Annotated in this window: 51 protein-coding genes, 1 tRNA gene and 1 pseudogene (2 of these 53 cut by a window edge); 13 read left to right on the forward strand and 40 right to left on the reverse strand. The window is 67.9% G+C overall.

Annotation, left to right across the window (positions count from 1 at the left end; all coding sequences use genetic code 11):
- From AC1MLT_RS05965 to AC1MLT_RS05980, 4 genes are all read right to left on the reverse strand, one after another.
- On the reverse strand, positions 1–242 hold the start of the coding sequence (locus AC1MLT_RS05965) for a Y-family DNA polymerase (RefSeq protein WP_481034368.1). 1,210 nt of this gene lie to the left of the window's left edge; 242 of the gene's 1,452 nt are visible here — the first part of the coding sequence; the start codon lies at positions 240–242; the stop codon falls past the left edge of the window.
- Positions 211–1,143 carry a translesion DNA synthesis-associated protein ImuA gene (gene imuA / locus AC1MLT_RS05970; protein ID WP_481034370.1) on the reverse strand — a complete coding sequence of 311 codons (933 nt, stop codon included), beginning with the start codon at positions 1,141–1,143 and terminating at the stop codon, positions 211–213. The genes AC1MLT_RS05965 and imuA overlap by 32 nt, the downstream gene beginning before the upstream one ends.
- Before the next feature lie 107 nt (positions 1,144–1,250).
- A complete protein-coding gene (locus tag AC1MLT_RS05975) occupies positions 1,251–1,604 on the reverse strand; it encodes a DUF3140 domain-containing protein (protein ID WP_481034371.1) in 354 nt (117 codons plus the stop codon).
- A 182-nt stretch (positions 1,605–1,786) separates the two neighbouring features.
- On the reverse strand, positions 1,787–2,620 hold the full coding sequence (locus AC1MLT_RS05980; protein ID WP_481034916.1) for a DODA-type extradiol aromatic ring-opening family dioxygenase: 834 nt from the start codon (positions 2,618–2,620) through the stop codon (positions 1,787–1,789).
- Positions 2,621–2,719: 99 nt separating this feature from the next.
- On the opposite strand from AC1MLT_RS05980, the gene AC1MLT_RS05985 reads away from it, so the two are divergent.
- From AC1MLT_RS05985 to AC1MLT_RS06005, 5 genes are read left to right on the forward strand one after another with little or no spacing between them, the layout of a single operon-like run.
- Positions 2,720–3,691, forward strand: coding sequence for a LysR family transcriptional regulator (locus AC1MLT_RS05985; RefSeq protein WP_481034372.1), 972 nt, complete (start codon positions 2,720–2,722; stop codon positions 3,689–3,691).
- Between the two features lie 59 nt (positions 3,692–3,750).
- A complete protein-coding gene (locus AC1MLT_RS05990; RefSeq protein ID WP_481034373.1) occupies positions 3,751–5,271 on the forward strand; it encodes a 3-hydroxyacyl-CoA dehydrogenase in 1,521 nt (506 codons plus the stop codon).
- 8 nt (positions 5,272–5,279) lie between these two features.
- Positions 5,280–6,059 (forward strand): oxepin-CoA hydrolase, alternative type, encoded by a 780-nt coding sequence (locus tag AC1MLT_RS05995; protein ID WP_481034375.1) that lies wholly within the window; start codon positions 5,280–5,282, stop codon positions 6,057–6,059.
- Positions 6,060–6,107: 48 nt separating this feature from the next.
- The gene (locus AC1MLT_RS06000; protein WP_481034377.1) at positions 6,108–6,827 is read left to right on the forward strand and encodes a Crp/Fnr family transcriptional regulator; all 720 of its coding nucleotides are present in this window, start codon (positions 6,108–6,110) and stop codon (positions 6,825–6,827) included.
- A gap of 43 nt (positions 6,828–6,870) precedes the next feature.
- Positions 6,871–7,989 carry a phosphotransferase gene (locus AC1MLT_RS06005; RefSeq protein ID WP_481034378.1) on the forward strand — a complete coding sequence of 373 codons (1,119 nt, stop codon included), beginning with the start codon at positions 6,871–6,873 and terminating at the stop codon, positions 7,987–7,989.
- Positions 7,990–8,050: 61 nt separating this feature from the next.
- Here AC1MLT_RS06005 and AC1MLT_RS06010 read toward each other — a convergent pair whose 3' ends face one another.
- From AC1MLT_RS06010 to AC1MLT_RS06030, 5 genes and pseudogenes are all read right to left on the reverse strand, one after another.
- A complete protein-coding gene (locus AC1MLT_RS06010) occupies positions 8,051–8,635 on the reverse strand; it encodes an MOSC domain-containing protein (RefSeq protein WP_481034379.1) in 585 nt (194 codons plus the stop codon).
- Entirely contained in the window at positions 8,635–9,966 is a 1,332-nt protein-coding gene (gene glmM, locus AC1MLT_RS06015; protein WP_481034380.1) for a phosphoglucosamine mutase, read from the reverse strand. Before glmM ends, AC1MLT_RS06010 begins: the two co-directional genes overlap by 1 nt.
- A gap of 167 nt (positions 9,967–10,133) precedes the next feature.
- A pseudogene (folP, locus tag AC1MLT_RS06020) lies at positions 10,134–11,015 on the reverse strand (dihydropteroate synthase); the annotation flags it as partial.
- A gap of 2 nt (positions 11,016–11,017) precedes the next feature.
- Complete coding sequence (gene ftsH, locus AC1MLT_RS06025) at positions 11,018–12,937, reverse strand: ATP-dependent zinc metalloprotease FtsH (protein ID WP_481034381.1); 1,920 nt, start codon at positions 12,935–12,937, stop codon at positions 11,018–11,020.
- A 163-nt stretch (positions 12,938–13,100) separates the two neighbouring features.
- Positions 13,101–13,772 (reverse strand): RlmE family RNA methyltransferase, encoded by a 672-nt coding sequence (locus AC1MLT_RS06030; protein WP_481034382.1) that lies wholly within the window; start codon positions 13,770–13,772, stop codon positions 13,101–13,103.
- A gap of 19 nt (positions 13,773–13,791) precedes the next feature.
- On the opposite strand from AC1MLT_RS06030, the gene AC1MLT_RS06035 reads away from it, so the two are divergent.
- Together AC1MLT_RS06035 and AC1MLT_RS06040 are read left to right on the forward strand one after the other, a co-directional pair.
- On the forward strand, positions 13,792–14,271 hold the full coding sequence (locus tag AC1MLT_RS06035; protein ID WP_481034383.1) for a YhbY family RNA-binding protein: 480 nt from the start codon (positions 13,792–13,794) through the stop codon (positions 14,269–14,271).
- Between the two features lie 2 nt (positions 14,272–14,273).
- Complete coding sequence (locus tag AC1MLT_RS06040; protein ID WP_481034384.1) at positions 14,274–15,038, forward strand: glycosyltransferase; 765 nt, start codon at positions 14,274–14,276, stop codon at positions 15,036–15,038.
- A gap of 7 nt (positions 15,039–15,045) precedes the next feature.
- Here AC1MLT_RS06040 and AC1MLT_RS06045 read toward each other — a convergent pair whose 3' ends face one another.
- From AC1MLT_RS06045 to rpsB, 21 genes are all read right to left on the reverse strand, one after another.
- Complete coding sequence (locus AC1MLT_RS06045; RefSeq protein WP_481034385.1) at positions 15,046–15,492, reverse strand: DUF4149 domain-containing protein; 447 nt, start codon at positions 15,490–15,492, stop codon at positions 15,046–15,048.
- 14 nt (positions 15,493–15,506) lie between these two features.
- Positions 15,507–15,989, reverse strand: a complete 483-nt coding sequence (gene greA / locus AC1MLT_RS06050; protein WP_481034386.1) for a transcription elongation factor GreA — start codon at positions 15,987–15,989, stop codon at positions 15,507–15,509.
- 97 nt (positions 15,990–16,086) lie between these two features.
- Positions 16,087–17,046: a Kdo hydroxylase KdoO gene (gene kdoO, locus AC1MLT_RS06055; protein ID WP_481034387.1), complete on the reverse strand. Its 960-nt coding sequence runs from the start codon at positions 17,044–17,046 to the stop codon at positions 16,087–16,089.
- 5 nt (positions 17,047–17,051) lie between these two features.
- Positions 17,052–20,309 (reverse strand): carbamoyl-phosphate synthase large subunit, encoded by a 3,258-nt coding sequence (gene carB / locus AC1MLT_RS06060; RefSeq protein ID WP_481034388.1) that lies wholly within the window; start codon positions 20,307–20,309, stop codon positions 17,052–17,054.
- Complete coding sequence (gene carA, locus AC1MLT_RS06065) at positions 20,302–21,501, reverse strand: glutamine-hydrolyzing carbamoyl-phosphate synthase small subunit (RefSeq protein ID WP_481034390.1); 1,200 nt, start codon at positions 21,499–21,501, stop codon at positions 20,302–20,304. The genes carB and carA overlap by 8 nt, the downstream gene beginning before the upstream one ends.
- 209 nt (positions 21,502–21,710) lie before the next feature.
- On the reverse strand, positions 21,711–22,484 hold the full coding sequence (locus AC1MLT_RS06070; protein ID WP_481034392.1) for a TrmH family RNA methyltransferase: 774 nt from the start codon (positions 22,482–22,484) through the stop codon (positions 21,711–21,713).
- On the reverse strand, positions 22,481–23,173 hold the full coding sequence (rnhB, locus tag AC1MLT_RS06075; protein ID WP_481034394.1) for a ribonuclease HII: 693 nt from the start codon (positions 23,171–23,173) through the stop codon (positions 22,481–22,483). The genes AC1MLT_RS06070 and rnhB overlap by 4 nt, the downstream gene beginning before the upstream one ends.
- The gene (lpxB, locus tag AC1MLT_RS06080; RefSeq protein ID WP_481034395.1) at positions 23,145–24,293 is read right to left on the reverse strand and encodes a lipid-A-disaccharide synthase; all 1,149 of its coding nucleotides are present in this window, start codon (positions 24,291–24,293) and stop codon (positions 23,145–23,147) included. The genes rnhB and lpxB overlap by 29 nt, the downstream gene beginning before the upstream one ends.
- A 7-nt stretch (positions 24,294–24,300) precedes the next feature.
- Positions 24,301–25,089 carry an acyl-ACP--UDP-N-acetylglucosamine O-acyltransferase gene (gene lpxA / locus AC1MLT_RS06085; RefSeq protein ID WP_481034397.1) on the reverse strand — a complete coding sequence of 263 codons (789 nt, stop codon included), beginning with the start codon at positions 25,087–25,089 and terminating at the stop codon, positions 24,301–24,303.
- A gap of 13 nt (positions 25,090–25,102) precedes the next feature.
- Positions 25,103–25,549, reverse strand: coding sequence for a 3-hydroxyacyl-ACP dehydratase FabZ (gene fabZ / locus AC1MLT_RS06090; protein WP_481034399.1), 447 nt, complete (start codon positions 25,547–25,549; stop codon positions 25,103–25,105).
- Between the two features lie 9 nt (positions 25,550–25,558).
- The gene (gene lpxD / locus AC1MLT_RS06095; protein ID WP_481034400.1) at positions 25,559–26,536 is read right to left on the reverse strand and encodes a UDP-3-O-(3-hydroxymyristoyl)glucosamine N-acyltransferase; all 978 of its coding nucleotides are present in this window, start codon (positions 26,534–26,536) and stop codon (positions 25,559–25,561) included.
- A gap of 25 nt (positions 26,537–26,561) precedes the next feature.
- A complete protein-coding gene (locus tag AC1MLT_RS06100; RefSeq protein ID WP_481034402.1) occupies positions 26,562–27,116 on the reverse strand; it encodes an OmpH/Skp family outer membrane protein in 555 nt (184 codons plus the stop codon).
- Entirely contained in the window at positions 27,116–29,515 is a 2,400-nt protein-coding gene (gene bamA, locus AC1MLT_RS06105; RefSeq protein ID WP_481034403.1) for an outer membrane protein assembly factor BamA, read from the reverse strand. Before bamA ends, AC1MLT_RS06100 begins: the two co-directional genes overlap by 1 nt.
- A 40-nt stretch (positions 29,516–29,555) precedes the next feature.
- Entirely contained in the window at positions 29,556–30,914 is a 1,359-nt protein-coding gene (gene rseP, locus AC1MLT_RS06110; protein ID WP_481034404.1) for an RIP metalloprotease RseP, read from the reverse strand.
- 94 nt (positions 30,915–31,008) lie between these two features.
- Positions 31,009–32,196 (reverse strand): 1-deoxy-D-xylulose-5-phosphate reductoisomerase, encoded by a 1,188-nt coding sequence (gene ispC, locus AC1MLT_RS06115; RefSeq protein WP_481034918.1) that lies wholly within the window; start codon positions 32,194–32,196, stop codon positions 31,009–31,011.
- Positions 32,197–32,201: 5 nt separating this feature from the next.
- Entirely contained in the window at positions 32,202–33,056 is an 855-nt protein-coding gene (locus AC1MLT_RS06120) for a phosphatidate cytidylyltransferase (protein WP_481034406.1), read from the reverse strand.
- Positions 33,056–33,790: a polyprenyl diphosphate synthase gene (gene uppS / locus AC1MLT_RS06125; RefSeq protein ID WP_481034407.1), complete on the reverse strand. Its 735-nt coding sequence runs from the start codon at positions 33,788–33,790 to the stop codon at positions 33,056–33,058. The genes AC1MLT_RS06120 and uppS overlap by 1 nt, the downstream gene beginning before the upstream one ends.
- Positions 33,790–34,350: a ribosome recycling factor gene (gene frr, locus AC1MLT_RS06130; protein WP_481034409.1), complete on the reverse strand. Its 561-nt coding sequence runs from the start codon at positions 34,348–34,350 to the stop codon at positions 33,790–33,792. Before frr ends, uppS begins: the two co-directional genes overlap by 1 nt.
- Before the next feature lie 15 nt (positions 34,351–34,365).
- Positions 34,366–35,088: a UMP kinase gene (pyrH, locus tag AC1MLT_RS06135; protein WP_481034410.1), complete on the reverse strand. Its 723-nt coding sequence runs from the start codon at positions 35,086–35,088 to the stop codon at positions 34,366–34,368.
- A gap of 99 nt (positions 35,089–35,187) precedes the next feature.
- On the reverse strand, positions 35,188–36,111 hold the full coding sequence (gene tsf, locus AC1MLT_RS06140) for a translation elongation factor Ts (protein ID WP_481034411.1): 924 nt from the start codon (positions 36,109–36,111) through the stop codon (positions 35,188–35,190).
- 79 nt (positions 36,112–36,190) lie between these two features.
- A complete protein-coding gene (gene rpsB / locus AC1MLT_RS06145; RefSeq protein WP_481034412.1) occupies positions 36,191–36,946 on the reverse strand; it encodes a 30S ribosomal protein S2 in 756 nt (251 codons plus the stop codon).
- A gap of 391 nt (positions 36,947–37,337) precedes the next feature.
- On the opposite strand from rpsB, the gene AC1MLT_RS06150 reads away from it, so the two are divergent.
- The gene (locus tag AC1MLT_RS06150; RefSeq protein ID WP_481034414.1) at positions 37,338–38,588 is read left to right on the forward strand and encodes a D-amino acid dehydrogenase; all 1,251 of its coding nucleotides are present in this window, start codon (positions 37,338–37,340) and stop codon (positions 38,586–38,588) included.
- 30 nt (positions 38,589–38,618) lie between these two features.
- On the forward strand, positions 38,619–40,079 hold the full coding sequence (locus AC1MLT_RS06155) for an NAD(P)H-hydrate dehydratase (RefSeq protein ID WP_481034415.1): 1,461 nt from the start codon (positions 38,619–38,621) through the stop codon (positions 40,077–40,079).
- Position 40,080: 1 nt separating this feature from the next.
- Here AC1MLT_RS06155 and AC1MLT_RS06160 read toward each other — a convergent pair whose 3' ends face one another.
- Positions 40,081–40,854 carry an SDR family oxidoreductase gene (locus AC1MLT_RS06160; RefSeq protein ID WP_481034416.1) on the reverse strand — a complete coding sequence of 258 codons (774 nt, stop codon included), beginning with the start codon at positions 40,852–40,854 and terminating at the stop codon, positions 40,081–40,083.
- Positions 40,855–40,893: 39 nt separating this feature from the next.
- Positions 40,894–43,206, reverse strand: a complete 2,313-nt coding sequence (rnr, locus tag AC1MLT_RS06165; RefSeq protein ID WP_481034418.1) for a ribonuclease R — start codon at positions 43,204–43,206, stop codon at positions 40,894–40,896.
- 89 nt (positions 43,207–43,295) lie between these two features.
- Between rnr and AC1MLT_RS06170 the strand changes: the two genes are divergently transcribed.
- Positions 43,296–43,380: transfer RNA gene (locus tag AC1MLT_RS06170), tRNA-Leu, on the forward strand.
- Positions 43,381–43,714: 334 nt separating this feature from the next.
- Here the strand turns inward: AC1MLT_RS06170 and AC1MLT_RS06175 are convergent.
- From AC1MLT_RS06175 to AC1MLT_RS06195, 5 genes are all read right to left on the reverse strand, one after another.
- A complete protein-coding gene (locus AC1MLT_RS06175; protein WP_481034419.1) occupies positions 43,715–44,323 on the reverse strand; it encodes a DNA/RNA non-specific endonuclease in 609 nt (202 codons plus the stop codon).
- A 461-nt stretch (positions 44,324–44,784) separates the two neighbouring features.
- The gene (gene rimO / locus AC1MLT_RS06180) at positions 44,785–46,197 is read right to left on the reverse strand and encodes a 30S ribosomal protein S12 methylthiotransferase RimO (RefSeq protein WP_481034420.1); all 1,413 of its coding nucleotides are present in this window, start codon (positions 46,195–46,197) and stop codon (positions 44,785–44,787) included.
- Positions 46,198–46,305: 108 nt separating this feature from the next.
- The gene (locus AC1MLT_RS06185; protein ID WP_481034421.1) at positions 46,306–46,941 is read right to left on the reverse strand and encodes a DUF3885 domain-containing protein; all 636 of its coding nucleotides are present in this window, start codon (positions 46,939–46,941) and stop codon (positions 46,306–46,308) included.
- A gap of 50 nt (positions 46,942–46,991) precedes the next feature.
- The gene (gene phaR / locus AC1MLT_RS06190) at positions 46,992–47,537 is read right to left on the reverse strand and encodes a polyhydroxyalkanoate synthesis repressor PhaR (RefSeq protein WP_481034423.1); all 546 of its coding nucleotides are present in this window, start codon (positions 47,535–47,537) and stop codon (positions 46,992–46,994) included.
- A gap of 118 nt (positions 47,538–47,655) precedes the next feature.
- Positions 47,656–48,027, reverse strand: coding sequence for a hypothetical protein (locus tag AC1MLT_RS06195; RefSeq protein WP_481034424.1), 372 nt, complete (start codon positions 48,025–48,027; stop codon positions 47,656–47,658).
- A 158-nt stretch (positions 48,028–48,185) separates the two neighbouring features.
- Here AC1MLT_RS06195 and AC1MLT_RS06200 point away from each other — a divergent pair, with 158 nt between their 5' ends.
- Both AC1MLT_RS06200 and AC1MLT_RS06205 read left to right on the forward strand, forming a co-directional pair.
- Positions 48,186–49,220 carry a P1 family peptidase gene (locus AC1MLT_RS06200; RefSeq protein ID WP_481034919.1) on the forward strand — a complete coding sequence of 345 codons (1,035 nt, stop codon included), beginning with the start codon at positions 48,186–48,188 and terminating at the stop codon, positions 49,218–49,220.
- Positions 49,220–50,575 carry a TAXI family TRAP transporter solute-binding subunit gene (locus tag AC1MLT_RS06205; protein WP_481034426.1) on the forward strand — a complete coding sequence of 452 codons (1,356 nt, stop codon included), beginning with the start codon at positions 49,220–49,222 and terminating at the stop codon, positions 50,573–50,575. Before AC1MLT_RS06200 ends, AC1MLT_RS06205 begins: the two co-directional genes overlap by 1 nt.
- A 118-nt stretch (positions 50,576–50,693) precedes the next feature.
- On the opposite strand, the gene ettA is transcribed toward AC1MLT_RS06205, so the two are convergent.
- The gene (ettA, locus tag AC1MLT_RS06210) at positions 50,694–52,355 is read right to left on the reverse strand and encodes an energy-dependent translational throttle protein EttA (RefSeq protein ID WP_481034428.1); all 1,662 of its coding nucleotides are present in this window, start codon (positions 52,353–52,355) and stop codon (positions 50,694–50,696) included.
- A gap of 343 nt (positions 52,356–52,698) precedes the next feature.
- On the opposite strand from ettA, the gene AC1MLT_RS06215 reads away from it, so the two are divergent.
- A complete protein-coding gene (locus tag AC1MLT_RS06215) occupies positions 52,699–54,519 on the forward strand; it encodes a DEAD/DEAH box helicase (protein ID WP_481034430.1) in 1,821 nt (606 codons plus the stop codon).
- Positions 54,520–54,648: 129 nt separating this feature from the next.
- Here the strand turns inward: AC1MLT_RS06215 and AC1MLT_RS06220 are convergent, their stop codons facing one another.
- Positions 54,649–55,497, reverse strand: coding sequence for a FadR/GntR family transcriptional regulator (locus AC1MLT_RS06220; RefSeq protein ID WP_481034431.1), 849 nt, complete (start codon positions 55,495–55,497; stop codon positions 54,649–54,651).
- A protein-coding gene (locus tag AC1MLT_RS06225) for a tripartite tricarboxylate transporter substrate binding protein (protein ID WP_481034432.1) crosses the window boundary here: on the reverse strand, positions 55,494–55,855 show its 3' end. 634 nt of this gene lie beyond the right edge of the window; only the last 362 of its 996 coding nucleotides appear in the window; the start codon falls outside the window, past its right edge; the stop codon is at positions 55,494–55,496. The genes AC1MLT_RS06220 and AC1MLT_RS06225 overlap by 4 nt, the downstream gene beginning before the upstream one ends.

Consider the following 55,855-nt stretch of genomic DNA (forward strand, 5'->3'; position numbering starts at 1 on the left):
CGCAGGAGCTGCTGCCGTCCGCCCCACAGGCGTTCGCAGGCCGAGACCTCCAGCACCAGCGCCTCGTCGAGCCAGGCCACGCGCGGCGTGAACTGCAGGGCCCACCAGCCGAGGGCCTCGGGCGACAGGATGGGCGATGGCGCGGCGTGGCCGACATCCGGCGGCGGGACCGTCGCCGGCTCCGCGTCCACCGGTGGCGCGGCCGCGATCTCAGCCTGCCACCGCAATGCGATCCACTGCATCGAGCGGCCCTCCTTCGAGGTGCTGCGGATGGGGGATGCCGGAGGGCGCGGGCGCCTGGCGTCCGCGCCGGCGCCGCAGCGTGGCACGCAGCAATGCCGCCAGCCGCTCGCCACGGGCCGGCAGCGCCAGGGGCGTCGCCAGCGGCGGACCGCGACGCTTGAGCACGTCGACCTCCATGCGGCCGGCCTGGTCGGCGTGGACGGCATGGACGGCCCGACCGGCGAGGCCGGCAACGCCGCCCCCCCGACGCGGCTGCGCATCGGGCGCGCCCGCATGATCGAAGTCGTCGTCCGTCGACCACGACTGCAGCCGCGTCCGCTGGCGTTCCTGCGCCGGCACGGACACCGGCACGAAGCGCAGTCGCAAGCGTGCCGGCGAGGCCATCCGGGCCTGGGCCTCGGGCCTGAAGACGAACAGCAGGTTCTCGTGCTGCGCCGCCGCCAGCTGCAGCCGGCGCAGGTCGCTGGCGCGCGCCTGGGGCAGCCAGGCCAGCACGGCCGCGACGTCGGCGCAGCGCAGGGCCTGCTCGCAGGCCCAGGAGCGGGCGACGGCGCCCTCGCCACGGATCCACAACAGGGTCTCGGCCGGCAATCCGCCGGCGGCGATGGCCGGGACGAAGGGCACCTGCGGCGCTCCCACCAGCACCACCCGGCCCCCATGCCGACGCACCGCAAGCGCCAGGGCGGGCAGCAGCAGCTGCCAGACCTGGGCTTCGGGCACCGCCTGCAGGACCTCGGTCAGCGCGCCGATCGGCCAGCCGCCCCCGGGCAGTTGCGCATCGAGGGCGACATGGCCGGTGGAGACCACCCGGGTCTCGGCCGTGGCCAGTTCGTCACCGCGCCAGACGTCGGACCGCGTGAGCGGCGGCGGGACTTTCGGAGCGAATGAAGGGAAGGCCATGATCGAATGAAGGATTTAACTGTATTTTTATACAGTATCCCGATCCGAAGCAAGCGCTTCTCGGTGCGACGTCGCTCCTCACCTCCCCGGGGCGCGTCGGAAAGCCTTCAATCCTTCACCGGATCGTGGCCCCAGTTCATGAGCGAATAGCGCCACGGCGTGGTTTCGATGTCGCCCTCGGGGCGCTGCGCCAGGTGCCGGTGCACATAGCCCACCACCTTGGCCATGTGCTGCAGATCGGCCTGGGTGCGCTTGTCCTTGCGTTTGCCGAGGATGTCCACGATGCGCCGGCCCGAACGGTGGCCGACCGACTCGCCTTCCCCCGAGGCCGACCAGCCGACGGTCTTCGACTCGCGGGTCCTGAGCCATTTGCCGAGTTGCGCGGCGGTCATGTTGACGACGTCGTCGAAGTCGGTGGTGATCTTCTGCTGCTTGTCTTTGGCGGGTGACTTGGAGTCCATCGGGTTCTCTCGGAGGGCATGGTTCATGGGATGAAACGAGCCATGACCATCGTTTCGCGCCGCACGGGAGGCGCGTCGGTTCGAGGCGGATGGACGTGTCAGCGAAACGCACGACAGGACGGCGTGGCCGTCTCCCCGAGGGCAGCGGCCCGGGGTCGTCCACGCCGCTGCGCCGGCTCGCCTCAGCGCGCCGCGCCGAAGCGGAAGCTGGACACCGCGATGCCGCCCATGAAGGCGTCCTCGTGATAGATGCGTTCGCCGGTCTCGCCCTCGGCCGCGCCGGCGGCCACCATCAGCGGGATCAGGTGCTCCTCGCGCGGATGCGCCAGCCGCGCGGCCGGGGCCCGCTCCCAGGCCACGAGCGCGGCATCGCGTCGTGCCGGCGGCGTGCGCACCACCGCCTGGTCGAGCCAGTCGTCGAACGCGTGCGAGGCGTCCTTCGCGCGCGGGCCGAAGTTGCGCAGGTTGTGATAGCTCAGGCCGCTGCCGATGATCAGCACGTCCTCGCGACGCAAGGGCGCCAGCGCCCGGCCCAAGGCCAGGTGCTCGGCCGGATCGAGGCCGCGCCGCAGCGACAGCTGCACCACGGGCACGTCGGCCTGGGGCCGGATCACGGCCATCGGCGAGAAGGTGCCGTGGTCGAAGCCGCGCTCGGCATCGAGCGCCGCCGGCAGGCCGGCCCCGGCGATCAGCGACCGCACGCGGTGCGCGAGCGCGGGGTCGCCGGGCGCGGCATAGCGCACCTCGTAGGTATGGGCCGGAAAGCCGCCGTAGTCGTAGATCATCGGCGGCGCGGCGTGGCCCTGCACCGTGAAGGCATCGGCCTCCCAGTGCGCCGACACCATCAGGATGGCGCGCGGCGCGTGGCCGATCTGGCGCGGGATGTCGGCCAGCGAGGCGGCGAGGCGGTCGTAGGCGGCGCCGCTCTGCTCCCTCATCCACGGCCACGGGCCGCCGCCATGCGAGATGAAGTAGGTCGGCAGCACGCGGGCCGGCGGGGCGGCGGAAGATGGCATGGTCATGGCGGGGCTCCTGGTTGCAGCCAGTCTAGGTATTTCCCCTGAGGAAATCGATGGCCTACTATTCATGCTTTCGTTTCCTGGCAAGAAATCATCATGGATCGGCTCACCAGCCTGCGCGTGTTCCGCGAAGTCGTCGATGCGGGCAGCTTCTCGATCGCCGCCGATCGGCTGTCGATCTCCGCGCCGATGGTCAGCAAGCACATCGCGCAGCTGGAGAAAGCGCTGGGCGCGCGGCTGCTCCATCGCAGCAGCCGGCACCTGAGCCTGACCGAGGCCGGCGCGACCTGGCACGCGCAGAGCGCGCAGGCCCTGGACATGCTCGATGCCGCCGAGGCCGCCATCGGCCAGCGCCACGCGGCGCCGCGCGGGCGGCTCAAGGTCAGCGCGCCGGTGTGGTGCGCCACGCCCTGCTTCGCCGACGCGCTGGCCACCTTCCGCCAGCGCTGCCCCGAGGTGCTGGTCGACATGCACCTGGAGAACCGCAAGGTCGACCTGGCCGCCGATGGCTACGACCTCGCGCTGCGCGCCACGCAGGAGCCCTCGCCGGCGTTGATCGCCCGGCCGCTGTGCCGCGTGCGCTTCCACCTGGTGGCCGCGCCCGCCGCCCTGGCGCGCGATGGCACGCCGGTGCTGCCGTCCGACCTGGCGCGCCAGGGCGCCATCGTGCCGAGCTATGTCGAGCTCGACGGCCACGCGATCCAGGGTCCCGACGGCCGCTCCGCGCCACTGCAGCTGTCGCCCGTGCTGCGCTCCGACGACACCACGCTGTCGCTGCATGCCGTGCGCGCGGGCATGGGACTGGCCTTCCTGCCCGAATGGCTGGTCGACGAGGACCTGGCGCGCGGGATCCTGGTGCGCGTGCTGCCCGGCTGGAGCGCGCCCCCCGTCACGCTGTTCGCCGTCTACACCAGCCGGCAGTACATGGCGCCCAAGCTGCGCAGCTTCATCGATTTCCTGGGCGAACGCCTCACCCGCGCGGCGACCGGGCCACAGGCCCAGGATGGTCCCGATGCGCGCGCGGCGCATATCGCGCAGGATCGGCCGACCCGGGTCGTATCCGCTTGAGTTCCCACCCCTCCGATCACTCCCGTTCCCAACCTCCTCTTCATTCCTCCCTGTTCACCATGTCCCTTCAATATTCCCGGATCGGCGTCATCGGCGCCGGCGCCATGGGCCGCGGCATCGCCCAGATCGCCGCGCAGGCCGGCAGCGAGGTGCTGCTGCTCGACAGTTTCGAAGGCGCCGCCGCGCGCGGGCGCGACGCGGTCCTCGCGCAGTGGGACAAGCTGCGCGAGAAAGGCCGGCTCGACGAGGCGCAGGCCGCCGCGCAGGGCGCGCGCCTGAGGGTCGCCGCCTCGATGGCCGACCTGGCCGACTGCGACCTCGTGGTCGAGGCGGTGGTCGAGGACCTCGGCGTCAAGCGGGCGATCTTCAAGGAACTCGAGGCGGTGGTCGGCCCCACGGCCACGCTGGCGACCAACACCTCGTCGCTGTCGGTCACGGCCATCGCCGCCGGGCTGGCGCATCCGGAACGCATCGCCGGCTTCCATTTTTTCAACCCGGTGCCGCTGATGAAGGTGGTGGAGGTGGTGGCGGGCTTCCGCACCGCGACCGAGGTCTGCCGGCGCCTGGCCGCCTATGCCACCGAGATGGGCCACAGCGCGGTGCAGGCCCAGGACACGCCGGGCTTCATCGTCAACCACGCCGGGCGCGGCTTCGGCACCGAGGCGCTGCGCATCGTCGGCGAGGGCGTGGCCGATTTCGCCACCATCGACCGCATCCTGAAGGACCAGGCGGGCTTCCGCCTCGGCCCCTTCGAGCTGATGGACCTGACGGCGCTGGACGTCTCGCATCCGGTCATGGAATCGATCTATCGCCAGTACTACGACGAGCCGCGCTTCCGCCCCAGCGTGATCACGGCGCAGCGCCTGGCCGCCGGCGCGCTCGGGCGCAAGACCGGCCACGGCTTCTACGACTATGCCGATGGCGTGCAGCAGGTGGCGCCCGAGGCGCCGGCGCCGGTGGTGGACGAACCGCCGACGGTCTGGATCTCGCCGCGCGCGGCCCGGCGCGCCGAGCTGATCAAGCTGGTGCACACCCTCGGCGCGCGACTGGAGACCGGCGCCACGCCCTCGGCGTCGGCACTGATCCTGGTCGCGCCGCTGGGCTTCGACGTCACCACCGTGGCCGCCGTCGAACGGCTCGACGCCACGCGCACCGTCGGCATCGACCTGCTGGTCGAGGATGCCGCCACACGGCGCCGCGTGCTGGCCACCAACCCGGCCACGCGGCGCGACATGCGCGATGCCGCGCATGCGCTGTTCGCGCGCGACGGCAAGGCCGTCAGCGTGATCCGCGACAGCGGCGGCTTCGTGACGCAGCGCGTGATCGGCACCATCGTCAACATCGCTGCCGACATGTGCCAGCAGCGCGTGTGCTCGCCGGCCGACCTGGAGACCGCCGTGCGCCTGGGCCTGGGCTATCCGCGCGGCCCGCTGGCCATGGGCGACCTGTACGGGCCGACCAACATGCTGGAGGTGCTGTTCAACCTGCAGACCGTCTATGGCGATCCGCGCTATCGCCCGAGCCCGTGGCTGCGCCGGCGCGGCGCCCTCGGCCTGAGCCTGATGCACGAGGAAGACTGAGCCACCCCATGACCGCCGAACTCAAGAGCACCACCGAGGGCCGCACCATGGTGCTGACCCTGTCCAACCCGAGCCAGCGCAACGCGCTCGGCCCGGCCATCTACGCCGCCGGCATCGAGGCGCTCAACGGCGCCGAGGGCAGCACCGAGATCCGCAGCGTCGTCATCGTCGGCGAAGGCGCCTGGTTCTGCGCCGGCGGCTCGCTGCAGCGCCTGCGCGACAACCGGCGCGAGGCGCCCGCCGTGCAGGCCGAGAGCATCGACGCATTGCACAACTGGATCGACTCGATCCGCGCCTTCCCCAAGCCGGTCATCGCCGCCGTCGAGGGCGCCGCGGCGGGCGCGGGCTTCTCGCTCGCGCTGGCCTGCGACTTCGTGGTGGCGGCGCGCGACGCGATCTTCGCGGCGTCGTACAGCAACGTCGGCCTGACGCCCGATGGCGGCCTGAGCTGGCACCTGGCGCGCGCCCTGCCGCGCCAGCTCGCCGGCGAATGGCTGATGTGCGGCGACCGCCTGGGCGCGCAGCGCCTGCACGAGGCCGGGCTGGTCAACCAGCTCGCCGACAGCGGCCAGGCGCTGGCCACGGCACTGGCGCTGGCACAGCGTCTCAACGAACGCGCGCCCAACGTGCTGGCGAGCCTGAAGGAACTGCTCACCGAGGCCCCCGGCGCGACGCTCGCCGGTCAGCTCGCGCAGGAGCGCGACCATTTCGTGCGCAACCTGCACCATCCCAACGCCGGCATCGGCATCGAGGCCTTCCTGGCGCGCGAGAAGCCGCGCTACCCATGAGGGCCCGGCCCGCCGCAATCCCGCACCAGTCACTCACAAGACAGTCCCATGGACGAACCCATTCTTAACATCGACGAACGCGAGGCCATCAATGGTGGCCGCTGGTTCTCCTCCCTCTCGCCTTCGCTTCGCCACGACATCCTCCGATGCGCCTACGTCAGACGTCACAAGGACGGCGAACTCCTCACCGCGCGCGGCGACCCGCCCGAGCAGTGGATCGCCTGCGCCAAGGGCGCGGTGCGGGTGAGCTCGACCACCGTCTCGGGCAAGCAGGTCACATTGACCTATGTCGAGCCCGGCATCTGGTTCGGCGACGTGGCGATGTTCGACGGCGACCGGCGCACCCACGATGCCTACGCGCATGGGGAGACCACCACGCTGAACGTGGCGCGCGCCGACTTCCAGAAGATCCTGGCCACGCACGTCGAGCTCTACGAGGCGCTGATGCGCCTGCAGGCGCGCCGCATCCGCCAGCTCTTCGGGCTGGTCGAGGACCTCAACACGCTGCCGCTGCGCGCCCGCCTGGCCAAGCAGCTCACGCACCTGGTGCGCAGCTATGGCGTGCCCAGCCTGGCCGACGGCAGCCAGATGCGCATCGGCCTGCACCTGGCGCAGGAGGAACTGGCGCAGCTGCTGGGCGCCTCGCGCCAGCGCGTGAACCAGGAATTGAAGGCGATGGAGCGCGAGAACGCGATCCGCATCGAGCCGGGCGGCCTGGTGGTGCGCGACCGTGCCGCGCTCCTGCGGATCGCCGAATCCGACTCCTGATCATCATCGGCAACCCGGCTTCGGCCACGGAAGGACTCGCGGCATGAGCCAGCAACAGCAGCAGCAGCAACAGACCCGGCAGGACTTCGACAACTTCGTCGGCACGCGCGCCGTCACCGGCTCGCACGCGTTCGACGTCGATGCCCTCACCGCCTGGCTCGATGCGCACCTCGACGGCTTCCGGGGTCCGCTCACGGTCGAGATGTTCAAGGGCGGGCAATCCAACCCGACCTACAAGCTGGTCACGCCGACGCAGAGCTACGTGATGCGCGCCAAGCCCGGTCCGGTGGCCAAGCTGCTGCCCTCGGCGCATGCCATCGAGCGCGAGTACAAGGTCATGGGCGGCCTCGCCGGCACCGACGTGCCGGTGCCGCGCATGCTGTGCCTGTGCGAGGACGAATCGGTCATCGGTCGCGCCTTCTACGTGATGGAGTTCAAGAGCGGCCGGGTGCTGTGGGACCAGAGCCTGCCGGGTATGGACAAGGCCGAGCGCGCCGCCATCTACGACGAGCTCAACCGCGTCATCGCCGCGCTGCACAGCGTCGACTTCGGCGCCCAGGGCCTGGCCGACTATGGTCGCCCGGGCCACTACGTCGAGCGCCAGATCGCCCGCTGGAGCAAGCAGTACGTGGCCTCCGTCACCCAGCCGATCCCCGAGATGGACCATCTGATGGAATGGCTGCCGACGCACATCCCGGCGAGCGCGCGCGACGAGCGCCATGGCTCGATCGTGCATGGCGACTACCGGCTCGACAACGTGATGTTCCATCCCACCGAGCCGCGCGCCATCGCGGTGCTCGACTGGGAGCTCTCCACGCTCGGCCATCCGCTGGCGGACTTCAGCTACCACTGCATGTCGTGGCACATCGCGCCCGGCGCGTTCCGCGGCCTGGGCGGCGTCGATGTCGCCAGCCTCGGCATCCCGACCGAGAACGAGTACATCCGCCGCTACTGCGAACGCACTGGCATCACCACGCCCGAGGCGCTCGCGCCCGACTGGAACTTCTACCTGGCCTACAACATGTTCCGCATCGCGGCGATCCTGCAGGGCATCGCCAAGCGGGTCGAGATGGGAACGGCATCGAGCGAGCAGGCCGTGGCCTCGGGCCGCGGCGCCCTGCCGATGGCGCGGATGGCCTGGGATTTCGCGCGGCGGGCCTGAGCGCGCGGCCGGCCCGGGCCCGACCGGGCGGGCGGCGGGCGGGTGTCGCCAGCGGCGATGCTCAGACCGGCTGCAACGGCCGATGGGCGCCCGCCGGCAGCTCGATGCGGATCGGATCGCCCTCGCGGATCCCGCCGCTCTCGCGCACGATCGCCATCACGCCCGCCTTGCGCACCAGGCCGCCCCGGTCGTCGCGACCCAGGGTGGCGGCCATCAGGCCGCGCTGGAACCTGTCCAGCTGGCTGCACGGATTGCGCAGGCCGGTCAGCTCGACGACCGCGGCGTTGCCCAGGTGCAGGCGCGTGCCGGTCGGCAGCGCGAGCAGGTCGATGCCGCGCGTGGTGACGTTCTCGCCCAGGTCGCCGGCCCAGACGGCGAAACCGGCTTCCATCAGTTCGTCGAACAGTTCGGCATGCAGCAGGTGCACCTGGCGCAGGTTGGGGGCGAAGGCATCGCGCGCCACCCGCGAGCGGTGCTTGACCGTGAGGCCGGCATGCGCGTCGCCATCGACACCCAGCCCGGCGGTCAGGTGGATCGACGGCTCGGCGAACTTGGAGAAGCTGTGCAGGCCGCTCGCATGGACGGCCACGACGCTGCCGCCGTCGTCCCGGTACTCGCCCGGGGGAATCGATGCGCTCGACGGCATCAGGCGTCGAGCGTGGCGGCCAGGCGCTGGGCGCAGGTGGTGGCCTGCCGAGCGTCGCGGGCCTCGACCATCACGCGCAGCAGGGGCTCGGTGCCGCTCGGGCGAATCAGCACCCGGCCGGCATCGCCGAGCTCGGTCTCGACGCGGCGCGTCTCCGCCGCCAGGACCTGGTTGGCGCGCCAGTCCTGGCCGCTCTTCAGGCGCACGTTGAGCAGCACCTGGGGGAACAGCGTGACGTCGGCCAGCAGCTCGCCCACCGTGCGGCCGCTGCGCACGCAGGCCTGCAGCACCTGCAGGGCGCTGACGATGCCATCGCCGGTGGTGTGGCGGTCGAGCGCCAGCAGGTGGCCGGAGCCTTCGCCGCCGAGCAGCCAGCCGCGCTTCTCCAGCTCCTCCAGCACATAGCGGTCGCCGACCTTGGCGCGCACGAATTCGATGCCCTGGGCACGCAGCGCCATCTCGACCGCCTTGTTGGTCATCAACGTGCCGACGACGCCACGGGGCCGCTCGCCCCGCGCGATGCGTTCGTTGACCATCAGGTAGAGCAGCTCGTCGCCATTGAAGAGCCGGCCGCTCGCATCGACCAGCTGCAGTCGGTCGGCATCGCCATCGAGCGCGATGCCATAGTCGGCGCCCTGGGCCGTGACGGCCTCGACCAGTGCCTGCGGATGCGTCGCGCCGACGCCCTCGTTGATGTTCAGGCCATCGGGGGCGCAACCGATGGGGGTGACCTCTGCGCCCAGTTCGTGGAAGACCTGCGGCGCCACCTGGTAGGCCGCGCCGTGGGCGGCGTCGACCACCAGCCTCAGGCCATGCAGGCTCAGGTCGTGGGCGAAGGTGCTCTTGCAGAATTCGATGTAGCGGCCGGCGGCGTCGTTCAGCCGCCGCGCCTTGCCCAGGTCGGCCGAGGCGGCCCAGACCGGCTCGTCCTGCAGCGCCGCCTCCACCGCACGCTCCCACTCGTCGTCGAGCTTGGTGCCCTGGGCGCTGAAGAACTTGATGCCGTTGTCGGCGAACGGGTTGTGACTGGCGCTGATCACCACGCCCAGACTGGCCCGCTGGGCCCGCGTCAGGTAGGCCACGCCGGGCGTGGGCAACGGCCCGAGCAGCACGACGTCGACGCCGGCCGAGTTGAAACCCGACTCCAGGGCCGACTCCAGCATGTAGCCCGAGATGCGCGTGTCCTTGCCGATCAATACCGTCGGGCGGGCGTGCGTCTTCTTGAGCACGTGGCCCACCGCGTGCGCGAGGCGCAGCACGAAGTCCGGTGTGATGGGCGGTTGTCCCACCGTGCCGCGGATGCCGTCGGTACCGAAATATTGTCTCGTCATGCGTGTGATCCTTTTCGTGGGTCTTGATGCGGCGCCGGTCGGGCGGCCGGCTCGGCGACGACAGCCGCCGCGACGGCCGGGGCGACCGTCGGTGGAGAGATGGGAGATGCGAGGGGCCGCGAGGTGGCGCCGGCGCCGACACCGGCGGCGGCATTGGCGGCGGTGGAGGTGGCGATGGCCGTGGCGGCGCGCCAGACCGCCAGTGCCGCGACGGTGTCGCGCACGTCGTGCACGCGCACGATCGAGGCACCGCGCTCGACGGCCATCAATGCCGCCGCCACGCTGGGCACCATGCGCCGTGCCGCCGTCTCGATGCCGGTGACGGTCCCGAGCGACGACTTGCGCGACCAGCCCGCGAGCAGGGGCCGGCCCGGGGCGAGCAGTTCACGCTGCCGCTCCAGGAGCGCGAAGTTCTGCGCGACGCTCTTGCCGAAGCCGATGCCCGGATCGATGGCGATGCGCGCGACATCGATGCCCAGGGCCACCAGCGTCGCCGTCTCGCGCGCCAGGAAATCCCGCACCACGGCCACCACGTCGGCATCGGCCGCCATGGGCAGCGACTGCATGGTCTGCGGATCACGGTGCATGTGCATCAGGCAGATGCCGCAGGATGGATGCGCGGCCACGACCTCGCGCGCGCCGGGCCGCCGCAGCGCCCAGACATCGTTGACGATGTCGGCGCCCAGATCGAGCACGGCGCGCATCACCTCGGGCTTGTAGGTGTCGACCGAGACCGGCACGCCCAGGCGCAGGGCCTCGCGCACCACCGGCAGCACGCGCGCCAGCTCGTCCTCCAGGGCGACCGCCGGACTGCCCGGCCGCGTCGACTCGCCGCCGATGTCCAGGATGTCGGCGCCTTCGTCCAGGAGCCGTTCGCAGTGCCGCAGCGCGGCATCGGCCGTGATGTGCGAGCCGCCGTCGGAGAACGAATCGGGCGTGACGTTGACGATGCCCATCACCTTCGGCACCGACAGGTCGATGTCGAAGCGCGTGGTGCGCCACAACGAAAAAACGGGGCCATTGGCCCCGTCTTCCTTCGAACCCGACATCTTCACGCGGCCGTCGGTGCCGGATCGGTGTTGACGGCGGGAGTGCCGCCGGTGCCGCCACCGTTGTTCGACGGCGGGATGCGCGGCGTCCAGTCCTTGGGCGGGCGCGGCGCACGGCCACCCATGATGTCGTCGAGCTGTTCGCTGTCGATGGTCTCCCATTCGAGCAGCGCCTTCGCCATGGCGTGCATCTTGTCGCTGTTGTCCTCGATCAGGCGGCGCGCCAGGGCGTACTGCTCGTCGATGATGCGGCGCACCTCGCTGTCGACCTTCTCCATGGTCTGTTCGCTCATGTTGGTGGTCTTGGTGACGGAGCGGCCCAGGAACACTTCACCTTCGTTCTCGGCATAGACCATCGGGCCAAGGGCGTCGGTCATGCCATAGCGCGTGACCATGTCGCGGGCGATGGAGGTCGCGCGCTCGAAGTCGTTGCTGGCGCCGGTGGTCATCTGGTGCATGAACACCTCTTCGGCGATACGGCCACCGAACAGCATGCTGATCTGGTTGAGCATGTACTCGCGGTCGTAGCTGTAGCGGTCCTGCGAGGGCAGGCTCATGGTCACGCCCAGTGCGCGGCCTCGCGGGATGATCGTCACCTTGTGCACCGGATCGCACTTGGGCAGCAGCTTGCCGATCAGGGCGTGGCCGGACTCGTGGTAGGCCGTGTTGCGGCGCTCTTCCTCGGGCATGACCATGCTCTTGCGCTCGGGGCCCATGAAGATCTTGTCCTTGGCCTTCTCGAAGTCCTGCATCTCGACGACGCGGGCATTGCGGCGCGCGGCCATCAGGGCGGCCTCGTTGCAGAGGTTGGCCAGGTCGGCGCCGGACATGCCGGGCGTGCCGCGGGCGATGATGCTCGGGTTCACGTCCTGGCCGAGCGGCACCTTGCGCATGTGCACGTTCAGGATCTGCTCGCGGCCACGGATGTCCGGCAGCGTCACGTAGACCTGGCGGTCGAAGCGGCCCGGGCGCAGCAGCGCGGCATCCAGGATGTCCGGCCGGTTGGTCGCCGCGACGACGATCACGCCGAGGTTGGTCTCGAAGCCGTCCATCTCGACCAGCATCTGATTGAGGGTCTGCTCGCGCTCGTCGTTGCCGCCACCCAGGCCGGCGCCGCGCTGGCGACCCACCGCGTCGATCTCGTCGATGAAGATGATGCAAGGAGCGTTCTTCTTGGCGTTCTCGAACATGTCGCGCACGCGGGCGGCACCGACACCGACGAACATCTCGACGAAGTCGGAACCGGAGATCGAGAAGAACGGCACCTTGGCCTCGCCGGCGATCGACTTGGCCAGCAGGGTCTTGCCGGTGCCGGGAGGGCCGACCAGCAGCAGGCCGCGCGGGATGCGGCCGCCGAGCTTCTGGAAGCGACCGGGGTCCTTCAGGAAGTCGACGACTTCCTTGACTTCCTCCTTGGCCTCGTCGCAGCCGGCGACATCGGCGAAGGTGACCGAGTTGGTGTTCTCGTCGAGCATGCGGGCCTTGCTCTTGCCGAAGCTGAACGCCCCGCCCTTGCCGCCTCCCTGCATCTGCCGCATGAAGTACACCCAGACGCCGATCAGCAGCAGCATGGGCCCCCAGCTGACCAGCAGGGTCATGAGGAGCGAGCCTTCCTCGCGCGGCTTGACGTCGAACTTGACGTTGTTGGCGATCAGGTCGCCGACCAGGCCGCGATCGAGGTAGGTGGCGGTGGTGCGGATGCGCCGGTCGTCGTTGGTCACGGCGACGATTTCGCTGCCGCCCTGGCCTTCCTGGATCGTGGCGCTCTTGATGCGGTTGCCACGGACTTCCTCGAGAAAGTCCGAATAGCCGACGTTGCCGGCATTGGCGCCGCTGCGGGTGTCGAACTGCTTGAACACAGTGAACAACACCATCGCAATGACCAGCCAAACGGCAACTTTGGAAAACCACTGATTATTCAAACGATGCTCCAGTCAAAAACCCGTGACCCCGATCGCAAAAAACGCGTCGAGGCCCTGCAATTGGACAGCATTTTAAACTTTTCAAGCTGCGAAACCGGCTTATTGAAGGAGAGCAGCCATAGCGAAGGCACGGACATTGCCATGGTCGTGCCGGGAGCGGGGGTCAGGAACCCCCGTCCGTCGGTTTGAGACCCATGCCCACCAGGAAGGTTTCGGACGACTTGTCGCGCGACGCCTTGGGCTTGAAGGGTTTGACGACACGGAAATTGGCCTTGAACAATTGCGTCAGCTCGGCGTAGCCACCGCCATGGAACAGCTTGGTCACCAGCGCTCCCTCCGGTTTCATGTGCCGGCGCGCGAAATCCACCGCCAATTCGACCAGATGCGAAATCCGGGCCGCGTCGGCGGAGGCGATGCCCGAGAGGTTGGGCGCCATGTCGGAGACCACCACGTCGGCCCGCCGTCCGGCCATCGCCGCCTCGAGCCGCTCCAGCACCTCGGCTTCGCGGAAGTCGCCCTGCAGGAACAGGACGCCCTCGATCGGCTCCATGGGCAGCAGGTCGAGGGCGATGATGGTGCCGTCGAGGTCGCCGGAGGCCGCGCCGCCGGGCGACAGTCGACGCCGGGCGTACTGGCTCCAGGCGCCCGGCGTCGACCCCAGGTCGACCACCAGATCGCCGGGCCGGATCAGCCCGAGGGTCTCGTCGATCTCCTTGAGCTTGTAGGCGGCGCGCGCGCGATAGCCCTCGCGGGCGGCCAGCTTCACGTACGTGTCGTTGACGTGATCGTTGAGCCACGCCTTGTTGACTTTCTTGCTCTGCGTCTTGACTTTCATTCGCCCGGATAATACGGGGATGCCAGCCATTCAACTCTCCCCCGCGCAACGCAAGGTGCATCGCGCCGAAGCCCATCACCTCGATCCGCTCGTCATGATCGGTGGCGACGGGCTCACTCCGGCTGTCACGAAGGAAGCCGACGCCGCCCTCAAGGCCCATGGCCTGATCAAGGTCCGCGTGTTCTCCGACGATCGTGCCGCACGCGAGACCATGCTCGCCACCCTGGCCGACGAACTCGATGCCGCTCCGATCCAGCACATCGGCAAGCTGCTGGTGCTGTGGCGCCCCATCCCGGAGAAGGAACGCGTCGTCGACGAGGACCGCATGCCCGGTCCGCGCGACGTCAAGATCCTCAAGTACAGCAAGCGCGGCGGCCAACGCCCCGAGATCAAGACGCTGCGGGTGCTGGGCAACCAGCGCCTCACGCCCGGCGGCACGATCAAGCGCGCCAAGCCCAAGCGGCCCCTGTCGGCCAAGAAGCGCAACCAGAGCGACTGACGATGCCGCGCCCGCACGCTGACGGAGCGCAGCGGCACGTCCTGTGCATGAAGTGGGGCACCAAGTACGGCCCCGAATACGTCAACCGGCTCTATGCCATGGTGCGCCGCCATCTGGGCGGCGACTTCGATTTCGTCTGCCTGACCGACGACGACCGGGGCATCCGGCAGGAGGTGCGCTGCCTGCCCATCCCGCCGCTCGAACTGGACATGAAACCGGGCCAGCCCGACCGGGCCTGGAAGAAGCTCACGACCTTCGAGGCCGACCTGCATGGCCTGCGCGGCACGGCGCTGTTCATCGATCTCGACGTCGTGGTGGTCGGCTCGCTCGATGCCTTCTTCGAGCTGCCGGGCGAGTTCCTGATCATCCACGACTACGCCCGGCCCTGGCGTCCCAGGCGCATCACGGGCAACTCGTCGGTCTACCGGTTCGAGCTGGGAATGCACGCGGACGTGCTGGCGTACTTCCGCGCCCACGCGGACGAGGTGCAGGCGCGATTCCGCAACGAGCAGGCCTACCTGTCGGACTTCCTGCATCGGCAGGGCCGGCTGGGCTACTGGCCCGCCGCCTGGTGTCCCAGCTTCAAGTACCACGGCATCCCGGCCTGGCCGACCAACTACTGGCGCGAGCCCTTCGTGCCGGAGGGCGCGCGCATCATGGTGTTCCATGGCGAATGCAATCCGCCGGACGCGCTCGCCGGGCGCCGCAACCGGGCCTTCCGGTTCATCCGGCCGGCGCGCTGGATCGCGCGCCACTGGTCGACCTGATCAGTGATCAGCTCGCGCCCGGGGTGGGCGCGAGCGTCGCGCGCCGTGCCATGCGCCACAGCAGGAAGAGCGTGCACAGCCATTGCGCGAGGTACATGCCGCTGCCCAGGGCATGCCAGAACTTCAGGTTGTCGCGCGCCAGGATGCGCGGCGCGACGGCGTACTGCTGCAGCAGCGCCAGCAGGAGCGCGGCGAGCACCAGGAACAGGCCGGCCAGCACGGCGCCGCCGAAGCCGCCATCGCCCAGCGTCCTGAAATGGATCAGCAGGACCAGACCGCAACCGATCGCGATCCAGGTCTGCGCCGCGAACAACTGGCCGGCGAAGTTGCCGGCCACCGCCGGATTGCCCAGCCGCGCGAACAGCAGCGGCACGACCAGGAAGCCGATCGTCGTCAGGCTGCCCCACCAGAGCGCGGCGAGCATCAGCGCCACGCGATCCTTGACCGATGCCATGGCGCGTGCCGTCCTCAGCCGACGTAGCGGACCGCGACGATCTCGTAGCGCCGCACGCCGCCGGGCGCCTGCACCTCGGCGGTGTCGCCCTCCTCCTTGCCGATCAGCGCGCGGGCGATCGGACTGGAGATGTTGACGCGGCCGAGCTTGAGGTCGGCCTCGTCCTCGCCGACGATCTGATAGGTCACGGCCTCGCCGCTGTCCTCGTCCTCCAGGTCCACCGTGGTGCCGAAGACGATCTTGCCGCCGGCATCCAGCGTGGCCGGATCGATGATCTGGGCCGCCGACAGCTTGCCCTCGACCTCCTGGATGCGGCCTTCGATGAAGCCCTGGCGATCCTTGGCGACCTCGTACTCGGCGTTCTCGCTCAGGTCGCCCTGGGCCCGGGCCTCGGAGATGGCATTGATGACCCAGGGCCGGTCGACGGTCTTCAGGCGATGCAGTTCCTCGCGCAGTTTCTCGGCGCCACGCTTGGTGACGGGAATGGTGTTGGCCATGTTGTGGTGCTCCATAAAACGAAACCGCCGAACGCTGCCGTTCGGCGGTGCATGGTGTGGTGGCCCTGAGTGCCGTGACCGGATTCGTCGAACGGGTTCAGACGATGGTTCTTCCGGTCAACCGGCTCAGGATGGCGAGCGGACTCGACTCGGGATTGTATTGCCTCGATGCGGCCAGATGAAGGGTCTGCTCGAGCATGTACTGGCCCGACATCACCGCGTGCGGCGTCTGGTCGGAGAAGCAGACCCAGGCCGAGCCCGATGGAAAGGCCATGGTCTGCTGCGGCGCGTGGCGCTGGTAGTCGGCATCGGACTTCATCGCATCGTGCAGCTGCAGCATCAGGTGGTCGTACTCGCTGCGCAGCGACTTGGTGACATGCAGCGCCTGCAGGATCCGCGCCTGCCAGGGCGCATACGACTTGACGCGCGGCAGGAAGCGCCGGGCCACCGCCTCGAAGGGCTCGCCGACGCGCCAGACGCGCGGCAGGCCGTCGGGATTGACGTTGACGAACACGCGCAGGATGCGTTCGCCATAGTTGGGCCGCGAGGGAAAGGCATCGATGTGCAGCCGCTTGTCGTCGGCGCGCCATGATTGCGTGCGCGTCTCGACCTGCACCGGCCGGTAGCTCGTCGGCGCCACGCGCAATGCCTCGGTGTAGTGCGGCAGGAGATCGTCGATGAACCGCAGCGCCTGGCGGCGGAAGCGCTCGATCATGGCCGCGGCGTCGCGCTGCCGGGCGTCGTCACCGGCGACGCCCTTGAGCCCGCCCCGGGCGTCGTAGCTGATGTTGCGCACCTGGGGCGCGAGGACGTCGGGCGACAGCAGGCGGCGCTCGCCCGGCTCGACCTCGAAGGCCAGTCGTGGGAAGTACAGCACCTTGCCGGCCTCGAGCGCGGCGATCCAGCCGGCATCGGAGCGCGCCGCATGCCAGTCGGCCAGATCGAGCTCGACGATCTGCGACTCCGATGGCTGCGACGGCTGCGATTGCAGCGGCGCCAATGCCGGCAATGGCGCCGCGCCGCTCGTCGGTGGCCGGAACCCGAGCGTGCCGTACATCTGCGTCAGCCTGCGGCCTGGACGGCGAGTTGAGCGTGCATCTCCTGCACCGAGATCACGCCCAGCTCGTCCATGTGGCGCATGCCCTCGACGGCCGCCTCGGCGCCAAAGATGGTCGTGAAGGTCGTCACGCGCGCGAGCAGCGCGGAGGTGCGGATCTGCCGCGAATCGGCGATCGCGTTGCGGCGCTCCTCGACCGTGTTGATGACCAGGGCCACTTCCTGGTTCTTGATCATGTCGACGATGTGCGGACGGCCCTCGGTGACCTTGTTGACCACCGTGCAGGGCACGCCGGCGGCGTTGAACGCGGCCGCCGTGCCCTTGGTCGCGAGCAGTTCGAAGCCGAGCTTGACGAGGCCCTGGGCCACCTCGACGGCGCGTGGCTTGTCGTTGTTCTTGACCGAGACGAACACCTTGCCGGACTTCGGCAGGATGGTGCCGGCGCCCAGCTGCGACTTGACGAAGGCCTCGCCGAAGGTGCGGCCCACGCCCATCACCTCGCCGGTCGACTTCATCTCCGGGCCGAGGATGGTGTCGACGCCGGGGAACTTCACGAACGGGAACACCGCCTCCTTGACGCTGAAGTAGGGTGGCGTGACCTCCCGGGTCATGCCCTGCGAGGCCAGCGACTGGCCGGCCATGCAGCGTGCCGCCACCTTGGCCAGCTGGATGCCGGTGGCCTTGCTGACATAGGGCACCGTACGCGAGGCGCGCGGGTTGACCTCGAGCACGTAGATGACGTCCTTGCCATCCTTCTGCTGGATCGCGAACTGCACGTTCATCAGGCCGACCACGTTCAGGGCCTGCGCCATGGCGGCGCTCTGGCGCTTGAGCTCGGCGATGGTCTCGGCCGAGAGCGAATACGGCGGCAGCGAGCACGCCGAGTCGCCCGAATGCACGCCGGCCTGCTCGATGTGCTCCATCACGCCGCCGATGAGCGTCGCGCCCTCGGCATCGCGGATGCAGTCGACGTCGCATTCGACCGCGTCGTTCAGGAAGCGGTCGAGCAGCACCGGCGAGTCGTTGCTGACCTTGACGGCCTCGCGCATGTAGCGCTCGAGGTCGCGCTGCTCGTGGACGATCTCCATGGCGCGCCCACCGAGCACGTAGCTCGGGCGCACGACCAGCGGATAGCCGAGCTCGGCGGCCTTGGCCAGCGCCTCGGGTTCGGCGCGCGCGGTGGCGTTGGGCGGCTGGCGCAGGCCGAGCGTGTGCAGCAGCTGCTGGAAGCGCTCGCGATCCTCGGCCGCGTCGATCATGTCCGGCGAGGTGCCGATGATCGGCACGCCGTTGGCCTCGAGGTCGAGCGCGAGCTTCAGCGGCGTCTGGCCGCCGTACTGCACGATCACGCCCAGCGGCTTCTCCTTGTCGACGATCTCCAGCACGTCCTCGAGCGTCAGCGGCTCGAAGTACAGCCGGTCGGAGGTGTCGTAGTCGGTCGAGACGGTCTCGGGATTGCAGTTGACCATGATGGTCTCGTAGCCGTCCTCGCGCATCGCCAATGCCGCGTGCACGCAGCAGTAGTCGAACTCGATGCCCTGGCCGATGCGGTTGGGACCGCCGCCGAGCACCATGATCTTCTTGTTGTCCGTCGGTGCCGCCTCGCACTCGTCCTCGTAGGTCGAGTACATGTAGGCGGTGTTGGTCGAGAACTCGGCCGCGCAGGTGTCCACGCGCTTGTAGACCGGGCGCACGCCGAGGGCCCGGCGCTTGTCGCGGATCGCGGTGTCGGTGGTCTTGAGGTGGCGGGCCAGGCGGCGGTCGGAGAAGCCCTTCTTCTTGAGCGCCAGCAGCGTGTCGCGATCGATGGCGTCGAGCGATTGGGTCTCCAGTTCGAGCTCGATCTTCACGATCTCCTCGATCTGGACCAGGAACCACGGATCGATCTTGGTCAGCGCGAACACCTCGTCGACCGAGAGGCCCATGGCGAAGGCATCGCCGACGTACCAGATGCGCTCGGGACCGGGCTCGCCCAGTTCCTTCTCCAGCACCTCGCGGTCCTGGGTCTTCTCGTTCAGGCCGTCGACGCCGACCTCGAGGCCGCGCAGCGCCTTCTGGAACGATTCCTGGAAGGTGCGGCCCATCGCCATCACCTCGCCCACCGACTTCATCTGCGTCGTCAGGCGCGAATCGGCGGTCGGGAACTTCTCGAACGCGAAGCGCGGGATCTTGGTGACCACGTAGTCGATGCTCGGCTCGAAGCTCGCCGGCGTGGCTCCGCCAGTGATCTCGTTGCGCAGCTCGTCGAGCGTGTAGCCCACGGCCAGCTTGGCCGCGACCTTGGCGATCGGGAAGCCGGTCGCCTTCGAGGCCAGCGCCGAGGAGCGCGAGACGCGCGGATTCATCTCGATGACGACCATGCGGCCGTCCTTCGGATTGATGGAGAACTGCACGTTCGAGCCACCGGTGTCGACGCCGATCTCGCGCAGCACGGCCAGCGAGGCGTTGCGCAGGATCTGGTACTCCTTGTCGGAGAGCGTCTGCGCCGGCGCCACGGTGATGGAGTCGCCGGTGTGCACGCCCATCGGGTCGAGGTTCTCGATCGAGCAGACGATGATGCAGTTGTCCGCCTTGTCGCGCACCACTTCCATCTCGTATTCCTTCCAGCCGAGCAACGATTCCTCGATCAGTAGCTCGTTGGTCGGCGAGGCCTCCAGGCCGCGCTTGCAGATGGTCTCGAACTCCTCCGGGTTGTAGGCGATGCCGCCGCCGGTGCCACCGAGCGTGAAGCTCGGGCGGATGACGGTCGGGAAACCCATCAGCTTCTGCACCGCCCAGGCTTCCTGCATGGAGTGGGCGATGCCCGAGCGCGCCGAGCCCAGGCCGATCTTGGTCATCGCGTCCTTGAACTTCAGGCGGTCCTCGGCCTTGTCGATGGCCTCGGGCGTGGCGCCGATGAGCTCCACCGGCCGGCCGGTCGCCGCGCCGGTGTACTTGTCCAGCACGCCATTGCGCCACAGGTCGAGCGCGCAGTTCAGCGCGGTCTGGCCGCCCATGGTCGGCAGGATCGCGTCGGGCCGTTCCTTGGCGATGATCTTCTCGACCGTCGGCCAGGTGATCGGCTCGATGTAGGTGACGTCGGCCGTGGCCGGGTCGGTCATGATCGTCGCCGGATTGCTGTTGATCAGGATGACGCGGTAGCCTTCCTCGCGCAGCGCCTTGCAGGCCTGCACGCCGGAGTAGTCGAACTCGCAGGCCTGGCCGATGATGATCGGGCCGGCGCCGATGATGAGGATGCTCTTGAGTTCTGTGCGCTTAGGCATTCTTGGTTCCTGCTTTGTGCTTTTCCATCAGTGCCGTGAAGCGGTCGAACAGATAGCCGATGTCGTGGGGGCCGGGCGAGGCTTCCGGGTGGCCCTGGAAGCAGAAGGCGGGCTTGGAGGTGTGGGCCAGGCCCTGGAGCGTGTTGTCGAACAGGCTGATGTGCGTCGCGCGCAGGGTCGGCGGCAGCGACTTCTCGTCGACCGCGAAACCGTGGTTCTGGCTCGTGATGCTGACGCGGCCGTTGTCGAGGTCCTTCACCGGATGGTTGGCGCCGTGGTGGCCGAACTTCATCTTGTAGGTCTTGGCGCCCATGGCCAGCGCCATGATCTGGTGGCCCAGGCAGATGCCGAAGACCGGGATGCCGGTCTCGATGAGCTCGCGCGTCGCGTCGATGGCGTAGTCGCACGGCTGCGGATCGCCCGGTCCGTTGGCCAGGAAGATGCCGTCGGGCTTGAGCTTGAGCACGTCCGCGACGGGGGTCTGAGCGGGCACCACGGTGATGCGCGCGCCACGCTGCGCCATCATGCGCAGGATGTTCTTCTTGACGCCGTAGTCGAAGGCCACGACGTGGAAGCGTGGCGTGATCTGCATGCCATAGCCCGGCTTGCCGTCGACATGCACGAGCTTCCACTCGGTCTGCGTCCACTCGTAGGTCTGCTTGACCGACACCACCTTGGCGAGGTCGAGGCCGGCCATGTTCGGCGCGGCCTGGGCGGCGGCGATGGTCTGGTCGATCAGGTCCTGCGTCACGGTCTCGCCTGCCGCCAGGCCGCGGATCGCGCCGTTCTGGGCGCCCTTCTCGCGCAGGTGGCGCGTCAGCTTGCGGGTATCGAGATCGGCGATGGCCACGGTGCGGTTGCGCACCAGGTAGTCGCTGAGCGTCTCGGTCTTGCGGAAGTTGGAGGCGACCAGCGGCAGGTCCTTGATGATCAGCCCGGCGGCATGGACCTTGTCGGCTTCGACGTCCTCCTCGTTGACGCCGTAGTTGCCGATGTGCGGATACGTGAGCGTCACGATCTGCTGGCAATAGCTGGGGTCGGTGAGGATTTCCTGGTAGCCGGTCATGGCGGTGTTGAACACCACTTCACCGACGGTGGAGCCGGAGGCTCCGATCGAATGGCCGAGAAAGACCGTGCCGTCTGCGAGCGCCAGGATGGCGGGAGGAAACGCTCCCTTGAGAGACAAAAGCACTGGGTTCTCCGGATGGTTACGGTCGCCCGGAGTCTCCGGAAATGCTCCCGGAAGACTGCTGATTCGAGGATTTTTGCTTTGAAGGCGGCCGGGCGACGCTGTGCGAAAAGCGCTTGATTGTAGCCGTCGCGACCACTAATTCATTCGTCAATCGGACATTCCCGAAGCTTCGATCGATCCGCATGCCGGATCACCTGTGGCTCGGGGATTCAGCGCGTCGCGCCGCTCGCATGCAGGCAGATCGCGGCGGCCGCGGCGACGTTGAGCGACTCCTCGCCGCCGGGTTGCGCGATGCGGATGCGCAGGGCCGCGCGCGCTTCGAGCGCCGGCGAGACGCCCTGCCCCTCGTGCCCCAGGACCCAGGCGCAGGGCCAGGGCAAGGCCGCGCGATGCAGGAATTCGCCACCGTGCGAACTCGTGACGAGCAGCGGCACGGCCAGTGCCTCGAGTTCGTCCGGCGTCACCGTCTCGATCAGCCGCAGGCCGAAATGCGCGCCCATGCCGGCGCGCAGCACCTTGGGCGACCAGAGCGCCGCCGTGCCCTTGAGCGCCACCACCTGGGCGAATCCGAAGGCGCCGGCGCTGCGCAGGATGGAGCCGACGTTGCCCGCGTCCTGCAGGCGGTCGAGCACGACGGTGGCCATGTCGGGACGCAGCGCCGGGCGCTCCGGCAGGTCCATGACGAAGCCCATCGGCGCGGGGGATTCCAGTCCGCTGACACCGGCGAGCAGATCGTCGGCGACGACGACGATGCGGTCCGACGCATCCACCCACTCGAAGCGCGAGCGGGCCCAGAAGGTTTCGGAGAACACCGCGACGACCGGCCGCACGCCCCGTTCCCGGGCCGCGCGGCAGAGATGATCGCCCTCCAGCCAGACCCGTCCCAGCTTGCGATAGGCGCCGCCGTCCTGGGCCAGCCTGCGCAGCTCCTTGAGCAGCGGGTTGTCGCGCGAACTGACGTGGGTGGGTTCGACCGGGGTCATGACAGGCCCATCGTCAGCGGCACCGCATCGGCGACGAGCGCCACGCCCGGTGCGCGCGGGTCGACCGGTCCGCGCGCCAGCGCCGCCGCCACCGGACTGAAAGAGCGCCGGTGATGGACGCACGCGCCATGGCGCAGCAATGCATCGAGATGCGCCTTGGTGCCATAGCCCTTGTGGCCGGCGAAGCCATAGTGCGGGAACTCCTCGTGCAATGCCTGGCAGAGCCGGTCGCGATGCACCTTGGCGAGGATCGAGGCGGCGGAGATCGCCCGCACGCGCGCGTCGCCACGCACGATGGCCTCGGCTAGCACGTCGAGCTGCGGCAGCCGGTTGCCGTCCACCAGGACCTTGATCGGCCGCAGCCGCAGGCCTTCGACCGCGCGTCGCATGGCGATCATCGTGGCCTGCAGGATGTTGTGGGTGTCGATTTCCTCGACCGTCGCCGCGGCGATGGAACAGCAGAGCGCGCGCGCCAGGATCTGCTCGCTCAGGCGCTCGCGCTGGGGCGCGGTCAATGTCTTGGAATCGGCCAGCCCGGGAATCGGCCGGCGCTCGTCGAGGATCACCGCCGCGGCCACGACCGGGCCGGCCAGCGGCCCGCGACCGGCCTCGTCGACGCCGGCGACCAGGCCCGGCGCATCCCAGGCCAGCGAGGCCTGTTCAGCGTGCAAGAACTTTTTCGATCGCATCGGCGCACAGGGTCGGGGTGTCGCGCTGGAGTTCGGCATGCAGCGAGGTGAAGCGCCGCTGCAGGGCGCCGACCTCGTCGGGCGCCTGGAGCCAGCGGAGCGTGGCCTCGGCCAGCGCCTCGGGCGTGGCGGCCTCCTGCAGCAGCTCGGGCACGACGAAGTCGCGGCACAGGATGTTGGGCAGTCCGACCCATGGCTGCAGCTGCTGGCGATGCATCAGGTGCCACGAGACCCGGTTCATGTTGTAGGCGATCACCATCGGCCGCTTGAAGAGCGCGGCCTCGAGCGTCGCGGTTCCACTGGCGATCAGCGTGACGTCGCAGGCGGCCAGCACGTCGTGCGAGCGGCCATCGACCAGCTGCACCCGGTCGGCGACATCGCTCGCGCGCAGCAGCGCCTCGACCTCCTCGCGCAGGCTCGGGATGACGGGCGTGACGAAGCGCAGGTCCGGCATCCGCTGGCGCATCAGCGCCGCCGTGGCGAAGAACCGGGCGGCGAGCGCGCGGATCTCCGAGCGCCGGCTGCCGGGCAGCAGGGCCACCACGGGAGCGTCGTCGGGCAGGCCCAGGACGGCGCGGGCGGCGGCGCGGTCCGGCTCCATCGGGATCACGTTGGCGAGCGGATGGCCGACATAGCTGGCCTCGACGCCCTGCTCCTCCAGCAGCGCCGGCTCGAACGGAAAGATGCACAGCACGTGGTCGGCGGCCGAGCGGATCTTCTCGATGCGGTCCGCGCGCCAGGCCCAGATCGACGGACAGACGAAATGCACCGTCTTCATGCCACGCCCACGCAGGGCGCTTTCGAGATCGAGGTTGAAATCCGGCGCGTCGATGCCGATGAACAATTCGGGCCATTCGCGCAGCAGGCGCGCCTTCAGCTGCCGCCGGATGCTGGCGATCTCCGCATAGTGACGCAGCACCTCGATGTAGCCGCGCACCGCCAGCTTCTCCTGGGGCCACCAGCTCTCGAACCCGCGCCGCAGCATCTGCGGGCCGCCGATGCCCTGGGCCTGCAGCATCGGCCAGCGTGCCTGGATCCCGTCGAGCAGCAGGCCGGCGAGCAGATCGCCCGAAGGCTCTCCGGCGACCATCGCGAAGCGCTTGTGTTGAGCGTCGGACATGCCGGTGCTAGCGAGCGATGCCGCGCGTGCTGCGGTCCAGGAAATCGCCCATCAGGGCGATGTCCGCCGCGGCCTCGGGCATCTCGAGCGCGAGCGCCTCGATCGCCGAGCGCGCGTCCTCGAGCTTGCGACCCTGGCGATAGAGCAATCGATGCATCTGCTTGATGGCAGCGATGCGCGGCGCCGAGAAATCACGCCGGCGCAGGCCTTCGAGATGGAAGCCACGCACGGCCAGCGGGTTGCCATCGACCAGCATGAACGGCGGCACGTCCTGCGTCACGGCGCTGGCGAAACCGACCATGGCATGCGCGCCGACCTTCACGAACTGGTGGATGCCCGTCAGGCCGCCGATGAGCACCCAGTCGCCGAGCTCGACATGGCCCGCCAGGGTCGTGTTGTTGGCGAGCGTGGTGTGGTCGCCGACGCGGCAATCGTGCGCGATGTGGGTGTAGGCCATGATCCAGTTGTCGCTGCCCACGCGCGTCACGCCGCCGGCTCCCGGCACGCCCAGATTGAAGGTGCAGAACTCGCGGATGGTGTTGCGGTCGCCGATGAGGAGCTCGGTGGGTTCGCCGGCGTACTTCTTGTCCTGAGGCACCGCGCCGAGCGAGGAGAACTGGAAGATCCGGTTGTCGCATCCGATGGTGGTGCGCCCCTCGATCACGCAATGCGCGCCGATCGTGGTGCCCGCGCCCACCGTCACATGCGGGCCGATGACCGCGTAGGGGCCGACGGCGACCGAGGCATCGAGCCGCGCCGATGGATCGACGATGGCCGTCGAATGAACCTGCGTCATGGACGGCGCGGGATCAGCTGAGCTGGCGCATGGCGCACATGAGCGTCGCCTCGCAGGCCAGTTCGCTGCCCACGCGGGCGCGCCCGGTGAACTTGGAGATGCCGGCCTTCATGCGGTCGATCTCGACCTCCAGGGTCAGCTGGTCGCCGGGTTCCACGGGCCGCTTGAAGCGCGCGCCGTCGATGGCAGCGAAGTAGTAGACCGTGTTGTCGTCGGGCACGATGTCGAGCGAATGGAACGACAGCAGGGCCGCCGCCTGCGCCATGGCTTCCAGCATCAGCACGCCGGGCATGACCGGGCGATGCGGGAAATGGCCGTTGAAGAACGGCTCGTTCATCGTCACGTTCTTGAGCGCCGTGATGCGCTTGCCCTTTTCCATCTCGAGCACGCGATCCACCAGCAGGAACGGATAGCGATGGGGAAGGAGTTTGAGGATCTGGTGGATGTCGAGCGTCGTCATGGTGTTCTTCTATCGTGCATCGTCCTTGTTCTCCAGCGCCTTGAGTCGGTCGCGAAGACGATGCAATTGCTTGAGCGTGGCAGCGTTTTTTTCCCAGGTGGCATTGTCGTCGATGGGAAACATGCCCGTGTATTGACCCGGCTTGTGGATCGACCGCGTCACCACCGTGGCGGCCGAGACATGCACGCCGTCGGCCAGGGTGAGATGACCGAGGATGATGGCGCCACCGCCCACGGTGCAGTGCGCGCCGATCACCGCGCTGCCGGCGACGCCGACGCATCCCGCCATGGCCGAATGCCTGCCGATGCGCACGTTGTGGCCGATCTGGATGAGGTTGTCGAGCTTCACGCCATCCTCGATGACCGTATCGTCCAGGGCGCCTCGATCGACGCAGGTGTTGGCGCCGATCTCCACATCGTCGCCGATGCGCACGGCACCGAGCTGCTCGATCTTGACCCAGGCGCCCTGATGCGGCGCGAAGCCGAAGCCATCGGCGCCGATCACCACACCCGGGTGCAGCAGGCAGCGGGCCCCGACGATGCAATCCTCCGCGATGGTGACGCGCGACTTCAGGACGGTGTCGGCTCCGATGCGCGCGCCGCGCTCGACGACGCAGAAGGCACCGATGCGGGCACTGGGGTCGATCGAGGCATCCGGATCGATGACGGCGCTCGGATGGATGCGCGCGCCTTCGGGCCGCGCGTGATGTGCCTTCCAGAGCTGCGACAGGCGCGCGAAGTAGAGATAGGGATCGGGCGTGACGATGCACGCGCCCCGCGCCGTGGCGGCATCCTGCATGGCCGGGGACACGATCACGCATCCGGCCCGGGAAGCCGCCAGTTCCTTCTGGTACTTGGGATGGCTCAGGAAGGAGATGTCATCGGCCGATGCGTGCTGCAGCGAAGCGAGTCGCTCCACCACCGACGACGCATCGCCATGCAGCTGGCCTCCCAGAGCATCGACGATGGCGCCCAGCCGCAGTGCCACTCGACGATCCGCCGCTATCCCGCTTTCACTTGCCGCCGTTGGTGGCGGCAGTGGAAGGTACGGAATTGTTGAGGGCCTTGATCACCTTCTCGGTGATGTCGTGCTTGGGGTTGATGTAGATCGCTTCCTGCAGGATGGCATCGTACTTCTCGGCCTCGGCGACCTGCTTGACCACGCGATTGGCACGGTCGTAGACCTGCTGCAATTCCTCGTTCTTGCGCGCGTTCAGGTCTTCCTGGAATTCACGCCGCTTGCGCTGGAACTCGCGATCCTGATCGACCAGCGCGCGCTGTCGCGTGGCGCGCTGGCTCTCCGACAATGTCGGCGCCTCGCGCTCGAACTTCTCGGAAGCCACCTTGAGCGCTTCTCCCTGGCTAGCCACATCGCGTTCGCGCTTCAGGAATTCGGACTCGAGTTTGGCCTGGGCCAGCTTGGCCGGCTGTGCCTCGCGCAATACCCGATCGGGATTGACGAATCCGATGCGGAACGTCTCCTGGGCCTGAGCCTGCACGGGAAAAGCTGCTAGGACGGCCAGTGGAACCAGCAGAACCGTACTGACGGCACGGAACGAATGAATCATTAGAACGATGTTCCGATCTGGAATTGGAAGCTCTGAATTCTATCCTTGTAAATCGGATTGGCCGGGTCGGAGAGATCGTCCTCCTTCTGCGAGCGGATCGGCCGCGCGACGGCCAGACGCAGGGGTCCGAGCGGCGAGATCCAGCTGATGCCCAGGCCGAGCGAGGCACGGATCTTCTTCTGCGCCGCCCATTGCGCATCGGTCTGGCTGGTGCGGTCGGTGAAGACATTGCCGACGTCGAAGAAGCCGAAGAGACGCAGGGTGCGATCGTTGCCGGCGCCCGGGAACGGCGTGCTGAGCTCGACGTTGAAGATGGCCTTCTTGGTGCCACCGAGCGCGGCGCGCGTCACGGTGTCGCGCGGACCCAGCGAGTTCTGCTCGAAACCGCGGATGGAACCCAGGCCGCCGGCATAGAAGTTCTTGAAGATCGGATAGGCCTGATCCTGGAGTGCCTTGCCATATCCAACCTCACCATTGATGGCCAGCGTGTATTGCTTCGTCAACGGGAAGTACTGCTGATACTGGTAGCTGCTCTTGATGTACTTGAGGTCGCCGCCCACGCCCCATTCGACGTTGCCGCGCTGGAGTCGACCACTGGTCGGCACGAGCGCGCTGTCGCGATCGTCGCGCGCCCAGCCGATGGTCAGCGGCAGGCCCCACTTGCTGTCGTCGGTACAGGAATTGATGACGCCGGCGGCATTGAGCTGGCAACCGAAGTAGTCGCGATAGGCCTGCGGCGTGGCGGTGGCCACGATGGTGCCTGGCTTGAAGTTGAAACGCTCGAGGCCGGCGCCGAAGAAGACCGTGTCGACCTCGCTGAAGGGAACGCCGAACTTGATCGATCCGCCCTCGCTGACCAGCGAGTAGTCGCCGTCCTGCGTGTAGTAGGGACGCGAGGTCTGGTGGAAGATGCTGAAGGTGCGGGAGATGCCGTCCTTGGTGAAGTACGGGTCGGTCGCGGTGAGCGAGATCGTCTTGTAGTACTTGCTCGTGTTGACCTGCAGGCCCAGGAAGTTGCCCGAGCCGAAGACGTTCTCCTGCGAGATGCCGAAGGTCAGCGAGACCTTCTCGGAGCTGGAGAAGCCGGCGCCGAGCTGCAGCGAGCCCGTGGGCTTCTCGACCACGTTGACCGTCAGATCCACCTGGTCGGGCGAGCCCGGCACCTCCTGGGTGTCGACGTTGACCTCGGTGAAGAAGCCCAGCCGGTCGACCCGGTCGCGCGAGAGCTTGATCTTGTCGCCGTCGTACCAGGAGGCCTCGTACTGGCGGAACTCGCGCCGCACCACCTCGTCGCGCGTCTTGTTGTTGCCGCCCACGCTCAGGCGCCGCACGTAGACCCGGCGCGCCGGCTCGGCCACGAGGTCGAGCGTGACGCGGTTGGTCGCCCGGTCGATCTCCGGCCTCGCCTCGACCCGCGCGAACGCATAGCCGAAGGTCCCGAAGTAGTCGGTGAAGGCCTTGGTGGTCTCGGCCACCTGCTCGCCGTTGTAGGGCTGGCCCGCACGGATGGTGACCAGCGACTTGAACTCGTCGTCGCGTCCGAGGTAGTTGCCTGCCAGCTTCACTCCGGCGACGGTGAACTTCTCGCCTTCGGTGATGTTCACCGTCACCGCCAGGTCCTGACGGTCGGGCGACAGCGCCACCTGCGTGGAGTCGATGCGGAACTCGAGGTAGCCGCGCGACAGGTAGTACGAACGCAGCGTCTCCAGGTCGGCATTGAGCTTGGCGCGCGAGTACTGGTTGGACTTGGTGTACCAGCTCATCCAGCCACCGCTGTCCTGGTCGAACAGGTTCAGGAGGGTGGATTCGCTGAAGGCCTTGGACCCCACGATGTGGACCTCGCGGATGCGCGCGGATTCCCCTTCGGTGACCGTGAATGTCAGGTTCACGCGATTGCGCTCGATCGGCGTGACGGTGGTCACGACCTGGGCGTTGTACAGGCTCTTGCTGACGTACTGGCGCTTGAGCTCCTGCTCGGCGCGGTCGGTCAGGGCCTTGTCGTAGGGACGACCATCGGCCAGGCCGACCTCGCGCAGCGACTTCTGCAGCGCCGCCTTGTCGAATTCCTTGGTGCCCACGAAGTCGACGTCGGCCACCGTGGGGCGCTCCTCGACGATGACCACCAGCACGCCGTTGTTCACGTCCAGGCGCACGTCCTTGAACAGGCCGAGTTCGAACAGCGCGCGGATCGCCGCCGAGCCCGTCTCGTCGCTGTAGGTGTCACCCACGCGCAATGGCAGCGAGGCGAAGATGGTGCCCGGCTCCACGCGCTGCAGGCCTTCCACGCGGATGTCGCGTACCGTGAAGGGTTCGACGGCCCACGCCGCCGTGGCGGCCAGGGTGCTGGCGATCACGGCTGCGACGCTCCGCAGACGGAAGCGACTGATTTTTTTGTTCATGAGATATGTGGAATGCCGGCGGACGAATTGCCGGCAGTGATTAACCAAAAAGCCGATTGACGTCGTTGAACAGCGCAATCGACATCATCACGAGCAACAACGCCACACCACCACGTTGAAATCGTTCCATCCATGCATCGGAAACGCTCTTGCCCGTCAGGCCCTCCCAAAGATAATACATCAGGTGTCCGCCATCGAGGACTGGCAGCGGCATCAGGTTGAGCACCCCTAGACTGACGCTGATGAGGGCCAGGAAGATCAGATATTGGGTCAGTCCGAGACTGGCCGATTTGCCGGCGTAGTCGGCGATGGTGAGAGGTCCGCTCAGGTTCTTCAGCGATGCTTCGCCGATCACCATCTTGAACATCATGCGCACCGTCAGGGCCGACACCTCCCAGGTCCTGACGACGCCTTTGCGCAGGCCCTCCAGGGGCCCCTGGCGCACGGTGACCATCTCGGGCGGCGAGCCGACATAGGCGCCGATGCGCCCCACGATGGCGGTGCCCTCCTCCTTGGCCTCGGGCGTCACGTCGATGTCCAGGGCACGGCCGTCGCGTTCGATGCGCCAGGTCTGCCTGCGCGGCTGGCCGCCATCGATCGACGCGCGAATGAGTTCGCGCAACTGCTGGCCATCGATGACCTGCTGGGAACCGATGGCGCGCACCACGTCGCCCTGACGCAGGCCGGCCCGCTCCCCCGTGCCGCCAGCGACGAGTTCGCCGATCTCCGGTCGCGTGAGCGGCGCCAGCACGCCGATCCTGCGGAACATCTGGGCATCGGCGTCCTTGGCATCGATGCGGCTGAGCGGCAATACGATCCGCCGCCCGCCGTCCGCGAGCTCGAGCGTCAGGTCGCGCCCGTCCAGTGCGCCGCGCGTCATGCGCCAGCGCAGGTCCTCGAATGAATCGACCGGCGTCAGCACACCGTCGAAGCCCGCGTTCGCGATCCGTTCGCCGCCCTGCAAGCCGACTTGCTCGGCCAGCGATCCGGCCACCGGACGTGCCAGTGTGGCGACCGGCTCCTGCACACCGATCCAGTTCACCAGCGTGTAGAGCAGCGCCGCCAGCAACAGGTTGGCGATGGGTCCGGCCGCGACGATGGCGACACGGGAACGCAAGGGCTGCGTGTTGAAGGCGAGATGGCGCTCTGCGGCATCCACCGGTGCCTCGCGTTCGTCGAGCATCTTCACATAGCCCCCGAGCGGGAATGCGCCGATGACGAATTCCGTGTCCTGACCGGGTCGCTGGTTCTTCGGCTTCCAGCGGAACAGGGCCTTGCCGAAACCGACCGAGAAGCGCAGCACCTTCACCCCGCAAGCCACGGCCACTCGGTAGTGTCCATATTCATGGACCGCGATCAGGAGACCCAGTGCGACGAGAAAGGCGATGACTGTGAGCATGGAGGGTTGTGGATCGGTGGATGGAGGAAGCGGAAATTCTCGACAGGAACCCGCTGCGGCGCCGGATGGGAAACCCTGTCCGCCGACGCGACACTCAGACCGCGTGACGTCGGACGGCTGCGCGGGCGGCTTCGCGGGCGACGGTGTCTATCGCCAGCAGATCGCCGAGCGACAGCGGCTTCGATGGCGAAACAGCGGCCAAAGTTTCCAGATTGACCGCATGGATGCGATCGAAGCGCAGACGCCGGTCGAGGAAGGCTTCCACGGCGATCTCGTTGGCGGCATTCAGCACGGCCGTGGTTCCCGGCGTGGCGGCCAGGGTCTGCCAGGCCAATGCCAGGCCGGGGAAGCGCATCGCGTCGGGGGTCTCGAAGGTCAATGCGGACAAGGCACGGAAATCCAGACGGGCAGCGCCGCATTCGATTCGCCGTGGCCAGGCGAGCCCGACGGCGATGGGCACGCGCATGTCGGGGGTGCCCAACTGCGCGATGACGGACGCATCGGTGAATTGCACCATCGAGTGGATGACGCTCTGTGGATGGATGACGACCTCGATCTGCTCCGGCCTGACGCCGAACAGATAGCGCGCCTCGATCACCTCGAGCGCCTTGTTCATCATGGTCGCCGAGTCGACGGAGATCTTGCGGCCCATGACCCAGTTGGGATGGGCACAGGCCTGTTCCGGCGTGACGTCGCCCAGCGAGCCCGGGTCGCGTGTGCGGAACGGTCCACCCGAGGCTGTCAGGATCAGCTTGTCGATCGAGGCATTCCAGCTGGTGGGGTCCTCGGGCAGCGACTGGAAGATGGCGGAATGTTCGCTGTCGATCGGCAGCAGGGTCGCACCCCCCGCGCGCACCGCATCCATGAAGAGTTCACCGCCGACGACCAGGGCTTCCTTGTTCGCCAGCAGGAGGCGCTTGCCGGCGCGTGCCGCCGCCAGACAGGGAGCGAGGCCGGCGGCACCGACGATGGCAGCCATGACCGTATCGACCTCGTCATGCGACGCGATGGTCTCGAGCGCGTCGTTGCCGGTCAGCACGCGTGTCGGCACATCGCTGCGCGCGAGTTGCTCCTCGAGGAGGATCGCGTGTGGCGCGCTCGCCATGACGGCGAAGCGCGGCCGGAAGCGGATGCATTGAGCCAGCATCTCCTCGGTCCGGGTCGATGCCGACAATGCGAACACCTCGAACAGATCGGGATGGCGCGCGATGACATCGAGGGTGTTGGCACCGACCGAGCCGGTCGATCCCAGCACCGTCACCCGCTGCTTCGGACCGGTGATGTCGCTCACGTCGCGGCCAGTGAAGCCAGCATCATGGCGATGGGCAGTGTGGGCAGGAGCGCATCGACGCGGTCGAGCACCCCGCCGTGGCCGGGCAGGAGATTGCTGCTGTCCTTGGCACCGGCGCTGCGCTTGACCAGCGACTCGACCAGATCACCGACGACGCTCATGGCCGCCATAGCGATCGCGCCCAGGAACAGGAACCACCAGCCCACCGCGGCCAGTCGACTGTAGAAACTGGCGACGCTCGCCTCGAAGGACGCATCGGCCAGGACCCAGGCCACAGCCAGCAGGATCACGCCGAGCATGCCGCCCCAGACGCCTTCCCAGCTCTTGCCCGGACTGATCGACGGTGCCAGCTTGTTGCGCGTGAACTTGAGTCCCAGCGCGCGACCTGAAAAATAGGCGAAGACATCGGCCACCCAGACCAGCAGGAAGATCGACAGCAGGAAATTGATGCCCCAGGTGCGCGCCTGGACGGCAGCCAGCCAGGCCACCCAGAGCGCCAGCAGGCCACCCAGCAGGCGGACCGGACGCGGGACCTTCGGCCAACCGGGGACGGCGCCGCGCAACAGGGCCGCGCCGCCCATGACCCAGGCCGCGCTGGCGACGATCCATACGGGCAGCAGATTCTGCTGGATCAGGCCCACCCACCACGAGAAGGCGCACAGCAGCACCATCTCAATCCCCAGGAACAACGACATGCGCGGACCGTAGCCATTGAGCCGCCCCCACTCCCAGGCCGCGGCGCCGATCAGGACCAGCATCACGACCGTGAACGGCACGGGCGTCGAGTAGAACAGCGCCGGCAGCAGGATGGCCAGCAGCACCAGGGCAGTGATGATTCGCTGCTTGAGCATCAGGCGGTGCGTCGATCGCGCGAAGGCGGGGTCTTGACCTGGGCGGAGGTCTTGCCGAACCGGCGCTCGCGGCGCTGGAAGGCGGCAATGGCTTCGTCGAGCGCCGCCTCGTCGAATTCAGGCCACAGGCGGTCGCTGAAGAACAGCTCGGCATAGGCGCTCTGCCACAGCAGGAAATTCGACAGCCGCTGCTCTCCGCCCGTGCGAATGAAGAGATCGGGATCGCTCACGTGCGCGAGTGCCATCGCGCGGTCGAGGTTGTGCTCGGTCAAAGGCTCGCCACGTTCGACCAGGGTCGCGGCCGCGCGCGCGATATCCCAGCGCCCGCCATAGTTGAAGCAGACATTGAGCACCAGGCGCTGGTTGTGCGCGGTGGCCGATTCGGCCTGCTGCAGACCGGCCGTGAGTTTCTCCGAGAGTCCGCCCTTCTCACCGATGAAGTGCAGTTGCACGCCATCGGCGGACAGCCTCGGGACCTCGCGCGCCAGAGCGCCCACCATGAGATCCATGAGACCGGAGACCTCGTCGACCGGACGATTCCAGTTTTCCGACGAGAAGGCGAAGACCGTCAGGACCTTGATGCCGCGATCGGCACACGCCCTGACACACCGACGCAGCGATTCGACGCCCTGCTTATGGCCCGCGACACGCGGCAGGAAGCGCCGGGTTGCCCAGCGGCCATTGCCGTCCATGACGACGGCGACATGATGAGGAATCGCCGGCGACGTACTCATCAGACCGCCATGATCTCGGCTTCCTTGGCCGTGACCAAGCGATCGATCTCGGCGATGTGCCGATCGGTCACCTTCTGGATGTCGGCTTCGGCGCGTTTCTGGTCGTCCTCGGAAGCCAGTTTGTCCTTCACCAGCTTCTTCACCGATTCATTGGCATCGCGACGCAGGTTGCGCGTGGCGATCTTGGCGGATTCGCCCTCGTTGCGGACCAGCTTGGTCATCTCGCGCCGGCGCTCCTCGCTCATGGCGGGCAGCGGCACGCGGATCAGGTCGCCCATGGATGCCGGATTGAGGCCGAGATCGCTCTCGCGGATGGCCTTCTCGATCTTGGCGCCCATGCCCTTTTCCCAGGGTTGGACGCTGATGGTGCGCGAATCGAGCACCGAGACGTTCGCCACCTGGCTGAGCGGAACCGATGAACCGTAGTAGTCGACGTGGATCGAGTCCAGCAGCGCCGAGTTGGCACGGCCGGTGCGGATCTTCGTCAGGTTGCTTTGGAACGCAGCGAGCGACTGGTTCATCTTCGCGTCGGTCGCGCTCTTGATGTCTGCAATGGTCATGTTCGTTTCTTCTCTTCAGGCGTGCACCAGCGTGCCTTCGTCCTCGCCCTGCACGACGCGCTTGAGCGCGCCGTTCTTGAAGATCGAGAACACCTTGATCGGCAGGTTCTGGTCGCGGCACAGCGCGAAGGCCGTGGCGTCCATGATGCCGAGATTGCGGGCGATCGCCTCGTCGAAAGTGAGCGACGTGTAACGCGTCGCCTCCGGATCCTTCTTGGGATCGGCGGTGTAGACACCGTCGACCTTGGTCGCCTTCAGGACCAGCTCGGCCCCGATCTCCGCGCCGCGCAGGGCAGCGGCCGTATCCGTCGTGAAGAACGGATTGCCGGTCCCCGCGGCGAAGATGACGACCTTGCCTTCCTCGAGATACTGCAATGCCTTGGGCCGCACATACGGCTCGACGACCTGATCGATGGCGATCGCCGACATGACGCGTGCGATGAGTCCCTGCTTGTTCATCGCATCGGCGAGCGCCAGGGCGTTCATGACGGTCGCCAGCATGCCCATGTAGTCGGCGGTCGCACGGTCCATGCCGACCGAGCCACCGGCCACACCGCGGAAGATGTTGCCGCCACCGATCACGACGGCCACCTGGACCCCCATGTTCACGACTTCGCCCACTTCACCCACCATGCGCACGATGGTCGCGCGATTGATGCCGAATGCGTCGTCGCCCATCAGTGCCTCTCCCGACAGCTTCAACAAGATGCGCTTGTGGGCGGGGCTGGCTTCGGGCATACGGGAATTCCTTGAATTGATGATCGGGGACGAGTGTAAAACCATGTCACAGCAATCGCACACCGAAAGCTCGATGTGCGATCGCGAACCGGTTGGAAATCAGGCGGCGGCCTTGGCGGCAGCGACCTGGGCGGCCACTTCGGCCGCGAAGTCGTCGACCTTCTTCTCGATGCCTTCGCCAACCACGTACAGGGTGAAGGACTTGATCGAGGAGTTCGATGCCTTGAGCATCTGCTCGACGGTCTGCTTGTCGTTCTTCACGAACGGCTGGTTGTGCAGCGAGACTTCCTTGAGGTACTTCTGGACGCCGCCCTCGATGCGCTTGGCGACGATGTCGGCGGGCTGGGTCGGCTTGCCAGCGGCTTCGGCGGTCTTGCGATCCTCCTCGGCCTTGCCCGCGGCCACGGCGCGTTCCTTCTCGATCAACTCGGCCGGCACGTCGGCGCTGGAGATCGAGACCGGCTTCATCGCCGCGATGTGCATCGCCACGTCCTTGGCCGCCGTGTCGTCGCCCTCGAACTCGACCACCACGCCGATGCGGGTGCCGTGCAGATAGGAAGCCAGCTTGCCATTGCCCGAGAAACGCTTGAAGCGGCGGAAGCTCATGTTCTCGCCGATCTTGCCGATGAGACCCTTGCGCACGTCCTCGAGCGTGGGTCCGAAGCCGTCCTGCTCATAGGGCAAGGCGCCCAGCGCAGCCAGGTCCGCGGGAGCATGCTTGGCGACCAGCGCGGCCGATGCGTTGGCCAGCGCCAGGAAGCTGTCGTTCTTGGTGACGAAGTCGGTTTCGCAGTTGATCTCGACCATGGCGCCGGCGTCGCCGTCGACGAAGGCGGTCACGACGCCTTCGGCGGTGATGCGGCCCGATGCCTTGCCGGCCTTGTTGCCCAGCTTGATGCGCAACAGCTCTTCGGCCTTTTCCATGTTGCCGTCGGCCTCGGTCAGGGCCTTCTTGCACTCCATCATGGGGGCATCGGTCTTCGCGCGAAGTTCACCCACCATGCTCGCTGTGATTGCAGCCATTGTCATTTCTCCGTAACTCAAAAAATCAGATCAAAAAAAGGGGCCGAAAGCCCCTTCTTCAAGGCTCGCGAGAACGCGATCAGGCCGAAGCGCTTTCCTCGACTTCGACGAATTCGTCGCTTTCGCTGTCGGCGATGGCCTTGACGACATCATTCGTGGCACTGTTGCGGCCTTCGATGATGGCATCGGCGATCCCACGGGCGTAGAGCACCACGGCCTTGGACGAGTCGTCATTGCCGGGGATCACGTAGTCGATGCCTTCGGGCGAGTGGTTGGTGTCGACCACGCCGATCAGCGGGATGCCCAGCTTCTTGGCTTCGGCCACGGCGATCTTGTGGAAGCCCACGTCGATCACGAAGATGGCGTCGGGCAGCGCGGTCATGTCCTGGATGCCGCCGATGTCGCGCTCGAGCTTCTCGATCTCGCGGGTGAAAGTCAGCTGTTCCTTCTTGCTCAGGCTGTCGAGGCCGGCTTCCTGCTGGGCCTTCATGTCCTTCAGGCGCTTGATCGACGTCTTGACGGTCTTGAAGTTCGTCAGCATGCCGCCGAGCCAGCGGGTGTCGACGAAGGGCACGCCGGCGCGACGGGCTTCCGTGGCGACGATCTCGCGAGCCTGGCGCTTGGTGCCGACCATCAGGATGGTGCCGCGATTAGCGGTGAGCTGCTTGGCGTACTTCTGCGCCTCCTGGAACAGTGGCAGCGACTTTTCCAGGTTGATGATGTGGATCTTGTTGCGATGGCCGAAGATGAACGGGGACATCTTGGGGTTCCAGAAGCGGGTTTGGTGACCGAAGTGGACACCGGCTTCCAGCATTTCGCGCATGGTCGTCGACATAGGAGTTTCTCCAAAGGTTGGGTCTGAAATCCGGCCCGTTTCGCGACTTGCCTGGAAGCCGCGACACCTTGAGTGGGCCGATTTGCGAATCGTTTCGCGCTGACGAATGGTTCATGAACCGGTTCGGGCGAAACTCAACGAGTATAGCACTCGCCTCCCACCCCGGGGCAGCGTCGGGCGCACCCGGCCAGGGCGCCCATGATCCGTCGGCACGCGGTGCCGTGACCTGCCCTGCGACGCCCGCTCGCCGGCCAGGCGACGGGCCTCCGTGAAGGAAGCCACCGGTTCCGGACAGGAACCGTACAGCTGGCAGAGGCACAATCGCCGGCTGAGTTTTCCCATCGTTTCGTGTCCGCCTGCCGGACCACCGCATCTGTCCACAAGAACCTCAATGAAAATCGCGATCGTGGGTGCCGGCATCATCGGCGTCGCCACTGCCTGGGAACTCGCCTGCGACGGCCATGAAGTCAGCGTGTTCGAACGTCGTGGCTCGACCGCCGAGGAAGCCAGCTTCGCCAATGCCGGGGTCGTCGCGCCAGGCTACGTCACGCCTTGGGCGGCACCGGGCATGCGTGCCAAGGTGCTGCGTTCGCTGCTTTCGACCCATGGCGCCATCAAGGTGCGCTGGCCGCTCTCGATGCGCGACGTGCGCTGGATGAGGCAATGGCAGCGTGCCTGCGAGCTGGAGACCTATCTGGCCAACCGCGCGCGCATGCAGCGCCTGGCCTTCTACAGCCGCACGCGTCTGCATGCGATCAGCGCCGAGCGCGAACTGGTCTACGAACGCAGCGATGGCTATCTGGTCCTGCTGCGTTCGCGGCGCGAGCAGAAGCTGGTGCAGCCGGGCCTCGAGGTACTGAAGGCCGCGGGCACCGTGTTCCGCGAGATCGATGGCGACGAGGCAAGACGCATCGAGCCCTCGCTCAGCACCGAGACCGGCCTCGCCGGCGCGATCCACCTGCCCGACGACGAGGTGGCCAACTGCCGCCAGTTCGCCCTGCTGCTCAAGCGCGAGGCCGAGACGCTGGGAGCGCGTTTCCACTTCAACTGCGACATCGCACCGCTCGGCCGCGCGGCGCCGCGTTCCCTGGCGCTGTCCAGCGGCTCCGCGGCGGTGGCCTTCGACGCGGTGGTGGTCTGCGCGGGCGTGGACTCGGCCGAGTTGCTGCGTCCCCTGGGCGTGCGTGTCCCCCTGGCGCCGGTCTATGGACACTCCATCACCGCGACCCTGCGCGATCCGCTCAATGCGCCCCTCAGCGCCGTGATGGACGAGCGCTACAAGGTCGCCATCTCCCGCCTCGGACAACGCGTGCGCGTGGCTGGCAGCGCCGAGATCGGCGGTGCTCCGGATGTCATCCATCCCGCGGCGCTGCAGACGCTCTACAAGGTCCTGCACGACTGGTTCCCCGGCGCCGTGACGGTGCAATCGGGCGTGCAGAAGTGGAAGGGAGCCCGGCCGATGCTGCCGGACGGCCCGCCATTGATCGGGCCGAGCGGCATCCCGGGCGTGTGGCTCAACCTCGGCCATGGTTCGAGCGGCTGGGCACTGTCCTGCGGCAGCGCGCGCGTGCTGGCCGATCTCGTGGGCGGACGCGCGCCCGAGATCGATCTCGAGGGCCTGGGACTCGAACGCTTGCTCTGAACGCCGGAGGCCCGGCTGCACAATTCGCGGATGCATCGCATCTCCAGTGCCTTCGAAGCCGATCTCCACGACGTGGCGGCCACGCGTCGCATCGAACACCGGACCGCCGCCGGCCTCCCGGCCCACGCCCTGATGCAGCGCGCGGGTCTCGCGGTGGCCCGGCTCGCCGGCGCCCTGGCCCCCCATGCACGCAGCATCTGGATCGCCTGCGGTCCCGGCAACAACGGCGGTGACGGACTGGAGGCCGCGGCCTGGTTGCGGCGACGCGGTGTCGACGTGCTCGTCACCTGGCTGGGCGACGAGCGCCGGCTGCCGCCGGATGCGGCGGCCTCGCTGGCGCGCGCGCGCGCGGCAGGCGTCGTCTTCGCCGCCCGCCCGCCCGACAACTACGACCTCGCCATCGATGCACTCCTGGGCATCGGTGCCACGCGCCCACCCGAGGGCGCGATGGCCGAGTGGCTGTGGCGCATGAGCGAGGGACCGGCGCCCGTCCTGTGCGTGGATGTGCCTTCGGGACTCGATGCCGATACGGGCCACCTCGTCGCCGGCCCGACGGCAGCGACCCCGCAGGCTGCGGGGTCGCGCCGTCACTGCCTGTCGCTGCTCACGCTCAAGCCGGGCCTGTTCACGGCGCATGGGCGAGACGCCGCGGGCGAGGTCTGGTTCGACGATCTCGACTGCCCGCCCGGCGATGAGGCGCCGGTCGCGCGCCTGGCGGGCGCGCCCGCGCCGCGCATGCGTGCCCACGCCACGAACAAGGGAAGCCATGGCGATGTCGCCGTGGTGGGCGGCGCCGCGGGCATGGCGGGCGCACCGCTGCTGGCCGCCACGGCGGCGCTGCACGCGGGCGCCGGGCGGGTCTTCGTCGCGCCCCTGGACGGGAAGGCGTCAATGCTCGATGCGTCGCGCCCCGAACTGATGTTTCGCCGCCTGGTCGACATCCGGCTGGAAACCGTGGCGGTCGTCTGCGGCTGTGGCGGTGGTGATGCCGTGCGCACGGTCCTGCCCCGGATCCTGGCGCAAACCCCGACACTGGTGCTGGATGCCGATGCCCTCAATGCCGTGGCAGGCGACGCGTCACTGCGGGCGGCGGTGCGGCGTCGCGCCGCGCGCGGCTGGCGCACGGTCCTGACACCGCATCCCCTGGAAGCGGCGCGCCTGCTCGGCACGGATGTCGGCGAGGTGCAGGCCGACCGGCTCGCCGCGGCGCTGCGGCTGGCACTGGACTACGGCTGCGTCGCGGTCCTCAAGGGTTCGGGCACCGTGGTCGCGGCTCCCGACGAGACGATCCGCATCAACCCGACGGGCAACGGCCTGCTCGCCACGGCCGGCACGGGCGACGTGCTGGCCGGCATGGTCGGGGCGGCGCTGGCGGCGGGTCGACCCGCGCTGGAAGCGGCCTGCGCCGCGGTCTGGCGCCACGGCGACATCGCCGACCGCTGGCCGGCGCACCAGCCGCTGACGGCCGGCGCGCTGGCGATGGCCGTCTGACCTACCCGCGCCCGACGAAGGGCATCTTCGTCGCCATGATGGTGTGGAACAGCACATTGGCCTCCAGCGGCAGGTTGGCCATGTAGAGCACCGACTGGCCGACGATCTTGACGTCGATCAGCGGTTCGACGGCGATGTCGCCGCTGGCCTGCGGCACGCCCTTGGCCATGCGCGATGCCAGTTCGGTCATGGCATTGCCGACGTCGACCTGACCCACCGCGATGTCGTACTTGCGGCCGTCGAGCGAGGCGGTCTTGGTCAGACCCTCGACGCCATGCTTGGTCGCCGTGTAGGCCGCCGAGTTGGGACGTGGCGTGGTGGCCGAGATCGAGCCGTTGTTGATGATGCGACCCCCGCGCGGCGATTGCGCCTTCATGGTGCGGAAGGCCTGCTGGATGCAGAAGAACATGCCACTGAGGTTGATGTCGACGACGCCGCGCCACTGCTCGGCCGTCCAGTCCTCGAACGGCCCGGGCGGATTGCCCACGCCGGCGTTGTTGAACAGCAGATCGACACGGCCGAAGCGCTCGACGGTCGCCTCGAACAGGGCCTTGACCGAGGCGGGATCGGACACGTCCGTGGAGACGGCCTGGACGCGCACGCCCGCCTTCGATTCGTCGGCCACCGCCTTCAGCGGTTCCTCCCGACGCCCGGCCAGGGCCACGTTCCAGCCATCCGCCAGCAGCGCGAGGGCGGCAGCGCGGCCGATGCCGCTGCCCGCGCCGGTGACGATCGCCGTGCGGACTGCACGGCTGGGATCATCTTTGTCGTTCATGAATTTGTCTCCAGGTTGGAAATATCGTCGGACGGACGTTCAACGGCGGGGCTTGCGCCCCTTCATCTTGTTGGCGGCTTTCTTGACGGCCGACTTGAAGGCCTGCATCGCCGACTGGGGCACCTCGACGCCGCGCTCGACGGCTTCGGGATGCTCGACCCGCTCGACCGGCAGGCGGGCGCCACCGTCCCTGCTGCGCGCGGAGCCGCGCGAGCCGTTCTTGCCGCCACCACCTCCATTGCCGCCCCGCTTCGACTTGGCCGGAACGTCGCTCGGGACGCCGTTCTTGTCCTTCATCGCGCGCGCCATCAGGTCCTCGCCCTCGCGCACGAGGCGGAAGTCGATCTTGCGTCCATCGAGATCGACGCGACTGACCTGCACCCTCACCCGGCTGCCGATGGCATAGCGGATGCCGGTTCGCTCGCCGCGCAATTCCTGACGCATTTCGTCGAACTTGAAGTACTCGCCGCCGAGCTCGGTGATGTGGACCAGGCCCTCCACATACATCGCGTCGAGCGTGACGAAGATGCCGAAGGTGGTGGCCGAAGACACGACGCCGCCGTATTCCTCGCCCAGATGCTCACGCATGTACTTGCACTTGAGCCAGGCCTCGACATCACGGCTGGCTTCGTCGGCCCGCCGTTCGTTGGCGCTGCAATGCAGTCCCGCGGCCTGCCAGGCCAGCACCTCCTTGGTCGGCGCGACCGTCTCCTTCTGCGGCTTCTGCGTCGGCGCCTTCACGCGCGAGGCCAGCCGCTTGGCCAGCTTGGCGTGCGCCTCGCCCGGTGTCGGCAGCATCGGCAGCGTGTACTTCTGCTTGTTCAGGATCGCCTTGATGACGCGATGGACCAACAGGTCGGGATAGCGCCGGATCGGACTCGTGAAGTGCGTGTAGGCCTCGTACGCCAGGCCGAAGTGGCCGCTGTTCATCGGCGTGTAGATGGCCTGCTGCATCGAACGCAGCAGCATGGTGTGGATCTGCTGCGCGTCGGGACGCTCCTTGGTGGCCTCGGCGATGGCCTGGAATTCACCCGGCACGGGATCGTCCGAGATCGACAGGCCCACGCCCATCGCCTTCAGATAGCCACGCAGGATCTCCTTCTTCTCGGGCGTCGGGCCCTCGTGCACGCGGAACAGGCCCGGATGCTTGCCCTCGGCGATGAAGTCGGCGCTGCAGACGTTGGCCGCCAGCATGGCCTCCTCGATCAAGCGATGCGCCTCGTTGCGGGTGCGCGGCACGATCTTCTCGATGCGGCCCGCGTCGTCGCAGACGATCTGCGTCTCGGTCGTCTCGAAGTCGACCGCGCCGCGCCGCCCGCGCTGCTTGAGCAGGGCCTTGTAGACATCGGAGAGATTGAGCAGGTCCTTGACGCGATCCTTGCGCCTGGCCGCTTCCGGACCCCGGGTGTTGCTCAGGATGGCGGCGACCTCGGTATAGGTGAAGCGCGCGTGGCTGAACATCACCGCCGGGTAGAACTGGTAGGCGTAGATCTCGCCATCGGCCGCCACAAGCATGTCGCAGACCATGCACAGGCGCTCGACCTCCGGATTGAGCGAGCACAGGCCGTTGCTGAGCTTCTCGGGCAGCATCGGGATCACGCGGCGAGGGAAGTAGACGCTGGTGGCGCGATCGTAGGCATCGATGTCGATCGGCGCACCGGTCTGCACGTAGGCGCTGACGTCGGCGATGGCGACCAGCAGCCGCCAGCCCTTGCCACGCCCCACCTTGGCGGGTTCGCAGTAGACGGCATCGTCGAAGTCGCGCGCATCCTCGCCATCGATGGTGACGAGCGGCACGTCGGTGAGGTCGATGCGGCCGCGCTTGTCGGCCGGGCGGACCTTCTCGGGCAGCGCCCGCGCCTCGGCCAGGCAGGCTTCGGAGAACTCGTGCGGCACGCCGTACTTGCGCACTGCGATCTCGATCTCCATGCCGGGATCGTCGATCTCGCCGAGCACCTCCTTCACGCGACCGACCGGCTGGCCGAAGAGCGCGGGCGGCTCGGTGAGCTGCACCACGACGACCTGCCCGACCTTGGCCGGACCGGTCGCACCCTTGGGAATCAGCACATCCTGGCCATAGCGCTTGTCCTCGGGCGCGACGAGCCAGATGCCGCCTTCGTGCAGGAGACGGCCGATGATCGGCTGCTCCGGGCGCTCTACGATCTCGACGACGCGTCCCTCGGGACGGCCGCGCCGGTCCTGGCGGACGATGCGTGCCTTGACACGGTCCTTGTGCAGCACCGCGCGCATCTCGTTGGGTGGCAGATACACGTCGGCTTCGCCATCGTCGCGCTGCACGAAACCGTGGCCGTCGCGATGTCCTTGAACCGAACCTTCAAATTCTTCCAACATATTGTTGGTGTGGTCATTATTTTTGATATGATTGCTCTCTTTCCTGAAATTCAAAACGCGCTGCAAGGTTTGTTCCTTGCAGCAAGTGGGCCCAGATGGCGGAATTGGTAGACGCACTAGTTTCAGGTACTAGCGAGTAACATCGTGGAGGTTCGAGTCCTCTTCTGGGCACCATACCTAATTCGACGAAACCCCGATGGATCAACGATCCATCGGGGTTTTTTCTTGCCTGCTCGAAAAGGATGTCGATGCGCCCCGCCGTCTCGATACCGAACGAGGTCGCGCCACCCGCCACGATCGTCGTGACGATCGATGAATCGTTCGAGGCAGACCCGCGAGTGGTGGCCGACAAGACAGATTCGGGCAAGGAAGGAGGACGACGTCGGATGAAGGAAAGCGGGAATCCGCCAGGAGTCCGGCGCAAGCCGGGCATCGTGATCCACAGGGCACACGAAAGGATTCGAAGCAGTCTATCCCAGTTGAGCCGGCGCATGGATCGACCCGATGTTCAGGGCGCGGCCTGGGCCAGCAGCTCCAGTCCCGAGCGCTGCCGGAATTCCTGATAGCTGATGGGTTGCAGGTCGTGGCGGCCGGCGTCGTTCGTGGCCCAGTAGGCCCAGGTCCGACCATCGGCGCGGCTGTAGACGACCTTCCAGGTATGGCTGGGCACCCAGACCTTGCCCGGGCCGATGGTACGGGGCCGCTGGTCGAACGCCGGCCCGGTGAAGACGAACACGTCGCCCGCCGCCCGCGCGGCGTACTTGCGCGTGGCCTGTTCGATCTGGCTCCAGGCACGCTGATTGAGTTCGGGCGCCTGCGGCACCATGTTGGCGAGCGAAAACGATTGGGCCTTCGCGGCATCGGTGGGCATGTCGCCGGCTGGCGCCATGTGCCCGCGGTCGTAGCCGCTGCCGACATAGTCGGCCAGCTGCGCCCGGTCGGCCGACGGCAACCTCGCCTCCGGATAGAAACGGTCGTTCCGCTTGATGGATCTGGCGGCGTCGACGCTCGACCGCGTCAGGCGCTCCACCGTGTAGACCGCCGTCTTGCTCTCGCCGGAATGCAGCACGGCGAAGCTGTCGAAGCACAGGGCACGCTGGCGTCCCGGCCAGGCCACCGCGGGTGCGCGACCCGGAAAGTGCTCGGCGCAGCGGGAGAAATCACCCGCGACCGCCGCAGTCGCCGGAGGCGGGTTCGATGCCTGCGTCCGTGGCGGTGCCTTCGTCGCCGCGACGCCTGGATGCGCGGGCGACGCCTGATAGGGCTGGAAACTGCATCCTGGTGCCTGCACGGCGGCCGCCACCGCCAGGACCAAACTGATCCCGATCCGTCGTGCCGTGGGTGCGATGCCGCCGGCGCGTCTTCCTTTGCTGAAACTTCTCTTTGCCATGCCCGAATCATCGGGCATGTCGCAGATTTGTTAAGAATCTGACTCAGACTGATCTGAAAAATTCCAAGGCTGGCGCGCTATCGCCGTCCACAAGACGATCGCTCCTTGACACCACGCTCTCGGAGCGATCGTCTTCCTGATTCATGGCTGTGCCCTGCCGCCAGGGCCGGCTCGTCGCGAGACTGCGATCAGACGGGCAGCGCGACCAGGTCGTGGCCTTCGACGCCGACGATGCGTGCGCGCGTGAATTCCCCGACCTTCATCGTCTTGCTGATCTTCTCGGGCGGCAGGAGCCGCACGATGCCATCGATCTCCGGCGCATCGGCATAGCTGCGCCCCACCCCGCCCTTGCGACCCAGGCCGGGTGCCGAGTCGACCAGCACCTGCATCGTGGCGCCGACGCGGCGCTGCAGGCGGGCGATCGACACCGCCTCGGCCACTTCCATGAAGCGCGCACGCCGCGCTTCGCGCTCGGCTTCGGGCAGCATGCCGGGAATCTCGTTGGCGGCTGCGCCTTCGACCGGACTGTAGGCGAAACATCCAGCGCGATCGATACCGGCCTCGCGGATGAAGTCGAGCAGGTGCTCGAACTCGGCTTCGGTCTCGCCCGGGAAACCGGCGATGAAGGTGCTCCGGATCACGAGCTCGGGGCACATCTCGCGCCAGCGGGCGATGCGCTCGAGATTCCTCTCGCCACTGGCCGGCCGCTTCATGCGGCGCAGCACGTCCGGATGACTGTGCTGCAGCGGCACGTCGAGGTAGGGCAGCACGCGGCCGCTGGCCATGAGCGGGATCACCTCGTCGACGCTCGGATACGGATAGACATAGTGCAGCCGGACCCAGGCGCCATAGGGCTCGGCGATCTCGCCGAGGGTGCGCACCAGATCGAGCATGCGCGTCTTGACCGGGGTGCCATCCCAGAAGCCGGTGCGGTACTTGACGTCGACGCCGTAGGCCGACGTGTCCTGGCTGATGACCAGCAATTCCTTCACCCCGCCCTCAAACAGCGCCTTGGCCTCGCTCAGCACGTCGCCGACCGGACGCGACACCAGGTCGCCGCGCATCGAGGGAATGATGCAGAAGGTGCAACGGTGGTTGCAACCTTCGCTGATCTTCAGATAGGCGTAGTGGCGCGGGGTGAGCTTCAGGCCGGCGACGCCGAAGGCATTGGGCACCAGGTCGACGAACGGGTCGTGCGGCTTGGGCAGATTGATGTGGACGGCATCCATCACCTCCTGCGTCGCGTGCGGACCGGTCACGGCCAGGACGCTGGGATGCATCTGCCGCACTAGGTTGCCGCCCTGGTCGCCCGTCTTGGCGCCCAGGCAACCGGTGACGATCACGCGTCCGTTCTCGGCCAATGCCTCGCCGATGGTGTCGAGGCTCTCGCGAACAGCGTCGTCGATGAAGCCACAGGTGTTGACGATGACGAGGTCGGCGCCCTCAAAGGTCTTGGAGGTGCGATAACCCTCGGCGCTCAGGCGGGTGAGGATCAGTTCCGAATCGGTCAGGGCCTTGGGGCAGCCCAGGCTGGCGAACGCCACCGTCGGGATCCTGGCGGCCACGGGCGCTTCATCCACGCCATAAGTATTTGATTTCATTTCGTTTTTCGCAGGGCGACCTGACGGATGTTCTGACCTGGAATTGTAAGACGAGGGTCCGGATCGCACCCTCATGCGGCTCTGAGCCGGTGCGGCAAGTCCGGCCTTTCAGGCGCCGAACGTCGCCGCCATCGTTTTTCTGTCGTGGTCGAGCAGATGGCGACCATGCCGGGCATGCAGGTCGCGCAGCAGTTCATGATTGCCGCCGACGACATCCATGCCACGGTCATCATAGGGATGCACGCAGACCGCCCGTGCCAGGTCCATCAGATAGATGGCCTCGCAGCGGGGGTTGGGTTCGATCGCGAGATCGCTCGCCAGGGCGCACCAGAGCAGGTTGTCGAGCAGCCGTCGCTCGACGTGGAACGCAATGCAGCGTGTCACCCAGACCGACTCCGGATCCTCCGGCGGCCGCATCCACGTGCTTCTGGCGCGAGGGATGACGATGCCGGCCTGAGCGAGGCGACGCAGCACCCCGCGTCCCGCGAGGATCGATGGCGGCAGACAGATCGCCAGGCAGACGGTGAAGTCCTGCCCGGGCGGGAGGATGTCCTCGCAGATGACCTTCGCCGTCCGGAACGCGCTCAGGAAGCAGTCGACCGTGGAGCCACCCGACGACAACGCGAAGCGCAGGCCACCCGGGTTGTTGTAGAAGGTCGGCCGGTCGAACAGCCGCTCACCGAAGGTCGACTCGATGACCGCACGCAATGCACAGGGAGAGCGAGTGGAGGCGGGTTCGTCCATCCATCCATTGTCGGATCGCCGGCCGCCCCTCCAGCGCCGGCCCGGCCCGGTCAGCGCCCTTCGGTCGGACGCTTGAGCCCGAAGGCGCCCAGCACCTGCTCGGTGTTCTTCTGCATCTGCTCCTGCATCTGGATGAAGACATTCTTCGATTGCTCGACGTAATTGCCCATCACACCCTGCAGGACCGGCGACTGGGTCGTCATGAAGCGTGCCCAGAGTTCGGGACTGAGCCCTTCGGCCTTGTCGGTGAGTTGCGCCTGCATCTCGGTCATGGCCTGGATGTTCTTCTCGAGGTAGGACCCCATGAAGCCGTGCATCGCCTGCCCATGGAAGCGGATGATGCTGGCGAGCACCGGTTCGGTGAACATGGGGGCGCCGCCGGCCTCCTCCTCCAGGATGATCTGCAACAGGATGCTGCGGGTCAGGTCCTCGCCGCTCTTGGCGTCCCGCACCACGAAGGGCGCACTGCGCATGACCAGCTGCTTGACTTCGGCCAGCGTGATGTAGGCCGACGTTTCGGTATCGTAGAGCCGACGGTTGGGGTACTTCTTGATCACCCGCGATTCAGGCTTGGGGGCGATCTTGTTGCTCGGCACAGGGATTTCCTTCAGATAGCGACAGGAGCGCGCAGAACATTGTAAGAACCGGTTTTGCTGCACTGCACCCAAGGTTTACCCTGAATGCCGGCTCCGCACCCGCCCCTGGGCGTGGCGCTCATTCCAGGCCAGGCGGCGCCGTCAGGTATTCGGCGCCACACACCTTGCAGATCGCCGAATCGGGACGCTCCGAGGTCGCCGCCCGGAAATGCAGCGGATTCTTCACGCCGCCCAGGACCCAGCAGCGCGGGCAATGCGCCTGTCCGGTCAATGGCAGATAACCACGCGATCGCTGCTGGGCGCGGTCGCGGGTGACGGGGGAACCCAGCTGCTCGATGCGCGCCACGTCATGGGCCACGGAGGTCCAATGCCGGCCCTGCGCCGTATCGCGCAGTCCGTAGACGACCCGTGCGAATTCCAATGGTGCCTGTCGCAGCAGGGCGGCGATGCGGTGCTGCTCGAGTGATGGATCGACGGCAGGATCATTCATCGGAAGTAAATCAAAAGTTACCGGCAACAAGTTAACACATAGTTCTAATTTTTTAAGAAAACCCAATTGACATCGTTGGTTGCACAACTATTTTTATGCTGGGCGAGTTGAATCGGGAGGTCTTCGAAGGCACGGAACCGCGTCGGATAATCATGCCCATGCCACTTCCGCCATCCTCCACGTCCTCGCCCGGTCCGGGTTCCATCACCGACGTCGCGGGCATCGAGGTCGGTCACTTCAGCGATGCGCGACGTCCCACGGGATGCACCATGATCCTCGCGCGGGACGGCGCGGTCGGCGGCGTGGATGTGCGGGGCGCGGCACCCGGCACGCGCGAGACCGATCTGCTGGCACCGGGCAATCTGGTGACGCATGTGCATGGCGTCATGCTCGCCGGTGGCAGTGCCTGGGGACTGGCCGCCGCCGATGGCGCGATGCGCTGGCTGGAGGAACAGGGCATCGGCCTGGATGTGCGCTTCGGTACCCTTCCGATCGTGCCGGCGGCGGTGCTGTTCGACCTGCCGGTGGGCGACGCGCGGATCCGGCCCGATGCCGCCGCCGGGCATGCGGCCTGCGAGGCCGCTTCCTCGTCGCCGCCGGCCGAGGGCAATGTCGGAGCCGGCAGCGGCGCGCTGGTGGGCAAGCTCTTCGGTGTCGACCGCGCCATGAAGGGCGGCATCGGCAGCGCCTCGATCACGGTCGGCGGCGTGACCGTCGGCGCGCTGATCGCCTGCAATGCCCTGGGCGACGTGCTCGACCCCGACACCGCGCAGGTGGTGGCCGGCGCGCGCACCTCCGACGGACGCGCGTTGCTGGACACGCGGCGCGCGCTGCTGCGCGGCGACCTGCCGCGCCCGCTGCTCGCGGGCACCAACACCACGATCGGCGTGGTCGCGACCGATGCCGTGCTCACCAAGGTTCAGGCCAACCGGCTCGCGGCGGTCGCGCACGACGGCCTGGCGCGCAGCATCAATCCGGTCCACACCATGAGCGATGGCGACACCCTGTTCGCCCTGGCCACCGGTCGCGTGCCGCTCGAGGGCGACGCGCCCGGCATGACCGTCCTGGGCACGATGGCCGCCGAGGTGGTGGCGCGTGCCACGCTGCGCGCGGTGCTGGCGGCACGCTCGATCGACGTCGGCACGCTGCGGATCCCCTGCGCGACCGACCTGCCCGCGTGGAGCCGGGGCTGATGCCCAAGACGCTGCGGCTCGTCCTGCTGTCGATCCGTGACCTCATCGTCTCGATCGGTCCGGTCGTCTTCATCGTCATCGGTCTCCTGATCGCGGCCTACTGGTGGCTCGATCCGCAACCGCCCCGGCGCGTCACGCTGGCCACCGGTCCGGCCGGCAGCGCCTATGCCGAATTCGGCCGCCGCTATGCCCAGGCGCTGGCGAGCGAAGGCATCCAGGTCGAACTGCGTGCCAGCGACGGCTCGCTCGACAACCTCCAGCTGCTGCGCAACGGCGGCGCCGACCTGGGCTTCGTGCGCGGTGGCAGCGCCGACGTGGTGGCCGACGAACGCGCCGGGCTGACATCGCTCGGCAGCCTGTTCTACGAGCCGTTGTGGGTCTTCTACCGCACCGATGCCGCGCGGCGCGTCGATCGCAGGACGTCGACCCTGACCTCGCTGGCGCAGCTGCGGGGGCTGCGCGTGAACGTCGACAAGCATGGCAGCGGCGTGCCGGAGATGGTCGACCAGATGCTGCGCGCCAACCACCTCGACACCAACTCGCTCGTGCTCTCGCACCTCGAACCGACACCGGCCGGCGAGGCGCTGGAGAACGGCTTCCTGGATGCGGTGATGTTCGCCTCGGCGCCGCAGGCGGCCCTGGTCCAGCGGCTGCTGCGCGCACCCGGCGTGGAGCTGATGGATTTCGGCCAGAGCGATGCCTATGCGCGGCGGTTCGCGTTCCTGTCGCCGGTGACCCTGCCGCGCGGCGTGGTGGACCTGGCGCGCGACGTGCCGTCGCATGACGTGTCGATGCTGGCCGCCACCACCTCGCTGCTGGCGCGCGAGCAGACCCACCCGGCCCTGCGCCAGCTGTTCGCCCAGACCGCGCAGACCCTGCATGGCGGCGCCGGCTGGTTCAACCGGGCGCGCGACTTTCCCAATACCCGCACCAGCGAACTGCCGGTGAGTCCCGAGGGCGATCGCGCCATCAACGGCACGCCGCCCTTCTGGCAGCGCTATCTGCCGTTCTGGGCCAGCAACCTGGTCGAGCGCATGTGGCTGGTGCTCGGCGGCCTGCTGGTGCTGATGCTGCCGCTCAGCCGCGTCGTGCCGCCGATCTACCAGTTCCGCGTGCGCTCGCGCGTCTTCCGCTGGTACGCCCAGCTGCGCGACATCGAGAACAAGGTCGATGCGAATCGCGACGATGTCCGGCGCGAGGCCCTGGTGAAGGAACTCGACGACCTCGACCGCGTCGTCACCAAGGTGGCCGTCCCGCTGTCGTACGCCGACGAGCTGTACGCGCTGCGCCACAACATCCGGATCGTGCGCGAGCGCCTGGTGGAAGGCGAGCAGAGACCGTCCACTGCCCGATGAAAAGACGGCGAAGCCGATTGCCGGAACCCCGAGGAACTGGCCGAGCCAGTCCTCGGATGTTGCCCCCGGCAGGGGACTGGCGAAGCGACACGCAGTGCGCGCGGCCTGGGGCCGAGCCTTACTTGAGTGCCTTGTAGCGCATCCGCTTGGGCTTCGCGCCCTCCTCGCCCAGACGCTTCTTCTTGTCGGCCTCGTACTCCTGGTAGTTGCCGTTGAAGAAGGTCCACTGGCTGTCGCCCTCGGCGGCCAGGATGTGCGTGGCGATGCGGTCGAGGAACCAGCGATCGTGGCTGATGACCATCACCGTGCCGGCGAATTCCAGCAGCGCGTCTTCCAGCGCGCGCAGGGTTTCCACGTCGAGGTCGTTGGAGGGCTCGTCGAGCATCAGCACGTTGCCGCCGGCGATCAGGGTCTTGGCCAGGTGGAGGCGACCGCGTTCACCGCCGGAGAGCGTGCCGACCTTCTTCTGCTGGTCGGCGCCGTTGAAGTTAAAGCGGCCCGCGTAGGCACGGCTGGCCATCTGGAACTTGCCGACGTTGATGATGTCCAGGCCGTTGGAGATGTCCTCCCACACGGTCTTCTGGTTCGCGAGCTCGTCGCGATGCTGGTCGACGAAGGCGGCACGGACCGTGGAGCCGATGACGACCTCGCCACTGTCGGGCTGCTCCTTGCCCGCGAGCAGCTTGAACAGCGTGGACTTGCCCGCGCCGTTGGGGCCGATGATGCCGACGATGGCGCCTGGCGGCACGGTGAAGCTCAGGTTGTCGATCAGCATCCGGTCGCCGAAGGACTTGCTGACGTTATGGAATTCGAAGACCTGCTGGCCCAGGCGCTCGGCGACCGGGATGAAGATCTCCTGCGTCTCGTTGCGCTTCTGGTACTCCATGTCGCTCAGTTCCTCGAAGCGGGCCAGGCGTGACTTGCTCTTGGCCTGGCGTGCCTTCGGGTTCTGGCGCGACCACTCCAGTTCCTTCTTCAGGGCCTTGGCGTGGGCTTCCTCGCTCTTCTGCTCCTGCGCCAGGCGTTCGCCCTTCTGCTCGAGCCAGGTGCTGTAGTTGCCCTTCCACGGGATGCCGCGGCCGCGGTCCATCTCCAGGATCCACTCGGCGGCGTTGTCGAGGAAATAGCGATCGTGGGTGATGGCCACCACGGTGCCCGTGAAGCGCTGCAGGAAGACTTCGAGCCACTCGACCGATTCGGCGTCCAGGTGGTTGGTCGGTTCGTCGAGCAGCAGCATGTCGGGCTTGGACAGCAGCAGTCGGCACAGCGCGACGCGCCGCTTCTCGCCGCCCGACAGCAGGCCGATCTTCGCGTCCCACGGCGGCAGGCGCAGCGCGTCGGCGGCGATCTCCAGCTGGTGCTCGGAGTCGGTGCCGGCGGTGGCGATGATGGCTTCGAGCTCGGCCTGCTCGGCGGCCAGCGCGTCGAAGTCGGCGTCCTCGGCGCCATAGGCGATGTAGACCTCCTCGAGACGCGCCTTGGCCGCGAACACCGCGCCCATCGACTCCTCGATCGACTCGCGCACCGTGTGCTCGTGGTCGAGCTTGGGTTCCTGTTCCAGGTAGCCGATGCTCATGCCGGGCATCGGCAGCGCCTCGCCCTCGTACTCCTTGTCGACGCCGGCCATGATCTTGAGGAGGGTGGACTTGCCCGAGCCGTTGAGGCCGAGCACGCCGATCTTGGCGCCCGGGAAGAACGAAAGCGAGATGTCCTTCAAGAGCTGCCGCTTGGGCGGCACGGTCTTGCTGACGCGGTTCATCGAATAGACGTATTGAGCCATCTGTGTGTGTGCGTGTGTGTGGTGTCGGGTTTGCTGCGGAATGGCGTGGCGCGGTGATGCGCTGGCGCCCGGCGCGGCGGGTCCGGGGAGGGCCGCCATGGAATCCCGATTATCCGCGCAGTTCGACGGCCTGCCGATCGTGCGACAATCCACCTTCGTCGCCGGGTGCAGTTGCCCGCGGCAGCGGCTCTTCCGCCGGGGACAAGAAGGTTCGCGCATTCGCATGCGACGGCTCTTCGGCTCCCACCCTTGATACATCCGCCTTGACTGGCCGGGTCGCTCCCCTCCGGAGCACCATGGCGGGCTGATGCCACTGCGCCATGCAAGGCGCCAATTGCTTCCAATGACTTTCGAAGAACTGAATCTGGCTCCGGCCATTCTGAAGGCCGTGCTCGAACATGGCTACGACACGCCCACCCCCATCCAGGCCCAGGCCATTCCCGTGGTGCTCGACGGCCACGACCTGCTCGGCGGCGCCCAGACCGGCACCGGCAAGACCGCGGCCTTCACGCTGCCGCTGCTGCAGAAGCTCTCCACCGGCACCCCGGCGCGCAACAAGTTCGGCGGCATCGGCATCCGCGCGCTGGTCCTGACCCCCACGCGCGAACTCGCCGCGCAGGTCGAGGAATCGGTCCGCACGTATGGCAAGTACCTGCAGCTCTCCTCCAGCGTGATCTTCGGCGGCGTCGGCATGAACCCGCAGATCAGCAAGCTCAAGAGCGGCGTCGACATCCTGGTGGCCACGCCCGGCCGCCTGCTCGACCTGCAGCAGCAGGGCATGCTGGACCTCTCGCAGGTGCAGATCCTGGTGCTCGACGAAGCCGACCGCATGCTCGACATGGGCTTCATCCACGACGTCAAGAAGATCCTGGCGCTGGTGCCGCGCGACAAGCAGAGCCTGCTGTTCTCGGCCACCTTCAGCGACGAGATCCGCGACCTGGCCGCCAACCTGCTGAAGAACCCGCAGAGCATCCAGGTGACGCCGCGCAACACCACCGTGCAGCGCATCACGCAGGTGATCCATCCGGTGGGCCGCGGCAAGAAGAAGGCCCTGCTCGCGCACATCATCAACGAGCACAACTGGAGCCAGGTGCTGGTGTTCACGCGCACCAAGTTCGGCGCCAACAACGTCGCCGAATTCCTGACCAAGAACGGCATCGAGGCGATGGCGCTGCACGGCAACAAGAGCCAGAGCGCCCGCACGCAGGCCCTGGCCGGCTTCAAGAGCGGCGACATCCGCGCCCTGGTCGCGACCGACATCGCCGCGCGCGGCATCGACATCGACGAGCTGCCGCACGTCGTCAACTACGAGATCCCCAACGTCAGCGAGGACTACGTGCACCGCATCGGCCGCACCGGCCGCGCCGGCAACAGCGGCGAGGCCGTGAGCCTGGTCTGCCTGGACGAGGAAGGCTTCATGCAGGAGATCGAGCGCTTCACCAAGCAGCAGATCCCGGTGAAGATCGTCGAGGGCTTCGGCCCCGAGGACGACGAGCGCGCCGAGCCGATCGCCATGGGTCGCCAGACGATCTGGGGCGGCGCCGGCCGCCCGCCGAGCCGTGACGTGATGCAGGCCGCCGCCAAGGCCGCCCGCACCGAGATGCTCCAGCGCATCCGCGACAACAAGGCCGGCCAGGGCGATCGCGCCGGTGGTGGTGGTGCTGGCAACGGCGGTGGCGGTGGCCAGCGCCGCGGCCCGGCGCCGCAGGGCGCGCGCAGCGCCGGTGGCGGCTACGGCGGCGGCAACGGTGGCGGCCAGGGCCCGCGTGGCCAGGGCGGCGCCCGTGGCCCGCAGGGCGGCATGGGTCATCGCGGACCGCAGGGCCCGGCGCGCGCGCCGCAACCCCACCACGCAGCACCCCATGCCGGCGTGCCGCACGACGAGCGCCAGCCGCGCCATCACGGCAACAGCCACAGCCCGACGCAGGCCAACCAGGTCGCGCACCTGCGGGCCGAGGCGGTCGCCGGTGGCGAGGGCCAGCCCGATCCGTTGCGCACCAGCGTCGACGCCTTCGGCGGCGGCCGCGGTCGTCGCGGCGGCGGCGGTGGTGGTGGTGGCGGCTATGGCGGCAATCGCTCCGGCGGCGGCGGCCGCTCCGGCGGCGGTGGCGGCTATGGCGGCGGTGGCAATCGCTCGGGTGGCGGCGGTCGGTCGTACGGCTGATCCGGGACCGGTTTCCGGTCGATCAAGGGAAAAGGCGCTGCGGCGCCTTTTTTTTCGTCCGCCGGGCGCCGCTCACCAGCGCGACGACGTGGCCGGCCGGTCCCTCTCGCGACGGTGACCGTGACCGGGTCAGGACCCGTGTGTCGGCTTCGGCTTCGAACTCGGCTTCGGCTTCGGCTTCGTCGTCGCCCGGGACCGGGTCGCCGGCTTCACCGGTCCGGCGTCGACGGCACCGGCCGGGGCGCTTGGCGACGTGGTCGGACGCGCCGGGCCGATGTCGCGCCCCGCGTCGTCGATCAACGCCCGCATCGCCGCCTCGGCCTGCGGAGGATCGCGCGCGATCACGCCGTCGAGCACGGCGCGATGCAGCAGCAGCCCGGTCTCCGGCGCATCGCCGCGCGCGCTCGAACGCTCGAAGCTGCTCCGCAGCAGGGCGCCGAGCGCCCGGCCCATGTGCGCCAGCAGGCGGTTGTGGCTCGCTCGCAGCAGACCCTGGTGGAAGCGCAGGTCCGGCGGCACAGGGTCGCCTCCCAGGTGGATCGCCGCCCGCATGTCCTCGTAGGCGAGTTCCAGTTCCTGGAGATCCTGCGCCGTGGCGCGATGCGCGGCCAGTTGCGCCGCCGCCGGCTCGACCACCTGGCGCAGGTCCTGCAGATCGCGCAGGAACTCGTCGGACAGGCCGGCCCTGGATTGCCACGCCATGACCTGGGCATCGAACCAGTTCCAGTCGTCCGGGGACTGCACGCGGGTGCCGACCTTGGGCCCGGTGGTGATCAGGCCCTTGGCGACCAGCGACTTGATCGCCTCGCGCACCACGGTGCGGCTCACGCCCAGCGCCTCGCCCAGCAATGGCTCGGGCGGCAGCGTGCTCCCCGGCGGATGGCGGCCGGCCACGATCTCGCCGCCGAGCCGGTCGACGGCCTGGCCGTGGACGCTCCCGGTCGTCCTCGGTGGCTCCGCCGCCCGGCGCGACTTCACGAGCGGATGCCGAGCCTGGGCACGAGCTGCTTGAAGAAGTCGTGGTCGCGCTGCATGGCGGCGCCGAACTCCGGCGCGTCGAGGTAGGAGAAGCCCAGATTGAGCTTCGCCAGCGCCTCGGGCAGCGCCGGATCGGCCGCGGCCTTGCGCGTGGCCGCGCGCAGCACGTCGACGATCTCGGTGGGCGTGGCCTTGTGCACGGCCAGCCCGCGCCAGGTGCCGATCGACAGGTCGATCCGGCGCTCCTTGAGCGTGGGCACCTGCTCGAAGGCCTTCAGGCGCTGGTCGGCCATGACGGCCAGGATCTTCAGCTTGCCGCCCTGCACGTGCGTGGCGACCTCGCCCGGGCTGACCGCCA

Source organism: Variovorax sp. PEI5 (assembly GCF_056679935.1).

What these genes read in the sequence shown, in the direction of transcription:
- greA (WP_481034386.1), bottom strand. Translation starts at nt 15,989, where the DNA reads ATGGCCAACACCATTCCCGTCACCAAGCGTGGCGCCGAGAAACTGCGC.
- AC1MLT_RS06070 (WP_481034392.1), bottom strand. Translation starts at nt 22,484, where the DNA reads ATGACCCCGGTCGAACCCACCCACGTCAGTTCGCGCGACAACCCGCTG.
- AC1MLT_RS05990 (WP_481034373.1), top strand. Translation starts at nt 3,751, where the DNA reads ATGTCCCTTCAATATTCCCGGATCGGCGTCATCGGCGCCGGCGCCATG.
- AC1MLT_RS06040 (WP_481034384.1), top strand. Translation starts at nt 14,274, where the DNA reads ATGCCGCGCCCGCACGCTGACGGAGCGCAGCGGCACGTCCTGTGCATG.
- AC1MLT_RS06215 (WP_481034430.1), top strand. Translation starts at nt 52,699, where the DNA reads ATGACTTTCGAAGAACTGAATCTGGCTCCGGCCATTCTGAAGGCCGTG.
- AC1MLT_RS06030 (WP_481034382.1), bottom strand. Translation starts at nt 13,772, where the DNA reads ATGAAAGTCAAGACGCAGAGCAAGAAAGTCAACAAGGCGTGGCTCAAC.
- AC1MLT_RS06120 (WP_481034406.1), bottom strand. Translation starts at nt 33,056, where the DNA reads ATGCTCAAGCAGCGAATCATCACTGCCCTGGTGCTGCTGGCCATCCTG.
- AC1MLT_RS05995 (WP_481034375.1), top strand. Translation starts at nt 5,280, where the DNA reads ATGACCGCCGAACTCAAGAGCACCACCGAGGGCCGCACCATGGTGCTG.
- AC1MLT_RS06035 (WP_481034383.1), top strand. Translation starts at nt 13,792, where the DNA reads ATGCCAGCCATTCAACTCTCCCCCGCGCAACGCAAGGTGCATCGCGCC.
- AC1MLT_RS06100 (WP_481034402.1), bottom strand. Translation starts at nt 27,116, where the DNA reads ATGATTCATTCGTTCCGTGCCGTCAGTACGGTTCTGCTGGTTCCACTG.
- rpsB (WP_481034412.1), bottom strand. Translation starts at nt 36,946, where the DNA reads ATGTCGACGACCATGCGCGAAATGCTGGAAGCCGGTGTCCACTTCGGT.
- bamA (WP_481034403.1), bottom strand. Translation starts at nt 29,515, where the DNA reads ATGAACAAAAAAATCAGTCGCTTCCGTCTGCGGAGCGTCGCAGCCGTG.
- AC1MLT_RS06005 (WP_481034378.1), top strand. Translation starts at nt 6,871, where the DNA reads ATGAGCCAGCAACAGCAGCAGCAGCAACAGACCCGGCAGGACTTCGAC.
- lpxA (WP_481034397.1), bottom strand. Translation starts at nt 25,089, where the DNA reads ATGACGCAGGTTCATTCGACGGCCATCGTCGATCCATCGGCGCGGCTC.
- AC1MLT_RS06150 (WP_481034414.1), top strand. Translation starts at nt 37,338, where the DNA reads ATGAAAATCGCGATCGTGGGTGCCGGCATCATCGGCGTCGCCACTGCC.
- AC1MLT_RS06010 (WP_481034379.1), bottom strand. Translation starts at nt 8,635, where the DNA reads ATGCCGTCGAGCGCATCGATTCCCCCGGGCGAGTACCGGGACGACGGC.
- AC1MLT_RS06205 (WP_481034426.1), top strand. Translation starts at nt 49,220, where the DNA reads ATGCCCAAGACGCTGCGGCTCGTCCTGCTGTCGATCCGTGACCTCATC.
- AC1MLT_RS06000 (WP_481034377.1), top strand. Translation starts at nt 6,108, where the DNA reads ATGGACGAACCCATTCTTAACATCGACGAACGCGAGGCCATCAATGGT.
- frr (WP_481034409.1), bottom strand. Translation starts at nt 34,350, where the DNA reads ATGACCATTGCAGACATCAAGAGCGCGACCGACGCGAAGATGAACCAG.
- pyrH (WP_481034410.1), bottom strand. Translation starts at nt 35,088, where the DNA reads ATGCCCGAAGCCAGCCCCGCCCACAAGCGCATCTTGTTGAAGCTGTCG.
- kdoO (WP_481034387.1), bottom strand. Translation starts at nt 17,046, where the DNA reads ATGTACGGCACGCTCGGGTTCCGGCCACCGACGAGCGGCGCGGCGCCA.
- rseP (WP_481034404.1), bottom strand. Translation starts at nt 30,914, where the DNA reads ATGCTCACAGTCATCGCCTTTCTCGTCGCACTGGGTCTCCTGATCGCG.
- AC1MLT_RS05980 (WP_481034916.1), bottom strand. Translation starts at nt 2,620, where the DNA reads ATGCCATCTTCCGCCGCCCCGCCGGCCCGCGTGCTGCCGACCTACTTC.
- carB (WP_481034388.1), bottom strand. Translation starts at nt 20,309, where the DNA reads ATGCCTAAGCGCACAGAACTCAAGAGCATCCTCATCATCGGCGCCGGC.
- rnhB (WP_481034394.1), bottom strand. Translation starts at nt 23,173, where the DNA reads ATGCGATCGAAAAAGTTCTTGCACGCTGAACAGGCCTCGCTGGCCTGG.
- AC1MLT_RS06045 (WP_481034385.1), bottom strand. Translation starts at nt 15,492, where the DNA reads ATGGCATCGGTCAAGGATCGCGTGGCGCTGATGCTCGCCGCGCTCTGG.
- glmM (WP_481034380.1), bottom strand. Translation starts at nt 9,966, where the DNA reads ATGACGAGACAATATTTCGGTACCGACGGCATCCGCGGCACGGTGGGA.
- imuA (WP_481034370.1), bottom strand. Translation starts at nt 1,143, where the DNA reads ATGGCCTTCCCTTCATTCGCTCCGAAAGTCCCGCCGCCGCTCACGCGG.
- rimO (WP_481034420.1), bottom strand. Translation starts at nt 46,197, where the DNA reads ATGAAATCAAATACTTATGGCGTGGATGAAGCGCCCGTGGCCGCCAGG.
- uppS (WP_481034407.1), bottom strand. Translation starts at nt 33,790, where the DNA reads ATGAGTACGTCGCCGGCGATTCCTCATCATGTCGCCGTCGTCATGGAC.
- ettA (WP_481034428.1), bottom strand. Translation starts at nt 52,355, where the DNA reads ATGGCTCAATACGTCTATTCGATGAACCGCGTCAGCAAGACCGTGCCG.
- AC1MLT_RS05975 (WP_481034371.1), bottom strand. Translation starts at nt 1,604, where the DNA reads ATGGACTCCAAGTCACCCGCCAAAGACAAGCAGCAGAAGATCACCACC.
- AC1MLT_RS06200 (WP_481034919.1), top strand. Translation starts at nt 48,186, where the DNA reads ATGCCACTTCCGCCATCCTCCACGTCCTCGCCCGGTCCGGGTTCCATC.
- lpxB (WP_481034395.1), bottom strand. Translation starts at nt 24,293, where the DNA reads ATGTCCGACGCTCAACACAAGCGCTTCGCGATGGTCGCCGGAGAGCCT.
- AC1MLT_RS06155 (WP_481034415.1), top strand. Translation starts at nt 38,619, where the DNA reads ATGCATCGCATCTCCAGTGCCTTCGAAGCCGATCTCCACGACGTGGCG.
- rnr (WP_481034418.1), bottom strand. Translation starts at nt 43,206, where the DNA reads ATGTTGGAAGAATTTGAAGGTTCGGTTCAAGGACATCGCGACGGCCAC.
- fabZ (WP_481034399.1), bottom strand. Translation starts at nt 25,549, where the DNA reads ATGACGACGCTCGACATCCACCAGATCCTCAAACTCCTTCCCCATCGC.
- AC1MLT_RS06185 (WP_481034421.1), bottom strand. Translation starts at nt 46,941, where the DNA reads ATGGACGAACCCGCCTCCACTCGCTCTCCCTGTGCATTGCGTGCGGTC.
- AC1MLT_RS05985 (WP_481034372.1), top strand. Translation starts at nt 2,720, where the DNA reads ATGGATCGGCTCACCAGCCTGCGCGTGTTCCGCGAAGTCGTCGATGCG.
- AC1MLT_RS06160 (WP_481034416.1), bottom strand. Translation starts at nt 40,854, where the DNA reads ATGAACGACAAAGATGATCCCAGCCGTGCAGTCCGCACGGCGATCGTC.
- tsf (WP_481034411.1), bottom strand. Translation starts at nt 36,111, where the DNA reads ATGGCTGCAATCACAGCGAGCATGGTGGGTGAACTTCGCGCGAAGACC.
- AC1MLT_RS06195 (WP_481034424.1), bottom strand. Translation starts at nt 48,027, where the DNA reads ATGAATGATCCTGCCGTCGATCCATCACTCGAGCAGCACCGCATCGCC.